Origin of the sequence: Ruegeria atlantica, from assembly GCF_947495585.1 — a bacterium.
Lineage (GTDB): Bacteria > Pseudomonadota > Alphaproteobacteria > Rhodobacterales > Rhodobacteraceae > Ruegeria > Ruegeria atlantica_G.
The window spans coordinates 171,081-228,751 of the sequence record NZ_CANLZK010000006.1 but is presented as its reverse complement, the minus strand read 5'-3'; the positions used below and the strand labels follow the sequence as shown (position 1 = coordinate 228,751).

At 54.9% G+C, this 57,671-nt stretch carries 45 protein-coding genes and 2 pseudogenes; 30 read left to right on the top strand and 17 right to left on the bottom strand.

What is annotated here, in order from left to right:
- The first annotated feature begins 129 nt into the window (after window positions 1-129).
- Window positions 130-348 carry a DUF4145 domain-containing protein gene (locus QMP16_RS13100; protein ID WP_348774600.1) on the top strand — a complete coding sequence of 73 codons (219 nt, stop codon included), beginning with the start codon at window positions 130-132 and terminating at the stop codon, window positions 346-348.
- A gap of 321 nt (window positions 349-669) precedes the next feature.
- Here QMP16_RS13100 and QMP16_RS13095 read toward each other — a convergent pair whose 3' ends face one another.
- Window positions 670-1,065 carry a hypothetical protein gene (locus tag QMP16_RS13095; RefSeq protein WP_282152729.1) on the bottom strand — a complete coding sequence of 132 codons (396 nt, stop codon included), beginning with the start codon at window positions 1,063-1,065 and terminating at the stop codon, window positions 670-672.
- Between QMP16_RS13095 and QMP16_RS13090 the strand changes: the two genes are divergently transcribed.
- From QMP16_RS13090 to QMP16_RS13000, 19 genes and pseudogenes are all read left to right on the top strand, one after another.
- Complete coding sequence (locus QMP16_RS13090) at window positions 1,054-1,485, top strand: hypothetical protein (protein WP_282152728.1); 432 nt, start codon at window positions 1,054-1,056, stop codon at window positions 1,483-1,485. The genes QMP16_RS13095 and QMP16_RS13090 overlap by 12 nt on opposite strands.
- 672 nt (window positions 1,486-2,157) lie before the next feature.
- A complete protein-coding gene (locus tag QMP16_RS13085) occupies window positions 2,158-4,008 on the top strand; it encodes a DNA methyltransferase (RefSeq protein ID WP_282152727.1) in 1,851 nt (616 codons plus the stop codon).
- Window positions 3,995-6,067, top strand: a complete 2,073-nt coding sequence (locus QMP16_RS13080) for an N-6 DNA methylase (RefSeq protein WP_282152726.1) — start codon at window positions 3,995-3,997, stop codon at window positions 6,065-6,067. The genes QMP16_RS13085 and QMP16_RS13080 overlap by 14 nt, the downstream gene beginning before the upstream one ends.
- Window positions 6,064-9,267: an N-6 DNA methylase gene (locus QMP16_RS13075; RefSeq protein ID WP_282152725.1), complete on the top strand. Its 3,204-nt coding sequence runs from the start codon at window positions 6,064-6,066 to the stop codon at window positions 9,265-9,267. The genes QMP16_RS13080 and QMP16_RS13075 overlap by 4 nt, the downstream gene beginning before the upstream one ends.
- Before the next feature lie 224 nt (window positions 9,268-9,491).
- Entirely contained in the window at window positions 9,492-9,767 is a 276-nt protein-coding gene (locus QMP16_RS13070) for a hypothetical protein (protein ID WP_282152724.1), read from the top strand.
- Window positions 9,760-10,914, top strand: coding sequence for a helix-turn-helix domain-containing protein (locus QMP16_RS13065; RefSeq protein WP_282152723.1), 1,155 nt, complete (start codon window positions 9,760-9,762; stop codon window positions 10,912-10,914). Before QMP16_RS13070 ends, QMP16_RS13065 begins: the two co-directional genes overlap by 8 nt.
- A gap of 126 nt (window positions 10,915-11,040) precedes the next feature.
- The gene (locus QMP16_RS13060; RefSeq protein ID WP_282152722.1) at window positions 11,041-12,897 is read left to right on the top strand and encodes a di-heme-cytochrome C peroxidase; all 1,857 of its coding nucleotides are present in this window, start codon (window positions 11,041-11,043) and stop codon (window positions 12,895-12,897) included.
- 47 nt (window positions 12,898-12,944) lie between these two features.
- Window positions 12,945-15,164 carry a S8 family serine peptidase gene (locus QMP16_RS13055; protein WP_282152721.1) on the top strand — a complete coding sequence of 740 codons (2,220 nt, stop codon included), beginning with the start codon at window positions 12,945-12,947 and terminating at the stop codon, window positions 15,162-15,164.
- Window positions 15,161-16,474 (top strand): trypsin-like serine peptidase, encoded by a 1,314-nt coding sequence (locus tag QMP16_RS13050; protein WP_282152720.1) that lies wholly within the window; start codon window positions 15,161-15,163, stop codon window positions 16,472-16,474. Before QMP16_RS13055 ends, QMP16_RS13050 begins: the two co-directional genes overlap by 4 nt.
- A gap of 35 nt (window positions 16,475-16,509) precedes the next feature.
- Window positions 16,510-17,661, top strand: coding sequence for a trypsin-like serine peptidase (locus tag QMP16_RS13045; protein ID WP_282152719.1), 1,152 nt, complete (start codon window positions 16,510-16,512; stop codon window positions 17,659-17,661).
- Window positions 17,662-18,019: 358 nt separating this feature from the next.
- Window positions 18,020-18,523, top strand: a pseudogene (locus QMP16_RS13040) (IS5 family transposase); the annotation flags it as partial.
- Window positions 18,524-18,572: 49 nt separating this feature from the next.
- Entirely contained in the window at window positions 18,573-19,139 is a 567-nt protein-coding gene (locus QMP16_RS13035) for a hypothetical protein (RefSeq protein ID WP_282152718.1), read from the top strand.
- 103 nt (window positions 19,140-19,242) lie between these two features.
- Window positions 19,243-19,524 carry a hypothetical protein gene (locus QMP16_RS13030; protein ID WP_282152717.1) on the top strand — a complete coding sequence of 94 codons (282 nt, stop codon included), beginning with the start codon at window positions 19,243-19,245 and terminating at the stop codon, window positions 19,522-19,524.
- Window positions 19,525-19,586: 62 nt separating this feature from the next.
- On the top strand, window positions 19,587-19,889 hold the full coding sequence (locus QMP16_RS13025) for a hypothetical protein (protein ID WP_282152716.1): 303 nt from the start codon (window positions 19,587-19,589) through the stop codon (window positions 19,887-19,889).
- A 24-nt stretch (window positions 19,890-19,913) separates the two neighbouring features.
- Complete coding sequence (locus tag QMP16_RS13020; protein ID WP_282152715.1) at window positions 19,914-21,581, top strand: hypothetical protein; 1,668 nt, start codon at window positions 19,914-19,916, stop codon at window positions 21,579-21,581.
- 145 nt (window positions 21,582-21,726) lie between these two features.
- The gene (locus tag QMP16_RS13015) at window positions 21,727-23,238 is read left to right on the top strand and encodes a hypothetical protein (RefSeq protein ID WP_282152714.1); all 1,512 of its coding nucleotides are present in this window, start codon (window positions 21,727-21,729) and stop codon (window positions 23,236-23,238) included.
- Window positions 23,235-25,370: a BadF/BadG/BcrA/BcrD ATPase family protein gene (locus tag QMP16_RS13010; protein WP_282152713.1), complete on the top strand. Its 2,136-nt coding sequence runs from the start codon at window positions 23,235-23,237 to the stop codon at window positions 25,368-25,370. Before QMP16_RS13015 ends, QMP16_RS13010 begins: the two co-directional genes overlap by 4 nt.
- Window positions 25,321-26,508, top strand: a complete 1,188-nt coding sequence (locus QMP16_RS13005) for an acyl-CoA dehydratase activase-related protein (protein WP_282152712.1) — start codon at window positions 25,321-25,323, stop codon at window positions 26,506-26,508. Before QMP16_RS13010 ends, QMP16_RS13005 begins: the two co-directional genes overlap by 50 nt.
- 188 nt (window positions 26,509-26,696) lie before the next feature.
- Window positions 26,697-27,995, top strand: coding sequence for an adenylate/guanylate cyclase domain-containing protein (locus QMP16_RS13000; RefSeq protein ID WP_282152711.1), 1,299 nt, complete (start codon window positions 26,697-26,699; stop codon window positions 27,993-27,995).
- Between the two features lie 21 nt (window positions 27,996-28,016).
- Here the strand turns inward: QMP16_RS13000 and QMP16_RS12995 are convergent.
- Both QMP16_RS12995 and QMP16_RS12990 read right to left on the bottom strand, forming a co-directional pair.
- A pseudogene (locus QMP16_RS12995) lies at window positions 28,017-28,457 on the bottom strand (cupin domain-containing protein); the annotation flags it as partial.
- Between the two features lie 988 nt (window positions 28,458-29,445).
- Window positions 29,446-30,240, bottom strand: coding sequence for a 2OG-Fe(II) oxygenase family protein (locus QMP16_RS12990; protein WP_282152710.1), 795 nt, complete (start codon window positions 30,238-30,240; stop codon window positions 29,446-29,448).
- Window positions 30,241-30,350: 110 nt separating this feature from the next.
- On the opposite strand from QMP16_RS12990, the gene QMP16_RS12985 reads away from it, so the two are divergent.
- Complete coding sequence (locus QMP16_RS12985; RefSeq protein WP_282152736.1) at window positions 30,351-31,238, top strand: LysR family transcriptional regulator; 888 nt, start codon at window positions 30,351-30,353, stop codon at window positions 31,236-31,238.
- A 661-nt stretch (window positions 31,239-31,899) separates the two neighbouring features.
- On the opposite strand, the gene QMP16_RS12980 is transcribed toward QMP16_RS12985, so the two are convergent.
- Both QMP16_RS12980 and QMP16_RS12975 read right to left on the bottom strand, forming a co-directional pair.
- Complete coding sequence (locus QMP16_RS12980) at window positions 31,900-32,142, bottom strand: hypothetical protein (protein WP_282152709.1); 243 nt, start codon at window positions 32,140-32,142, stop codon at window positions 31,900-31,902.
- A gap of 133 nt (window positions 32,143-32,275) precedes the next feature.
- Window positions 32,276-32,584: a hypothetical protein gene (locus tag QMP16_RS12975; RefSeq protein WP_282152708.1), complete on the bottom strand. Its 309-nt coding sequence runs from the start codon at window positions 32,582-32,584 to the stop codon at window positions 32,276-32,278.
- Window positions 32,585-33,263: 679 nt separating this feature from the next.
- On the opposite strand from QMP16_RS12975, the gene QMP16_RS12970 reads away from it, so the two are divergent.
- From QMP16_RS12970 to QMP16_RS12960, 3 genes are read left to right on the top strand one after another with little or no spacing between them, the layout of a single operon-like run.
- Window positions 33,264-34,274 carry a glycosyltransferase family 2 protein gene (locus tag QMP16_RS12970; RefSeq protein WP_282152707.1) on the top strand — a complete coding sequence of 337 codons (1,011 nt, stop codon included), beginning with the start codon at window positions 33,264-33,266 and terminating at the stop codon, window positions 34,272-34,274.
- On the top strand, window positions 34,274-35,014 hold the full coding sequence (locus tag QMP16_RS12965) for a class I SAM-dependent methyltransferase (protein ID WP_282152706.1): 741 nt from the start codon (window positions 34,274-34,276) through the stop codon (window positions 35,012-35,014). The genes QMP16_RS12970 and QMP16_RS12965 overlap by 1 nt, the downstream gene beginning before the upstream one ends.
- Window positions 35,011-35,400, top strand: coding sequence for a GtrA family protein (locus QMP16_RS12960; protein ID WP_282152705.1), 390 nt, complete (start codon window positions 35,011-35,013; stop codon window positions 35,398-35,400). Before QMP16_RS12965 ends, QMP16_RS12960 begins: the two co-directional genes overlap by 4 nt.
- On the opposite strand, the gene QMP16_RS12955 is transcribed toward QMP16_RS12960, so the two are convergent.
- Window positions 35,382-37,175, bottom strand: a complete 1,794-nt coding sequence (locus QMP16_RS12955; protein ID WP_282152704.1) for a DUF6798 domain-containing protein — start codon at window positions 37,173-37,175, stop codon at window positions 35,382-35,384. The two genes, QMP16_RS12960 and QMP16_RS12955, sit on opposite strands and share 19 nt — an antisense overlap.
- 315 nt (window positions 37,176-37,490) lie before the next feature.
- Window positions 37,491-37,763, bottom strand: coding sequence for a hypothetical protein (locus QMP16_RS12950; protein WP_282152703.1), 273 nt, complete (start codon window positions 37,761-37,763; stop codon window positions 37,491-37,493).
- Between the two features lie 101 nt (window positions 37,764-37,864).
- On the opposite strand from QMP16_RS12950, the gene QMP16_RS12945 reads away from it, so the two are divergent.
- A complete protein-coding gene (locus QMP16_RS12945; RefSeq protein ID WP_282152735.1) occupies window positions 37,865-39,877 on the top strand; it encodes a DEAD/DEAH box helicase in 2,013 nt (670 codons plus the stop codon).
- A gap of 61 nt (window positions 39,878-39,938) precedes the next feature.
- Here QMP16_RS12945 and QMP16_RS12940 read toward each other — a convergent pair whose 3' ends face one another.
- The 5 genes from QMP16_RS12940 to QMP16_RS12920 are packed head-to-tail and all read right to left on the bottom strand — an operon-like array spanning window position 39,939 to window position 45,876.
- Window positions 39,939-41,435, bottom strand: coding sequence for an AMP-binding protein (locus QMP16_RS12940; protein ID WP_282152702.1), 1,497 nt, complete (start codon window positions 41,433-41,435; stop codon window positions 39,939-39,941).
- Window positions 41,432-42,853, bottom strand: a complete 1,422-nt coding sequence (gene sauS, locus QMP16_RS12935) for an acylating sulfoacetaldehyde dehydrogenase (protein WP_282152701.1) — start codon at window positions 42,851-42,853, stop codon at window positions 41,432-41,434. The genes QMP16_RS12940 and sauS overlap by 4 nt, the downstream gene beginning before the upstream one ends.
- A 55-nt stretch (window positions 42,854-42,908) precedes the next feature.
- The gene (locus QMP16_RS12930) at window positions 42,909-43,868 is read right to left on the bottom strand and encodes a Bug family tripartite tricarboxylate transporter substrate binding protein (protein ID WP_282152700.1); all 960 of its coding nucleotides are present in this window, start codon (window positions 43,866-43,868) and stop codon (window positions 42,909-42,911) included.
- 44 nt (window positions 43,869-43,912) lie between these two features.
- Window positions 43,913-44,368 (bottom strand): tripartite tricarboxylate transporter TctB family protein, encoded by a 456-nt coding sequence (locus tag QMP16_RS12925; protein ID WP_282152699.1) that lies wholly within the window; start codon window positions 44,366-44,368, stop codon window positions 43,913-43,915.
- Window positions 44,365-45,876 carry a tripartite tricarboxylate transporter permease gene (locus tag QMP16_RS12920; RefSeq protein WP_108860879.1) on the bottom strand — a complete coding sequence of 504 codons (1,512 nt, stop codon included), beginning with the start codon at window positions 45,874-45,876 and terminating at the stop codon, window positions 44,365-44,367. The genes QMP16_RS12925 and QMP16_RS12920 overlap by 4 nt, the downstream gene beginning before the upstream one ends.
- 113 nt (window positions 45,877-45,989) lie before the next feature.
- Between QMP16_RS12920 and QMP16_RS12915 the strand changes: the two genes are divergently transcribed.
- Entirely contained in the window at window positions 45,990-47,018 is a 1,029-nt protein-coding gene (locus QMP16_RS12915; RefSeq protein ID WP_282152698.1) for a LacI family DNA-binding transcriptional regulator, read from the top strand.
- Between the two features lie 18 nt (window positions 47,019-47,036).
- Here QMP16_RS12915 and QMP16_RS12910 read toward each other — a convergent pair whose 3' ends face one another.
- The 5 genes from QMP16_RS12910 to QMP16_RS12890 are packed head-to-tail and all read right to left on the bottom strand — an operon-like array spanning window position 47,037 to window position 52,806.
- On the bottom strand, window positions 47,037-48,047 hold the full coding sequence (locus QMP16_RS12910; protein ID WP_282152697.1) for an Ldh family oxidoreductase: 1,011 nt from the start codon (window positions 48,045-48,047) through the stop codon (window positions 47,037-47,039).
- Between the two features lie 10 nt (window positions 48,048-48,057).
- Window positions 48,058-48,687: a DUF3726 domain-containing protein gene (locus tag QMP16_RS12905; RefSeq protein ID WP_282152696.1), complete on the bottom strand. Its 630-nt coding sequence runs from the start codon at window positions 48,685-48,687 to the stop codon at window positions 48,058-48,060.
- Complete coding sequence (locus tag QMP16_RS12900; protein ID WP_282152695.1) at window positions 48,684-50,369, bottom strand: hypothetical protein; 1,686 nt, start codon at window positions 50,367-50,369, stop codon at window positions 48,684-48,686. Before QMP16_RS12900 ends, QMP16_RS12905 begins: the two co-directional genes overlap by 4 nt.
- Entirely contained in the window at window positions 50,366-51,343 is a 978-nt protein-coding gene (locus QMP16_RS12895; RefSeq protein ID WP_282152694.1) for a membrane dipeptidase, read from the bottom strand. Before QMP16_RS12895 ends, QMP16_RS12900 begins: the two co-directional genes overlap by 4 nt.
- Complete coding sequence (locus QMP16_RS12890) at window positions 51,343-52,806, bottom strand: aldehyde dehydrogenase family protein (protein WP_432653405.1); 1,464 nt, start codon at window positions 52,804-52,806, stop codon at window positions 51,343-51,345. Before QMP16_RS12890 ends, QMP16_RS12895 begins: the two co-directional genes overlap by 1 nt.
- Before the next feature lie 85 nt (window positions 52,807-52,891).
- Between QMP16_RS12890 and QMP16_RS12885 the strand changes: the two genes are divergently transcribed.
- From QMP16_RS12885 to QMP16_RS12870, 4 genes are all read left to right on the top strand, one after another.
- On the top strand, window positions 52,892-53,764 hold the full coding sequence (locus tag QMP16_RS12885; RefSeq protein ID WP_058275410.1) for a LysR family transcriptional regulator: 873 nt from the start codon (window positions 52,892-52,894) through the stop codon (window positions 53,762-53,764).
- 256 nt (window positions 53,765-54,020) lie between these two features.
- A complete protein-coding gene (locus tag QMP16_RS12880) occupies window positions 54,021-54,971 on the top strand; it encodes a glycine betaine ABC transporter substrate-binding protein (protein WP_058279528.1) in 951 nt (316 codons plus the stop codon).
- A gap of 78 nt (window positions 54,972-55,049) precedes the next feature.
- Window positions 55,050-56,087, top strand: a complete 1,038-nt coding sequence (locus tag QMP16_RS12875) for a quaternary amine ABC transporter ATP-binding protein (protein WP_058275713.1) — start codon at window positions 55,050-55,052, stop codon at window positions 56,085-56,087.
- Window positions 56,080-57,669 carry an ABC transporter permease gene (locus tag QMP16_RS12870; protein ID WP_058275411.1) on the top strand — a complete coding sequence of 530 codons (1,590 nt, stop codon included), beginning with the start codon at window positions 56,080-56,082 and terminating at the stop codon, window positions 57,667-57,669. The genes QMP16_RS12875 and QMP16_RS12870 overlap by 8 nt, the downstream gene beginning before the upstream one ends.
- Window positions 57,670-57,671: the final 2 nt, after the last annotated feature.

Sequence of the window (57,671 nt, the reverse complement as noted above, 5' to 3'; positions counted from 1 at the left end):
AGGTATTGGGTCGAAGCTCGTAGAAGTATCGAGGGTGAGAATTGGACTGCCGCAGCACTCATGGCACGATCTGCTATCCAGTTGGTGCTAAGAACGCACGGGGCAGAAGGGCGAAACCTTAGGTAAGAGATCGATGATCTGGCGGACCAGGGCCTTCTTATCCCGATAATGAAGGATTGGGCTCATGAAGTCAGAGAACTTGGCAACGAGGGAACGCATCCACAACCTGGAACATCTGGCACCGAAGAACGCGACGCCAAAGCCGTGGTAGAGTTTCTGAATTTTATGATGCGAGTACTTTATGATTTGCCAAACGACATTGCGCAATTCAGAGAAAGTAAAAAATGACTCCGGTCGATCGACGACGTGCATGCAGCAAACAGGGGTGAAGAGTTTTACGTCAACTAAAAACTGACCTCTCACCTAATAGGTAAAAAGATGTAAAACTGACGTAAAGCTTGAATACTAAATCGCTAAGTGGTTGAAACTAAGAGAAGGAAATTCCGCCCCCGGGCACCACTTTTCTATGAGAAAAGCAATATGCTGACGGTTTCTCCGCTGTTGCACCTCGTTGGTTGATTGCTCGGGGATTGCACCGGGACTGTAAACCAAGTTTCGACAGAATATCGCTGAGTGCAACAATTTTGCCTTCGCGGTTTACTGTGCAAATCAGGGTGCTGCCATTTGAGACACCAAGGTTTTCAGGTCGTTATGGATTTCAGCTTCTGTCATGTCTTTCCAGACATCGCTCATAGAAATCCCCAGTTCTTTCAGCTTGGCTTGGAGATGGGCCTTGCACTCCATGTTATTTAGGGGGCTGTCGGTGTTTTGGGGATCAAGCTCTACAGCGAGACCAAGGTCGCCAGACCACCAAGCTTCCAATTCTGTTCGATCTTTCCCAGCTGCGCGTGCGATGGCATTCAGAACAAATGCGTAGTTTTCAATCTCGCGACGCCGCCAAGTTCTTGATTTGAAGTTCGGTTCTTTGTGGCCGTCCGATTTGTCCCGAAGGGTTGTTGGACAGACGTCGCCAATCGGTTTTTCATCCCGATTGTGAAGGGGCACCTGACCAAGAACCGAAACGGTTCGATAGACCTCGACATCGCATTTACAATTGGTGTTCACGAGTTCGGTCGCGACGGTGATGGCGATCCGGCCACGTCGGCTTATGCGGTGGAGCTACCGCTGGGCTCGGGCGCGACTGCGCTCAAAATGACCAAGGCCCAGCAAGGTCTGGTCCAGGTCTTCCATGAGTTCTTGGACGGCACGGATTCAGTCGACGAGTTTGAGCTTCGCAAAGCAGCCATTGAAGGGTGCCGCGTTTCCGGAGCTGAAGACCGCGACTCCCGACGACGGAGTGTGAGCCGGACCATACACGATCTTGTCCAGAGAAACGTCATGGCCCTTAAGCATGGACGATTTCATCTGGTTGGGCGAGCCAGTGACGATTTCGAAGTCCTGGAAGATGAAGGGGCGAACCAATGACAAGTCGCAGTTTCAACCCATTGGGGGTCGTCGGAGGGGCGGCAGACTCTCACGCCCGTTTTCCCCAGGGCGATCTAATCTGGAGTAGCCGGATAGCCCGGACGGACACGGATAAGCCCCGGACATTTCCGGTCTGTCCGCCCCGGCAAAGCATTTCCGGAACCCGGACGGACAGGACATGCCCCTTTAGGGGCTGTCCGGTTGTCCGGTCCGGGATGCAAACCGTGATCGCCTCTGGGTCCATTTCGTATTGGCGTATTCAGATTGTCGCTCCGGGTCCTTCCCAGTGGAGTGGTATCTCGGGGGGTGCGCCGAGCCCTGGTTCTCCAGAGTTTTCCAGAAATCTTAAGGCTGTTTTGCGCCCCGGCAGGGGCGCTAGGGGTGGCAGTGACGCCGCTAACGAGGTCTGGTGTAGCCGAGCTTGTTGAGCACGTAATGGGTGGCGTTCTGCAAGCCGAAGTGTTTCGGGTTGAAGCCGGCAGACCGAAGAATGAACGTAAGCAGAACAACCTGTTGGCGAAAACCATATTTGGTGGCTTCCATGCGTACTCACACAAGTCTATGATGATCGAAATGGCTTGCATGGCTGCGAGCCGAATCCCCGCTCTCCAAGCACTTACTGCCGCGGTTCACTCGGCAGTTCGACAAAAAAAGTAACCCCAAGGCGCAATAGTGACGAAACACAGGCACACTGAGCAGACAAATCAACCTAACCAAGAGGGACTGGATACCCTCTATGGCCAACCGCTCGCAGCGAAGCGAAACGGGTCGCTTTTCGGAGCCTTTCCTTATCCAACCAAGATATCGCCAGAGGCAATAGCTCTCTACATTGCCGCACATACCAAGCCTGGCGATACAGTTCTGGATGTGTTCGCTGGAAGTGGAACGACCGGCCTCGCCGCTCTTCTATGCGAACAGCCCACCGAAGAACTCAAAGGCGAGGCTGCAAGACTTGGACTTGATGTCATGTGGGGCGCCCGAAACGCAGTGCTCTACGAGATCGGCGCTCTGGGCTCATTTGTCGGTCGTACGCTGACAGCGCCCCCTGCACCTGAAGAATTTAGCAAGGCCGCCATCAACCTGCTTGAAGTTACGGAAAGCGAACTCGCATGGATTTATGAGTGTACTGATCCGGGCGGAAATGTGGGGACGGTTCGTTATGCGATCTGGAGCGATATTTTATGCTGCCCTTGCTGCAAAGCTGAGGTTTCGTTGTGGGATAGCTGCGTGAGCTTCAGGCCGGCTTCGATATCTTCGGAATTTGTTTGCCTTGAATGCGGCCACAAAGACAAACTTGATGCTGCCGAGCGTCTAATAGAGACGACAGAAGATCCTCTTCTTCAAGAAACAATAAAGCGGCGCAAACGCAAGATCGCTCGCGTCTATGGCGTGACCGGAAAAAGCACGTGGTCGCGAGAGCCGTTAGAATCCGATCTGGATTTGCTTGAGCGGGTTGCTTCGACTCCTTTGCCCGCCGGCATCCCAAATGTTGAAATCCCATGGGGCGATCTTCATCGCAGTGGATACCATCAAGGCATTTCCCACCTGCACCACTTCTATACGCGCCGCAATCTCATTGTGTTTGGAAACCTCTGGGCGCGATCGGCAGAGTATTCTGACGAGCTTCGAGACGCCCTGCGTTTCTGGCTGCTGAGCTACAATGCCTCGCATGCAACGATTATGACGCGTGTCGTCGCGAAATCCGGGCAGAACGATCTTGTTGTGACGAGCTCCCAGCCCGGCGTTCTCTATGTGAGCGGCCTGCCAGTTGAGAAGAACCTTTTTGCGGGGCTCCGCAGGAAGCTTTCAACAATCAAGAAGGCATTCTCGATTACACACGAGAAGACGGGGAATATCACCGTTGTGAACCAATCCAGCTGCAGCCTTAATCTGGCGGATGCCAGCATTGACTACGCCCTCACCGATCCGCCCTTTGGCGGGAATATCCCTTACGCTGAGGTCAACTTCATTAATGAAGCATGGCTGCAGACCTTCACTGACCGTGAAGAAGAAGCAATTATAAGTCGTAGTCAGGGAAAAGCGATCGAAGACTATCAGGAGCTGCTTTCTCGGGTTCTCGGTGAAGTGCACAGAGTGCTCAAACCGTCAGCAAAGGCGACACTTGTCTTTCATTCTGCAACAGCGTCTGTATGGAACGCTTTGCAGTCGGCCTATTCAGATGCCGGGTTCTTTGTTGAGCGCGCTAGTGTCCTCGACAAAAAGCAGGGTAGCTTCAAGCAGGTAACGACCAAGGGCGCTGTGAAAGGTGATCCTGTCCTCCTGCTGGGGAGAGAAAGCACTCAAAAAGACGGAACGGATTTTGATGCGTGGATCGTAGCAAAGCAACTCTTTGAGACTTCACTCACGCTCGGCAGCGATGAGCAGACCCCGCAACGCCTCTATTCGCGCTTGGTGAATTATTACCTTGGTCGGAACCTCAAAGTGCCTATCGATGCTGACGAACTCTATCGTTGGCATGGCAATCAGATGAAGCGCATGGTGGATGACAATGTTGGATGTTAGTGCCGTCGACTCCGCAAGGGCTCAGGCGCTTACGCATGAGGCCAATCTTCCAAAAGAACAGCGCAAGCGGCTCGGGCAGCACTTCACCGGGCTGAAGCTCGGTCGCGTGCTCGCCCATCTCGCCGTAGACAAAGACACGCGCACGGTGCTTGATCCGATGGCTGGAAGCGGCGATCTGCTCGATGCCTCTGCCGAAGCAGCGGCTTTACTCGGCGCGAGACTGGAACGTCTGGATGGAATCGAGATCGATCCACCAACAGCAAAGCGATGCCTGCAAAGACTCAAGAAGACCTCTTTGTTCGTGGCGGAGCAGTCGGCAATAATTATCGGCGATGCATTCGATGAGGCGACTTCGGCAAGGCTCGCGAAGCAGTACGATCTTGTCATCACCAATCCGCCCTTTGTTCGCTACCAATCGCTCAATGGAAAGATCGACAGCATAAGAGACAGGCTGCGTAAGTGCATTCAGTCTCGCGTAGACGCAGACATCCGGGATCATTGGTTAACAATGGCTGCGTCATATTCTGGGCTGGCTGATTTATCCGTTCCCAGCTGGCTGTTGAGCGCCGCTTTGGTGCGTCCGGGTGGTCGGCTTGCCCTTGTTGTGCCCGCGACCTGGCGCACCCGCTCGTATGCTGATGTTATTCGCTACATGCTCATCCGGTGCTTTGATGTCGAAGCCATCGTCGAGGACACGCAGCCCGGCTGGTTCTCTGATGCGCTTGTAAGAAGCCACCTCATCGTTGCACGGCGCCTTAACATCGACGAGGAACGTGTTTCTCTGAGTAGGCGTACCGCGTGGTCTTCCAACCCATGGCTTTGCATCGCACCTTCGGCGGCATCCAGTTCGTCTTTGATTGGTATTGCATTTGGTGGCGATCAACCTGAGAGCAAGTTTGCTGCGTGGGTTCGTGATCTGGAGAACGGCGCCGGTCGCACGGGGGTCACAACGCGAACCTATCTTCATCAAGGCGAACAGGCGGAGCTCTTTGCTCAATTTGGCAAGCAAAACTGGCTGAGCTCTCTGGAGAGCGAAGCAGCGGCCGCGCCTATGCGAAGGAAAACGAAGAAAGACTGTTCCGGTCTGCCTTCTGCCTTGGCAAGAGTTCTGCCTTCTCATGCGCGGACTGACTTTCTGGTTCCCTTGCAGAGTGTTGGCATCAGCATCGGTCAAGGCCTTCGCACTGGATGTAATCGCTTTTTCTATGTCGAACGGGTCAAAAACCAAGGCCGGAACAATGTGACGGTTCGTGCCGGCAAAGCCTATGACTCCGCGCTGCTCACTATCCCGAATGCGGCCGTGCGTCATGTCTTGCATCGTCAGGCAGACCTTTCCGCGTTCCTGGCCGGCCAAGAGCTACCTTCAATGGTGTTGGATTTGCGATCGTGGGTTCTTCCTGAAGAGCGCGAAGTGGATGATCCCAGGGCAGTTCTGCCTCCTGAGCTCGCCGCGCATGTCAGAGCGGCTCAGAAAAAGCCACTAGGCGATGCGAAAGACCCGAGGCCGGCTTCCGAACTCTCGGCTGTTCGCACCAACATTCGTGCTGCCCGGCAGGGCGCGCCGGCACGCAACTGGTACATGCTCCCGGACTTTGCACCGCGGCATCAGCCTCAGGCCTTTGTCGCAAGAATCTTGCATGACGCTCCGATAGTCTATACGAACTCCGAGCCAAGGACTCTGATTGATGCCAACTTCTCGACCTTCTGGACAACACAGGCAGATGTCTCGAACCGAGCTCTCGCCGTCTTTCTGAATTCTTCGTGGTGCCAGGCGATGATGGAAGCAATGGGTACGCCGCTTGGCGGCGGGGCACTCAAGCTTGAGGCAGCACATCTTAGGTCCATGCTTGTGCCAAGGCTGCAAGCCGGAGAATGGTCCCTTCTGGGTGAGCTGTCTGCCATTCCTGATGATGAAGAGCGGCGGAGCGCCGTCAACAGACAGGTGCTACGGGTGCTTTTTGCATCTGCTTGCTCTTCCGATACCATTGATCAATTTTCCCGGCAACTCGATGAAATCGTAGCTAAATTTGTGTCTTCTCGAAGGATTAGAAGCGAATGACAGCCGATCTGAGCAAAGCACTTGAAGCAATCGAACGTTGCCGCGCGCTTCGTGATGCTTCCTCGAATGAAGCCGTGCTTCGCAGCGCTTTTGAGTCATACCTTCGTGCGATCTTTGGTGCTGCTGAAGATCAGGGCTGGATCAATCACTATGGAGAGGGCGCTGAAGCTCACACAAAGATTGGTGGGAAAGATGGCGGCGCGTCCAGCAGGTTTGTAGACAATCTCATTGGATCAACGTCGCTTGAGTATGAAGCTGATCTGCGAACGAAGGCAAAGTTCGATGACGGTTATCGTCAGGTGCGGGAATATACTTCCGCAAGTATTCGTGATGGTGCCGATGTTTCGCAGGTGCGCGGTATTCTCTCAGATACTGTAGAATGGCGCATCTATGATGTTGCTCTTAAGCACGGTGCCGACCCTCCAAACTGCACGCCGGAAGACGTTGAGCTCGTAGAAATCGAATCTTTTGAAGCTCTCCCGGACGAGCTGACAGCACAGCGATTTGTGAATTTTATCCGACGCCATCTGGCAAGGGAACAATCGCGACCGCTGCTTGCCGAAAACTTGGCGCTTGACCTTGGCCTGGAGAGCAAAGCGCACCGAGACAAGGTTCCGACCCTACAGAAGCTAGTCGAAAACGCGCGTGCGGCTGACCCTTCTGTCGAACTTGCAACAGACCTTTGGTCGCGATTTGTCGATCATCTCGAAGGGGCAGGAGGTGCTTTCAGACCAGCACCTTACCTTGATGAAGTCTATCTTCTCATTCTGGCGCGGCTCCTGAGTGCTAACGCGCTTGCTGGAAAGGCCATAAGTAACGATGAAACTGAGCTTAAAGCGATACTCGATGGCAGCTATTTCTTTGCCCAATATCAGTTAGAGAACCTTGTAGAGCAGGATTACTTCGGCTGGCTTGTTCGCCCCGAGCACATTGACGGGGTTCTGCCCATCGCACAGAGCATCCAGAGCGATCTTTACGTCTATGATTTCACGCGGCGCGCCGAAGACGACCTGTTCGGCCGCCTGATGGCTCAGCTCGCAAGGCGCAGTCAGCGAAAGCTTCTTGGTCAGGAATGGACGCCGTCGTGGCTCGCAAATCACCTTGCAGAAAGATGCCTCGATGCGCTCCCTGAAGGAGAGATGCCAGCCATCGTTGATATGTGCTGTGGATCGGGCGCTATTCTCGCTGAGGTGCTTCGTTCAGCGAAATCCCGGTACAGGCTTACGAGCATTCATGAGCTTGAAAACGTCGTTACCGGTTTTGACATTGACCCTCTTGCAGTAGCGCTTGCCAAGACCACCTGGGTTATCGCTCTTAGCGATGAGCTCAATGGCGCGAGTGCTCCCGTCACGATACCGATCTTCCATGCGGATTCACTCTTTGCCATTACGCCGGTGTCCGCTTCAATTCCATTGCTCGGTGAAACAGACAACATAACAATCGAGCTTGATGGATCGAGCATCTCTTTGCCGGCAATACTCGTTCAGCCTGAGCATAGAGAGCTTTTCGATCGCATTGTGGACTGGGCTTACGATGAGGCTCGCGATACCGGCGGCAACAATCCTGAGATTGCCGATGCCCGCTCGGTCATTGATGCGGCTGGCACATCGTTGTCTAATGACATCCTCTCGGCGATTGCTGACGCCACGCTAGCCTTAGCACTCCGAATGAAGGAGCTTGTTGACGCCAATCGCAACGGCATCTGGGCTTTCATCCTCAGAAATACCTATAGGCCAGGACTTCTCGCCGGCCAATTCAACGGCCTTGTTTCAAATCCGCCTTGGCTAGCAATGAGCGCTCTTGCCGACAATCCCTATCGCGGTCTTCTTGCGAGCCGTGCGGAGCTATATGGCGTGAATCCCGCTGGCTCTTCGTTCCTCCATCTGGAGCTCGGGATCACACACCTTATTCACGCGGTTGATCGCTACCTGCAGCCGGGCGCTGCCATTGCCTGCCTTGTTCCTGGCACCATCCTCAATGGAAATCAGCATCAACGTCTGAGAAGCCAGGGCTATCTAAGAAGCCGGCGTGCGGTTCCGCTTTTGATCGAAGAAATTTGGCAGGTTGCACCAAACACTTTCAAATACCCCGGTGCCGCCATCATCGGAAAACGCGCCCCTTCAGTGTCAAACGCGTCGGCACCAATCACAAGGGGCGCGGTCGCGAAACCGGATGAAATTGAGGCGGCTGACTTCTCGGTCAAATCTCTGGGTTCCCATCGTACAGCATGGGTCTTGGAGAAAGGCGGCCTGCCGGCCGCCGCCAGCAGCTCAGTTGAAGTCTCCAAACAGGGCGCTGACTTGATGCCGCGAACCGCAGTATGTGTTGAAATCCTAGAAAATACAGGCACTGAGTATCGGGTTACTACGCCGAGCGCGGGTACGCCGTGGGCGTTTACCGTCAAGCAACCCAAGAAGCTCAAGAATGAAAAGTTCCCAGGATATGTTAGCCCGGATTACCTGTTTGAGATTGCCCAATCAGAGAACCTCTTACCCTTTATTTTTGGTCCGCACAGGGCACCCATTGCCATCCCTGCGCACAAACAGAGTGATGGAACCTGGCTCATTCAGGATCACTCCGAAATTCGTCGTTCCGGTCATCGCCAGACAGCGCTCCGGTTCAAGCAGATCAATGACAAGCTTGAGGCAATCGGCGAGAGCAATGATCTTCAGACGCGCATTGATGTACGATTCAAACTGACAAATCAAAATCTTGGCGATGAGGGCTATCTCGTTCTTTCTGGTGCCGGGGGCACATACATCTGTGCCGCGTGCCTTCCCGTTTCAGAGGGACCGAAACTGGTTATTGATCAGACTCTCTACTGGCAAGTTGTTATCGATCCAGATGATGCGTGGTTCCGAACAGGAATGCTAAATTCGAGCGCGCTTACAGAAGCAATCCTCCCTTTTAACCCAGAAGGCGATTTCGGCCCGCGCCACATTCACACTTTGCCCTATCGTGTGATGCCGCCATTCGACGCATCAAATGCGAACCATATTGCTATCGCTGAACAAGCGCGCGCTGTGGCGGCTAAAGCGCAGGAGATTTTCACGTCTAATGAGTACATTTCTGATCCGGAAAAGTCCCTTTCTGTTCGCCGGCGAAAGCTCCGTCAGAAACTATCCGAAGAGTCGACTATGGTGGAGCTTGAGCGGCTTTGCGCGGTCGCTCTTGGCGTTGAAGTGGATACGGCTTCTTGATTGCTCTTCGAAACACGGCGGATATCGCCAATCACTGAATTCCTGACGGGGTAGGTTTCAGATGGACTGAAAAATACCTGGGACAGAAACGAATAGAATTTCGCGTTAAAGGGATATGAGTAGGATCAAAAGACAATGAAAGCGACTGAAGCCAAGATTCTTGCATTTCTCAAGAAGTCGCCCCAATTCGTAATTGGGATTGTCTTCGTCCATATCCATCGGCCATGGCACTTATCGGCGAGCCGGACTGGTCAACAATCACGCACATCTCCAGCACTGATGAATTGCTTGGCGGTGGATTGACTGTCGAAGACCTGGCCTTTGCCAATGTAGACTTTGAGTTTCCGGATGACGTGCAATATCTGGTTCTGCCGGTGCGCACGGAGAATGGGTTGCTGTTACTGAGGGATTGCGTCGAAGGATACTTGAAGACCTCGTCATTAGTTGTTGCCGCGCGCCCCGTGTTTCAACTAAAGTTCCCTTGTGCCAGAGTTGAGTGACCCAGAAATACTTGTTGATATTTATGATCTTGTGGTGGTGCCGGATGCTTGGCCTACTATACTTGACCGTATTGCCAAATCGGTTAATGCCCGAGGTGCCATAGTTTTTGGAATTGACGAGGGGGACGACGGGTTGCCGCGGCTTTTTGCACCTTACATGTCGTCCAATTACGATCCGGACCAGGTATCGACTTATCTGCACAAATTTCAGCAGTTTGAGCTGGAGGACCAAAGAATATTCGCCCGTCATTCGGTTATGGGAGACAATGTAGATATTGTCGGTGACGATGTTCTTGCCAAGACCAAGGAAATTCTTGATGCTCGACCAAATTCGCGCGCAATGGCGGATTTTGGTATCGCTCATCGCGCCGGAGCTCTCTTAAGCAAAGACCAACCGTTGCGTGACAGATTCTCACTGCAGTTTTCACAGAAACAAGGGCCGCTAAGTCCGCACCAACGCCGTATTCTGAGAACCATTCTGCCGCATTTGGCTAAGGCCTGCGAGCTGGCACGTCCCGTCCGACAACTTGATTTGAAGGGCGCCTTGCTGGCCGAATCGTTGGAAAATATGGCGATTGGAATCTGTATTTTGCGTGCAGATGGCGCCGTCATAACCCAAAATCAAGAATTTTTGCGACAAATTCAGCAATACCATCTTTTTCGGATTAATCCGCGTGGACGGCTGGAACCGACGCGCAACGAGGACCGTAATTGGTTCCAAAAGCTCACTTCAAGCGTCTCCGAACATGGTCAATTTGGTGCCAGACCCAGGAAAGAAGCCATGGCGGCAGCGTCTGACGATCCGCCCCAGCTTGCAGTGGAAGTCGTTCCGATAAAAGGAAAATACGCGATCGGAGACTCGGCAACTGAGGGCTTTATGGTATGCAGCCTTGACACGGCACTTGGCCTCCAGATGGATTCCGAATTGATTGGAAAAGTGTTGGGGTTGAGTGTCGCCGAAGGTTCCTTGATCGAAATGCTGGCCGATGGGCTGAGCAATCGCCAAATTGCAAAAAAACGCGACAGATCGATCGAAACAGTTAATACTCAGGTCAAGGGCCTGCTTGCAAAGACAAATTGTGCGAACCGGACACAACTGATTAGACGCGCGGCAAATGTTGGAGCACATTTCGTGAAATCCAGTTAACCCATTTGGGTGATTTCCCGATTTCCAAAATGTGCCACTTTCAAAGCGGCCAAGTTGGGAGGGAGATGCCAGGTGATTTATTTTAGCATCAAGTTATTTTCGCAACTGGTGAGGGGCGGAGTTTTCGTGAGTGGTCTCGCCGCAGCCTTTCCGGCTTGGTCACAACCTGTCTCAGAATTTGAAACCGCCTGCACGTCTGGTGAAGTGACGTGTCTCACGCAGGGATGGAACGAAGAACAAAGATCGTGGTGGTACACGACAACGCAAGGATCGCGTCTGCTACCGTTGTCCTGGGCATTGGCACTAAAGACCGCCGATGGTTCTACGGCGATGTACGGGTCGGCCAATCTTGAGGGACTGGGATATTTGACGAACCCGGTTTCGCGGGATAATCCCTACGGCCTTCCCGTCGGTTTTGTTGTTGACCACGAAGACAGCAGGCGCGCGGATTTGATGTGCGACAGATTCCCCGAAATCTGCCAGTCCCGCACCATGCGAGAGCCGTGGGTCGGATTGAACTGCTCGGCTTGTCACACTACCGAAATCACATTCCAAGACACGCGTTTCAGGGTAGATGGCGCGCCAACGCTCGCCAATTTTGATGGCTTGGTGAATGGGACCGAGGACGCTTTGCGCGCCACCTTAGCGGACGGCCAGCGGTATCGCCTGTTTGCCAAACAAGTATTGGGCGGTTCACTCGACCCCGACAAAGTCGCGTCGCTTGAACTTCAGATCATTGAGCAACTGGCTTGGATGGAAGAACTACGCCTTCTCAATCACAGCAATGTGGCGGCTGGCCCTGCGCGCCTTGACGCCCAGGGGCACATCCTTACCAAAGTTTCGATGATTAACGGCGCGCAATCACCCTCAGCCGAGTTCTCCTCGGATGCGCCGGCGAGTTATCCGTTTATTTGGAATACTCATCAGCAAGAGAAGTTGCAGTGGAACGGGATTGTCGGAGCAATCCTTAATGTTCCTATATTTGGCCGCACCACGGACATTGGGGCGTTGATCCGCAACGTGTCCGAAGTCATCGGCGTTTTCGCCCATGTCGAAGCCAACCGAGGTTGGGCTGCGCTGGGATATGATAGCAGTGTGCGCGTCACCGAGATGGTGGGACTTGAACGCCTGTTGGCCCAACTCCGGTCACCTGAATGGCCCCAAGACATTCTTGGTCCGATCAATCCGACCCTGGCCGCCGAAGGAAGGCAACTTTTCGAAGAGAATTGCCGCGCATGCCACGCGCATCTCGCGTCAAGCGATCTGGCTACGCCCGCAGGTGATCAGATGGTCAACCTTCTTAAATCTGGCACGGACGTCTTTCTGGCCTGCAACACTTTTTTGCGCACGACAGATGCAGGCAACATGAGCGGTCAGTGGACTTTCGGAGTTTTCGGAGATCGGATTGGCGAATTTGACCTGACACGAAAGATGTTGGTCAATGCGGCTGTCGGCTCTATATTTGGTAAGGCAAGCGAGTTACTCGTGGCGCTGTTTTCCGATATCGAACCATCGCGCGAAGCGGTTGCCATGGCGTTGCCCGCCGGAGAGATTTTACCGGGCGTGCCGGAAGGGGTCCGAAAGGACCGGGCCCGGGAATGTCTATCGGCGGACGATCCACTTTTGGCCTACAAGTCACGCCCGCTCAACGGAATTTGGGCTACAGCGCCATACTTGCACAACGGCTCGGTACCCACGTTATATGACCTTTTGCTCCCGCCGAAGGCCCGCAACATCGCCACTGCGGATCCTGAACCAACAGGACCAACGCGCCCCGAAAGCTTTGGTGTCGGTTCACGGGAATTCGATACCAGGAACGTCGGATTTATGACCGATACCGCGCAAAGCCCATGGGTTTACAATGTGCGGGATGAAGACGGAAACATCATCGCTGGCAACTCGAATGCAGGGCATGACTATGGAAACGCATCCTTTACAGACGAACAACGCCTTGCAATCGTTGAATATTTGAAAGGACTATGATGACTTTCTTTTAGTCCTTTACCATTCTTGAAAGGTAGGGCTTGGACATGAAAACGCAGATTGGTACATGTGCATTGGTTTTGGTGCTTGCCACATTTGGTGGTTCCGCATCTGCGCAGGATCGTGAAATCGTCTGGACCGAACGTGCTGAAAGCACCGTGCAGGCGCAGCTCGCACAGGAACAATTTCTGCTGACTTTGTTTAACACCGGGCGGCTCCCTTTCAAAGAAGTTCCGATGGATACCCGAACGACACTCGAACAGGTCATGCGAGCAGAGGGGGCCTGGGTCGGACCGATGACCGAGCAAGTCGCCAGCATGCTGTGTGAGGTAAATCGCGACCATTGCGATCAGGACAGCAAAGAAGTTGAAGCGAATACCCTGGCAAACCAGTCTAAGCATGTCGGCGGAACACGCAGCACTGATTTGCGCTGGACGGTTGGCAAGGACGAGACGGTACGTATCCCCGACCTGAGGATTGCTCAGGTCTGGAAACCGGAACCTGCCGACAAAGGCGCCAAGGTCGAGGCGACCGGCATCAAAATTATCCAAAATTGCCTGACGGATCGGATCTGCATTGATGATTATGTGCCCCAAGAGGGGGCCAACGACCGTTTGGGTCGATTTCGCGGCGTCAAGGTCGCCACCCGGTCAACAGATGGCAGTGGCCTGGCATTGCGCCTTGTACCGCAGTTGAATGCGGTTGTGTCCGTATCAGAAGCGCCTCTGGCGGATTACGAGGAAATTGTCAAAGACCGCGCGATCAGGTTCGATTTCAACGACAACCAATTCGAGAAGCTGAATCAATCATTGTCCCGCGGCATCGTCGGTGGCGTACAGCTTCGTCTGGAGCACGGACATGACACCGGCGCTTTGTCCGGTTTTGAATCTGAGCCATTGGCGCCGCACACAAAGGACGTCTTTGACTCGTTTTGCAATCGTGCCGTGCATGGCGAATGCCCGATTATCAACACTGATGGGCTGGCGTCTATGGCCGTCGCAATTGTCGATCAGGTGCCGATTGTTGATGACGAACTGATACTTTCACACTGCGATCTTGGAAAGGTTTCGATCATCCGCTTGTCGGATCGCGTTGTGTTGGAACATCAGGCCGGATTAGATGATCCGAATTTTGATTGCAGCACAGTCGTCTTGCCGCATCAAGTGCTGCCCGAGCATCATGGGACACACGTTCTTGGCATGCTTGCTGCAGAGCGGAACAATCGCGGTATTAGTGGCCTGCTCAGCGGTCTGCCCAACCTGTCTTTCGTCGTCATACCCTTTGATAGCGTTCGCGCCGATCAGGGGGATTCGAACTTTGCAATCGATATCGCGCAAGCGATCGATGCAGCAATTTTTGAACAGGTCAAAGTCTTCAACCTCAGTTTCAGTTACAGCCCCCCCCAGAACGGAGGGAAAGATGAAATCCGTGACCGCATCAAAAAATGGGAAGATCACGCGCTATTTGTCGTAGCGGGCGGTAAAGAGGGCGATGATGCCAACGAAGGGCCGTGCGAAACGCGTCCGGCCTGCTTCGCGGAATCGCTTGAAAATGTAATCAGCGTGGTAGGTCTGGAAACTGTCCCGGACACCGTCGCGCTGTTGGAAAATCTTGATGAACCTGGCAAGTTCTTGACGAATTTTGGCGACAAGAATTTTATGTTGGGCGCACCTGCACGCAACATTGTCTCAACCGTTGGCACGTCGTCTTTCGGGCCCGCAACCGGTACTTCACAGGCGGCTCCGCAAGTCACCGCAGCGGCGGTCCTGTTGATGAGCAGGGGAAATGTTTCACCCAAGAAGGTGCGGGAACGCCTGATTTATTCATCCCGACTGTCGCTTGATACCATTGATCAAATCAACGGCGGCGCACTGGATGCGACTGCCACGCTGATGAAGGACAGGGATCAGGTGCAACTGATTGACGGTTGCCGGATCACGGGTTCTGCACTGGACTTACGGCGAGAGGTTGGTGGAAATCTGGATCAGGGTAGTTTCGACCTAACATTTCTCAGCGGACCACAGCTTAGTCTTCGGCTCAGGGACGTTCGGCGTATGTTTTTCAGAAATAACAGGGGGATATTCTTTCACACCCTGAACGGGACACTTAAACGGGAAATCGCGACATTCACCAACAATCCTGAAAAGCACTTGTTACGTCTGAGTGTTAAGTCGTTTTCGGATGAATGCGCGGACAGGTTCGCTGTAGATGACCTTGCCACGATCAAACTGTCGGAGATCGCGGATTTCATCTCAAGAATGCAATGAGGATTGCCACTACAGTTTTGGTAACTTTCCTTGTGCTTGGCAATTCAGAATTAGACGCTGAACCGCATGTCAGCGGGCGTGTCGCCGAAGTTTTGGTACGCTATCCCCCCGAAGGCATTGCGCTGGCTCCCGGTGATCTGGTTTGGGCCCACACGGTCACACCGCCGGTCGCGATAAGTGCCGGAGCGAACACAAAGATCCGAATTCGAATTTCAGGGGTGAACTTACCGCACGGGGATGACGTCAGAATCGAGATCGCCGACGGCAACGGTCAGGTTCATGATGTCCTGGACCGAGACAGGTTAGAGGGTCAGGAAGACATCTGGTCCATGTTCATCCCAGGGCAACAGGCGAGCCTTCGCGTCCGTGGTCAGGACGCAACTGACGGATTTACCTTCGTTGTCGACAGGGTGCTGTTTCCGTTCACAACCGTCGCGGTTGAGTCATTTTTTGGGGAAGGTCAATTGACGGATATCGTAGAATATCAAGGGAACCAGGCGGATGTGATCAAAGCCGTTGCAACATCGGTTGCCAAAATCGACTATGCCGTTGGTGGTCACGGAGATACGTGCACGGCGTTCAGAATAGGTGCCGATCTGGTACAAACCAGTGCACATTGCGTTGCAACGCAAAACGTGTGCGCCACGACAATTGTCCAGTTCGGATTTCAAAAAAACGCATTCGGCGCCTTTGATCGTGGACAAAGTGTTCGGTGCGTCGAAGTTGTCGCCCAAGAAGGCGAAGAGAGCGCGGACACCGCCATTTTGCGCGTTACCCCAGCGCCCAAGGATGAGTATGAGATCGTAGATTTCCGCGACCATGATACCGATGACGACGAACCGCTTTTTATTGTTCAGCACCCGGGCGGGGAAACCAAGAAAGTCTCGATCATAGATTGTGCTGTTTTTGACAACGCAGAAACTGAGGCGTTTCTGCACGGCTTTGGGCACAGTTGTGACACCAAAGCAGGTTCTTCCGGGGCGCCAGTGTTTGACCTCGCCGGGCGTGTGGTCGGGCAACAGCGTGCCGGACACCGAAATCCGGATGTAACGGACAAGCCCAACCTTGCCACATTCGGCTCTCTCTTACGGATTGACTCGGTTGGATTGGTGCAGGACGGGGCCCCTGTTGGCATCGAAGCTGCTCCCGGCGGGCAGGATTCCGAAATCCCAAGCACTGCGGTTCCCTTACCTCTGCCGATCGCTCCGGATGAGCCCACTGCACCAGAGGAACCACCGGTATCTGATGCACCAAGTATTTCTTCTCCGGGATCGGGAGGGTCTGACACGATAGCCCCGGACACGGATTAACTGATCGCTTTGAATTTCACAAAAGGAGAGTTTTCATGCATTACAATTCTTATCCACTATTGAGTACATTTTTTTCGGTTGCCCTGATTGTCTTTTCCTCTGACGCCTTAGCGCAAGAAGAACCATTGGGAATAGAAAACCCGGATTTCGAACCGACCGAAGACCGTGATCCGCTGGGACATTGGACGCCTCAGGCGTTTGCCGATGCTCAAAGCCAAGGCATTCCAATTCCCGAAGCTTCGTTCGAGGCCTTGGTGGAAGGCGCCGAGATTCAATCCGATGCAGAATTGCCAAAGGTTGCTGAAAGTGGGCGTTACGCGGTTGCAAGTGACCAAATTCAGGCCAATGCCAACGACATGCTTTTCCCGGACACAAAACCGATCGACACGACAGCACCATTTGTTCCGGAAGCTGCGGGCACCGAAGGGGCCTATTTCACGAGCTCAAGATTGATACCGGAAGATGCGCGGCTGCATTATCCCTATCGCGTGAACGGAAAGATTTTCTTCTCTAAGCCTGGTGTAGGCGACTTCATTTGTTCGGGGACTGTCATCAGGCCCCGGCTGATCCTTACAGCGGGCCATTGTGTTCACGAGGGGGCCAATGGAAATGGTGGGTTCTTTTCAAACTTCATTTTCATACCCGCGTACCATCGAGGAAACGCCCCGTATCAGGCCTGGAACTGGACGTGGGTTGCAACGACGGGCTCGTGGCTGCAATCAGATGGCAGAGTCCCCAATGCCGGCGATCTTGCAATCATCGAGGTAGAGGACCGTGACTTTGAAGGAGAGACCAAGCGCATTGGCGAAGTGGTAGGTTGGGCAGGATTCCGCACCAACGCGCTCAGCCCGAACCACACAAAAAAGGTTGGCTACCCCGGAAACCACGACAGCGGTGAAGTGATGCACCAGGTCGATAGTGCCTTCCACAGAAGCGCGTCCGAGAACACGGTTCTTTACGGATCTGACATGCGTGGTGGTTCGTCTGGCGGTGGTTGGTTTGAGAATTTCGGTGTCAAAGCCGAAGGGCAAGATGGCGCCATGCACGACAGCCCGAACCGAATAGTCGGCGTTACCTCTTATGGATTCCGAGATACTGCACCAAAAGTTCAGGGAAGCTCCAGGCTTGGCGATGAGTTTCTGGATCTTCTGAACCTTGCCTGCAACCATCAGGCAGGTAACTGCTGACATCAATCCTTTGGACCGTCCTGTCAGACCAGGTGGTCTGTTATCCATAGGGTTCCAATTCTATGGTCCCTCGCCACTCTGAACGGTCAATTTCCATTTGGAAAAACTGCGGCCCTAATAAAATGTCAGGGTGGCGGGGAAGAGTGCAAGAACCGGTCGCCAAGATATTGGTCGGGCTTTGGCCTGACATGGCGGAAGGCTGTAGGTGGCCGAATAGATAGTATCCGCGCCACCTCTGGTACGGCCGGGTTCACTGTATGGGCGCTTTGCGGCTGCGTCTGCTTAGGTTCTGGACCCATTAATTGGTTGCCGTGATCTCGACTGCGTGATTCAAGCCCCTGAATTTCAGGGGTGTGAAATGAGCAATCTATTCTGGCTGACTGACGAACAAATGGAGCGTCTTCAGCCTTACTTTCCGAAGAGCCATGGCAAGCCGAGAGTTGATGACCGGCGTGTTCTGAGCGGGTTTATCTTCATTAATCGCAATGGGTTGCGGTGGTCTGATGCACCTCGTGAATATGGGCCGCCAAAAACCCTCTACAACCGCTGGAAGCGGTGGAGCGACATGGGTGTGTTCGCTCGGATCATGACAGGGCTTGCTGCGGAGGGAACCGATCATAAGACCATCATGATTGACGCGACTTACCTCAAAGCGCACCGCACGGCTTCCAGCCTGCGGTTGAAAAAGGGGGGGAGTGGCAGGCTGATAGGGCGCACCAAGGGTGGCATGAATACCAAACTGCACGCCGTTACTGACAGCCTCGGACGCCCCATCCGCTTCTTCATATCGGCTGGGCAGGTTAGCGATTACACGGGGGCCAGAGCTTTGGTGAATAGCCTTCCATCGGCTGATTGGCTACTGGGTGCTCACCAACATCCTGTTGAACCGGTTCCATAATCAGTTTTGGTCGATGATCAGGGAAATTGATGTGAAAGCTTCAAAGCAGAGCGGATACTCTAACTTTGAGGTTTGGTTTTATGCCAAAAAAGAAGGTGAAGACCTAGACACTGCGCGAAGTCAAGTTGAGTCCCGCAACGCAGGTTTCCTTGCAGCCATGAACCGCGCAAAGCAGGCTCTAGAGGCCGACTTTCCGCTCGAAGCTATCGCCATCGAAGAAAGTCTTATCTCGGCAATACTGTATCATTTCGTGGTGGCAATGGGTCAGGATAGGCCACCTGAACTTTTCGGTAGGCTTATTTCAGAATTCCGTTCCAAGGCTGATGCAGCACAGAGTTATCCTGCCGACCTGATTATTCGAATTGATGCTTGGAGGCTCAAGCGCAACGAAGCGCTGCATCGTTTTGTGGCCATTCGACCGGACAATATTGAAAAAGGTCAGGATGCCTTTTTGGATGAAGCACGGGAGGCTGGTCGGGCCGGTCACATGCTTTGTCAGGAGTTGGTGGACTGGCTGCGATACGAAGCTGCGTTCTTCTTTAAGGTGCAATTCGAACTGCCGGGTGGGACACTGCATTAGAACTATCCAAAATATCCATGAGATGGATGGTGTTGGTTATCAGCATTCATGACATTTCAGAAAGGACCTTCGAGCCTATACCAAGAGTGATGCAAACAAATTTATGGACGCGCTTATTGACCGTGGCCTGTCTGGCAGCAGCATCACTCGCATCTTCGGAACAGTTCGCTCAATAGCGAACTTCGCTGCTAGCGAGATGGACATCTCGATGACGAACCCCTTTGGCGGCTTCTACTTCGACCGCCAAGCCGAAGTGAAAGAACGCGAGCCCTTACCAAGCAAAGTGGTACGTGCCGTGCAAGGTGAATGCTTGGCTGAAGCATCCAAAGCGCGCCTTCATCATTCACAAGGTTCTGACGCGGATTGTCGAGAACGATTTGCTTGATGAGCTTTCGGTAATACCGAAACAAAAAGCTGTTGATCTACCCCGGCATGCTTTCGTTGATAATGAAAACTGACGGTTGCTCAAAGCCGCTGGCAAGTGTGCTAAACCTTCCGGGTGCCGATCACCAGTCAGCACACAAAATGAAACGGTTTGCGGTCCGCAGGATCCTCCGTTCGGCCGAGGGCGAGCTGTTCGGGGCGATGCGCAGGAATATTCAGTCTGCACTGAATCTGCTCAACAAAGTTGGGGCTAGCTTTCCCAAGTTTGTGAAAAACGCAAAAATGTGCGATTTTGGTGTAATGCGGCGCTTTTTATCAGGCACTGGTAAGGCAGGCTTTCAAGGCAAATTTATTGCCGTCTCATAACAATTTGAAACCGGGAGTCTTGAAATGCCCGAACAACATAAGTTCATCGACATGCACATCCATTTGTTTACGGCTCGTTATCTGCCGCTTCACGGGATTTTTCGATCGTTTGGGGCCATCAATTGGCTGGCACGTGGGCTGGCTCGATTTGCGGTGTCAATCACCGGGATGGATGATTTGGATTCCTCGCCCAGGCTGGCGTTTTCCAGTAATGTGCTGCGCGCGTTACAAGGGCAAAGCGCTGACGGTCTTATGAATGCAATTGCTGCAAGAAGCCGTGAACTATTGATAAAATATCAGTCATCCACAACAGAAAACGAGGCAGAGGAAGAAAGTGCACGACTTCTGCTTAGGGCCATTGATGACTTGAACAGTGGGCTGTTTCCTGTGCAGCACGCGAAACGTCCGGCAAGCAGCCGGATCATGTTTGATGCGGAGATCCGGCAAGGGTCCGCGTTCGACGGCACAGGTACCACTCCGGACCATTTGGATACCATCCTTGCGCAAGGTTTTGCGCTTGCAGCTGAAGCCTTGTCCGAAAATGACTTTTTCGATGATGCGGCCCATCTGCATTCTGAATCCCATTTTGAAAAGAGGACATACGACGGCCTTCGTTCAGCGGGACTAACCCCGCGTGATCTTGGGATCATTGGCCAGTTGTTGGTTTTCATCGGGACCATGGTTCTTTCGGAGCATGATCGCTATCAGGCCCTTGAAGATGACTATGCTGATGGCAAGCCGAGTAACGGGGTAGATGCCGACAAATATGTCGGCATTTTGCTCGATATGCATCACGCCTATGTGGAAGTGTTCTCACAAGACCTTGATCCGCCGTACTTTGACTTCAAAAGGCAAATTCGCCGAATGAAAGCACTGGCCGCGCTCAGAGGTGTTGAGCTGATTTCCTTTGGATCCGTGGACCCGTTTCGAGGGCCGCGCAAATGCCTGGAAAACGTTGATTACGGCGTCGAGCAGGGCGTGGAAGGCTTCAAACTTTACCCGCCATTGGGGTATCGCGCATTCGAAAGCAACAATTATGTGACAGCCGTAAATCCTGCAGCTCAGCGTGCCGATAAGTACGAGGATTTAGCAGAGAATCCGGCGCCAACGCAACACGCACAAGACGCGATGAATGTGATCATCCAACACTTTTCGAAATGTAAGCTGAGGTTGTTTGCGCACTGCAACCCCAAGGGGTTTCAGGTTAAGCAGGGATACGGGATATTTTCAGACCCGGAACACTGGCGTCAGGGCATGGAAGAGTTTGATGCGAAGGATCTTCGGCTGTTTCTGGCGCATGGCGGGGGCACAATGGACGTTGACTGGCACGGCTGGGCTGCGGCGACGGACGAGGATTTCGAGAAATCATTTGCCTATCGCGCGGTCCGGTTGGCGCAGACGCACCGGAATGTCTACCTTGGGCTCGGTCACATTCTGGATGTCTTCGATGCCGACAACCATGACGTGATACGTCAACGCCTGGTCAGTCTTCTGAACGCTCCGCAGCCAGTAGGGACAAGTTACGCGATCTCTCAAAAACTCTGCTACGGTTCGGACTGGAATATGCCGAGAATGATTGGGAAAACGCGCAAATACCTAAGTGCGTTCTACAGGATTTTTGATGATCCGAAGCTGCGCCCATTTGCCCAGGATTTTTTTAAGGATAACGCTGACAGGTTTCTCAACAGTTAAGATGCTCTGAACCACTCACCGGACCGCTTTTTATAGGCCAGCGAGGGCGTTTGGCATCAGCGGTGCAACGCAGGGATAGGTCAAATCCCAAATAAGAAATTTGATACATCTAAGAAACATGTTATGTTGTTTGGGGGTGCATTTTATGAACCGGATTTCAGAAACCACCTACAAAGCTTACGAACCACGCCCGTTCACTGCCGATGAGCGCCCGGATGTCACCTTGTTGTTCGGAGGTGTAACATGGCGCGCCGAGCAATTGCTTGAGGGCCTGTTCAGAAGCGCCGGATACAACGCACAACGTCTGCCGGACGTGACGGTTGATGATCTGTTTCTTGGCCGGGAACTGGCAGATGTCGGTCAGTGTTGCCCAACTGCTTTCACAACCGGGAATCTGGCTGGTTTCCTCAAGGCCGAAGCCGACCGTATCGGCTCGGAAGAGGTTGCAGAAAAGTATGTTTATGTCACTGCTGGTGCCTGTGGTGCTTGTCGGTTCGGACAGTACCACCAAAGCTACGAGTTGGCGCTAAAGAACCTTGGGCTGGAAGCATTTCGAATGTTCCTCGTTCAGCAGCATGAGATTGACCAACCCAAGGAGGGGGATGCGGGTCTGCAAACCGACATCCATCTGCTGCTGAGTACGGCGCTGGGGATGATGGCCGCCGATGCCATTCAGGATCTTGAGTATCAGTTGCGACCCTATGAGACCAAACCGGGTACAACCAACCAGGTGGCCCAGGCGGTGGTAAACGAAGTTAACGACGTGATGCTTTCGCGTCCGAAGAGCTTGTCGAAGTGGAGATCGATCGGCTGGCACCTGTTTACCCGTCGTTTTATCAAGGCCATGCAGCGGGCCAGAAAACACTTTGAGGCGATCGAACTTGACCGCCTGAGGGTGAAGCCGATGGTCAAGATCACGGGTGAGTTTTATCTTGCGACTGCTGAAGGCGTGCAGAACTACAACATGCATCGATGGCTGGAAGCTGAGGGCGCAGAAGTTCAGCCAGCCCCAATGGTTGTCTGGTTCGATTACCTGATGCGCTACGGCGGTCAAAAGCTGGAACTGCGCTTTGGGATTACCGAAAACGCCCGCAAGAATTATTTTCTGCTCAGGCTAGGGCAGCGGGTATTCCGTGCAAAGTATGACCAAATGCGAAAAGCGCTTGGCAATATCCCGCGGCCGATGCCGGACCAGAACGAGCTACGCAGACTTGCCGCACCGTTTTTCAACAACATGATCAATGGTGGAGAAGGCGACCTTTTGGTTGGTAAGGCCATTTGGGCACACACCCGCAAGAAGGCTCATATGATTTGCGAACTTTCCCCTTATGCCTGCCTGCCCAATACGATGAGCATCGGCGCCATGGCAGCAGTTCAGGGGCATTACCCGGACATGCTGTATGCGCCTATTGAAGTTAAGGGCGACAGTGATGTGCATGCCTTATCGCGGTGCCAGATGGTCCTGACCGAAGCAAAGGGCCGCGCAAAGGATGAATTCGACACAGCACTTGCAGCAGCCGGTCTGACGCTTGACGAGGCTCGCGCCCGATTGAAACAGCGTCCGGAATTGAACGCGCCCTTCTACCGGGTGCCGCATCGCGGCGCGGTTGGTACAGCGTCAAATATCGTACTCGAACTCGGAAACGCGACGCTGTGAAATATGCCGGGATCGATATCGGTTCGACTACGGTCAAGGGTGTTGTCTTTGAAGAGGGCAACGTCATCTGGAAGGCGTATGGGCGTCACCAGACAAGACAAGCTGAGAAGGCTCTGGAACTTCTGGCCCGGATGGAACAGGAGGCCGGGCTCGCCCCCGGCAGGGACATTGCGACCTTTACCGGCTCTGGGGCCGGAACCCTTGCGGGTCATGTGAATGCCCGAACCATACAAGAAGTTGTTGCTGTTGCCGCAGCGGTCGAGTCCCTGCATCCCGATGTGCACTTTGTGTCTGAAATCGGGGGCGAGGACATGAAGACTTTGTTTTTCACGCCCACTCCGGCAGGCAAGGCCAAGCAGGTCTATATGCAATCGGCTTGCAGTGGGGGAACTGGCACCTTTATTGAAAAATCGGCGCGAAAGCTGGATATCGCCCCCGACGAGCTGACGTCTTTGCCTTACGAGGGGCAAACGCTTCACCGGATCAGCGCGAAATGCGGGATTTTTGCTGAAACCGATGCCAACAGCCTCGTAAAGGCCGGTGTTTCCAAGCAAGAGATCATTGCTAGTCTTTTCGATGCAGTTGTACGACAGAACCTAGCTACGCTGACCAAGGGCAACACGCCGATGCCATCGGTGCTGCTGCTGGGTGGGCCTAACATGTTCTTTCGGGGACTTCAGGAAGCCTGGGCGCATCACCTTGCCGCTTTTTGGCAAGAACGTAAGGTCGACTTGCCAGAGGGTAAAGACATTTCGGACGTCATACTGGTTCCTGATGATGCCCTTTATTACGCGAGCCTTGGGTGCGTCGAGATTGCGCGGCGCGAGACCGGCGAAGCAGCGCAATATGCTGGAACGGACAGGCTGAAATGGTGGGTTGAAACCGGGCAGCATGAAGAAAAAGCAAAAGTAGGACAGAAAGCCCTCGCGCGGAGCGATGAACTGGACAAGTTCATGGACGATTTTGGAACGCCAGATATCGTTGCGTCAAAGAAACCCTCGACCGGTCCGCTTTATCTGGGATGCGATTTCGGCAGCACAACGGTCAAGGCAGTTGCGATTGATCGCAATGCGGACATCATGGCATCCATTTATCGGCCCAGCCGCGGAAACCCGATCGAAGATGCGAAAACTGTGTTTCGCAAAGTGAAGGAGGCCGGGGTAACTGAAATCTGTGGGTTGGGTCTGACTGGTTATGGAAAAGACCTGCTGAAGGATATTCTGGGCGCGGATGTCCCGGTGGTCGAAACGGTGGCGCATGCGTCGGCTGCCCTGCATGTGGCCCCCGACGCCGACGCAATATGTGATGTTGGCGGAACCGACGTCAAAATCATGCTACTGCGGCAACAGGCGGTGGTGGATTTCCGGCTGAATTCTCAATGTTCGTCCGGAAACGGTGCCTTTTTGCAGGGCATCGCGGAGCGCTATGATATCCGGCTTGAGGACTATGCCGACAAAGCCTTCAGCGCCGACCGGATGCCACAGCTTATGATGGGCTGCGGCGTGTTTTTGCAGTCTGATATTGTCAATCAGCAACGAAAAGGCTGGGCAGCCGAAGAGATCATGGCCAGCCTCGCCGCCGTCTTGCCCCTGAATGTCTGGGTTTATGCAGGGCAGTTTCAGAACCTGAAGGCCATTGGAAAAAAGTTCATTCTTCAGGGAGGAACGCATCGCAATCTCGCTGTGGTCAAAGCTCAGATCGATTTCATCAAAGAGAAAATTCCCGATGCAGAAATTATTGTGCACCCCCATGCCGGCGAGGCGGGTGCCCTTGGGGCGGCGCTGCTTGCAGCTGATTGCGCGTTGGACGGGAACGCTTCGCGGTTTGTCGGGTTTGATCGAATTGAGGCGCTGGAATACGTCAGCACGACTAACGACAAGACCACGTGCCACTGGTGCGCGATGAATTGCAGCCGCGCGTTTATCGATGTTCAGGTGCCGAGTGGCCCGGGCAAAGAAAAAAGCAAGGTGCCGCTTGCCAATGGTTGGGAAAGAATCATCACTGGAAACTCATGCTCCAAGGGGCTGATCGAAGACGCTGCCGAAATGAAGGAACGAAAGAAGCAAATCGACGAGGAACTGAATGCGCATCCCAATATTGCAGAAAGCGTTCGCGACAGCGCGTTTCGCTGAGAATGCGCCGGTTAAACGGAACCACAGGATCGGTATCCCAAGGGTGCTGAACCAATGGTCAACCCATCGGTTCTGGACAACGTTTTTTGTCGAGTTGGGTGTCAAGCGGCGCGATGTCATCTATTCGTCCGAAACATCCGAAGCCCAGCAACTCAAGTATGGCAAAGGTCGTGGCGCGGTTGATTGCTGCTATCCCGTCAAATGCATGACAGGGCACTATGGTGAACTGTTGACCGGATTGAAGCGCCCGATCGATATTCTGTTTTCCCCGATAATCCTCACGGTTCCATCCATTCTGCAGGGGAATGTTCGCGAGAATATGGCATGCCCGCGCGTCATTGCGGGACCCGAAAGCACGTGCGCCGGATTTCGCCGGGAATCCGATGTCTTCGACGAATTGGGAATAGCTTACGTTTCTCCGGCGGTGTCCCTGGCGGAACCGCCGATTGCCAAGAAGCAGCTTTATGACGCGTTCAAAGACATTTTCGAGGGAATTACGCCAAAAGAAGTGGCCAACGCGGTTGATTGTGCCTACGCGGCCCTCAACGATTTCAACACGGACCTCAGAAAACGAAGTCTGGAAATACTTGCTTCATGCGCGGCAGAAAACAGACCATGTATCCTTGCGCTTGGGCGCCCTTATCATATGGATACGGGTTTGGGTCACACTATTGAAAGCGAACTGCAATCATTTGGGTACCCTATTCTTTGGGGGCAGTATCTGCCTCTGGACCAGCCCGTGTTGGATTGGCTTTACACCGACTTGATCGCTTCCGGGAGAATCCGGAACGCGTTTGATATTTCGGACATTTGGAAAACTTCACACAGTGCAAACACCAACGAGATATTGTGGGCTGCGCGTTATGGGTCGTTAATGCCCTGGGTCACATGTGTTGTCCGGTTTTCAAGCTACGAGTGTGGAATGGATCAACCAACATACTCTCCGGTTCAGGCAATCACAGAGTCTCTGGGTACGTTATTTTTTGTGTTTCAGGATTTAGACGAAACGAAACCGGCGGGATCGGTGCGAATTCGAGTGGAAACAATAGCCTATTATCTGGAACGGAAATCCCCCGACATCATGAAGAAAAAGCTGCAGGCCTTGCAGGCGGCACCGCCGGAGGTGATTTTACAGTAAGAGGAGGAAGAGAAAGCACTTTCCGGCATCGATGGCCGATCTTTCGTTGCCGCATTATCAGGCCCAGAAGAAAGGCGTGATGATGGTGGGATTGGTTTAATAGGGATTTGCGCAAACCTTATGCCCCTTATGTCGGCGACTAGTATCATGGTAAGATTTGCGTGCGGGGTCAGCGTGGGGGCAAGGCTTTGTTCAAACAAATTTCCGAATCCGGGTATCCGGCTGATGCTTTGAAAGTCGAGCGAAAGATGCGGGTTGTGAATATCGCCGCATTAATCGCTTTTGGCGGATTTATCTTCACCGCGTTTTATCAGTTCCGTTTAGGACCGGACTGGCAGTACCTGGCTTATGTTAATCTTGGGCTGGGGCTTGCCGCCCTTTTGACGATTGCGCTGAATCGTTTTGGCCTTGAAGTGAAAGTCGCATATTTCACGCTTTGGCTGTTCATTTTTTTGGCGCATGATGTCAGCGCGGGCAGGAATGGCGAGGACCACCTTGTTTTGCTCGTGGGGCCGCCGCTCCTTTTCTATTTTCTCGGTTCAGCCTATTGGCGCTGGATAACCGCCGTAACCTTGGTCAGCGCGGTTTTTTTCATTTACATTTCACTTCACATCCCGATGCATATTTCAACGGGTGAAACGGTCTGGGACATCGCCGCCCACTCAATTGATGACATAATTTCGCCACAGCCCGAGGATGTGATTTTTGTCGTTTTGATCTTTGGAATCGTTGCAGCCCTCTATTTCACGTCTTATTCCGCCAACGCCGCAATTGAGCAGTATGAAGAGGCCCTTGAGCGCGAATTAGCAATATCAGAACGTTTGCTTAACGTCCTGCTGCCAACACGGATTATCGAGCGCATCAAAGCTGATCCTGACAAACTGGTTGCGGAAAGGTTCGAGCGCGCGACCATCTTGTTCGCCGATCTTTCCGGATTTTCCAAATACGCTGCAGAAAATGGTGCCGGGGCGACTGTAACGCTGCTGGATTCTGTGTTTTCGGAGTTTGACCGGCTGGTTGCGCACCACCATCTGGAAAAAATTAAGACAATCGGGGACAGTTACATGGTCGCGGGCGGCCTGGACGCGGCCGATCATGACACTCAGTCAGATGCCGTCCGAATGGCCGCACTTGCCCTCGAGATGGCGGATTCGGTCGATCAGATTTCCAGGAATCTGACACCTAAGGTATCTCTGCGTGTCGGCATTCACGAAGGTCCGGTAATCGCTGGTGTTATTGGCGGTGACCGGCCGTTCTTTGACGTTTGGGGCGATACGGTGAATGTGGCTTCACGAATGGAAAGCGCCGGAGTACCCGGACGCGTGCAGATCACGACAGAATTTTATGACAGGATTGCGCAATTTGTGAAATGCGAGCAGCGCGGCCCGATCGAGATCAAGGGCAAGGGTCGTGTAACGTCTTACTGGCTGCTTGGGTTTAAGGAAGAGCGCGGCGCGCGCGCAAGCTCTGGCCAAAGCGCTCATTGAATGACCCGGCACTTGATGCAGCTATTGCTGTTCAAGTGACACCCGCAACACCTGCGCGTCTTCCTCGCTGGTCGAAATACACCCATGACCCATGCCGCTGTCACAATACAGTGAATCGCCAGCCCTCATCGGCAGCGGGCGGTAGTGCTAGGAGATGAAGGTCAGTTTCCCGCTCAGCACATACATGAACTCTTCACCCGAGTGTCTTATCCATGTGTCGAACTCGGCTATTTCGCGGGCTTTGATGGTGGCGAGGTAGGGCAGCATGCGCTTGCTGGTCAGGTCGGTGCACAGTAACTAGTGCAGATAGGTCAGAGTGTTTCTGATCTCCCCGTTCTCCTTTGCGGTAAAATCACGCCGGCCTGAAATTCCCGACTGACCGAACTGCAGAAACAACTGGGGTGTGCTCATGTCCAAGGCCTGCATCAGCCTTCGCAAGATGTGGAAGCTTGGACGCGTCTTGCTGGTTCTCAAACAGATCGGCACCCAATGGAACTAAGCTCCGGCACTTGATCGCATCAACAACAGCAGTCACCACCAGCATCTTCCGTCCCCGCCACGTTCTTTTGATCTTCCTCAGCCATTGGAAATCCCTCCGTTTCCTGAGGTTGCCCTCTTCCCGATATGCGCACAAATTTGCGAATGAGAAATTTATCTACTTTAAGAGGGATAGCCCCACCCTATAGGAAAAAAGTTTCGAGCTAAGGATTCGGTAAGTAGGAGGAGACAATGTTCAAAACGCCGCTTACAGAGGCTGACCCGGTCATTGCCGCATCGGTTGCGCGGGAAGGCACGCGTTAGGCTGAGCAGATCGAGTTGATTGCGTCCTAAAACATCGTTTCTCGGGCTGTGATTGAGATGTATGTTGATGACAAGCACAACCTAAAGGAAGAGTTGCGACCAGTTGCGTAGTGTTCATTTTCCGAAGCAGCGGAAAGTGTTATTTACGTAAGTTTGTTCCCGAACATTACATTGGTCAGCGGCTTCCGTAACATTTGTTTATTTTCAAAATTTTAAATTCATTCCACCCCTCTGATTTTCAAAAGTTATACACGAAGTGATGCACTTTGTTGTAACTCATTGAAAACACGCAGGGTAACTTAACTGAAAATCCTCGTGTCGGAGGTTCGGTTCCGCCCCCGGGGCGCTACCCTAGAATTTGCATATTTAAATTAATGAGTTACATGGTATCTCGTGCTGTAAAACGACGTAAAAATGACGTAAAGCCTGGCGTAATTTTACATTTAAAAACAAATCGTTGTGTGCGAGCCGACGATCGGCGGCAGAAAAAAACGCAAAGACTGCAAAAAATACAACAATAACAATCGCTTGCGGTTATTCAATTTTAATACGGGTCGGCGAAGTCCCGACTGAGCCACGGGTACTGGTCGAACAACACATTCAGCGCTGTGTTTGTCGGTACTTTGAGGCGGGCGGCTTTCACTGAGTATTACACGCTGGCCGTTCGTCCATAGAAACCAAGCTGCTCTTTCGGCGTGAGTGTCACACCTGGGCGCTCGTAGAACGTAAATATGGTTACAATCCGTTCTTTCTTCCCTTTGACGGGGACAACACGGTGCATGGTGTTCACGCCACGAAACACATTCAAGGTCCCCGGCGTCAGTTTGATCTTTTTCACGTCCGGATCGGTGCCGTTAAGCACGGCGGCCACACCGTCATAGTTGGGATCCTCTGGCGTGCGCAGGTCCGAGCGATACTCGAGCTCGCCGCCCTCGTCGGGAGACTGGAGCAAGATCGTCGTCGTGAATTCAGATCGGTCAAAGTGCCAATTCAACGCCTCCCCTTCATAGCTCGCCTGAACATTTACCCGACCAATTGGATCGGTCATCGGATAGAGCTTTGTCTGCCCCATGGTTGCTGCCAGAAAATCCGCAAACGGTTCCCACTCGTATAGACGGATAACCGGGTTGTCGCCTAACTGATCCGCACAAAGCGTGTGATTGACCGTTTCAACCTTGGTCAAGGCCGGGTGATCCGCTGCCAATCCCGGAACTTCGTCTTTGAAGTAGATATTGTGCGTCCGCGCATGCCTGAAGGCTTCTGTGGTCATTGCAGGCTTCACCATCTCGGCCGCCTCTTTCACAACGTCTTCGCGAATGAACCCTGGCAGATCGAACATGCCCTTGGAAAACAGCTGTTGGTTACACCTCTGCACGAGCGCGGCATACGCATCGCTTTCAGGTTGATGAAGAGGGTAGCTTTCCAAAGCAATTAGATTTTTCATGACGGCATCTCCTGAATTCAACAACTCTATTTCCAATCAATACGGCTCTGGTTACAACGATAAAAATTATCGCCTACCGAAAGAAAAACTAAAGGGAGTCAGCGTTGAATATGCCCTCACTGACAGGTCTTCGCGCATTCGAAGCCGCGGCTCGCTGCCAGAGCTTTGTGAAAGCAGGAGAAGAACTTGGGGTTAGCTCTGCTGCAATCAGTTTGCAGGTCAGGAGCCTTGAGGAGAATTTAGAGAAGAAGCTCTTTGAGCGACAGGGCAACCGGATTATTCTGACGGATGCTGGTATGGAGCTGTATCCTGGACTCGCCCGCGCATTTGGGGAAATCTCGGGTTCGGTCCATCGATTGCGACAACACCGTCGGCCCCGCCAGCTCATCGTGAGCGTAATTCCTTCGCTCGCCGATTGTTGGCTTATGCCCAGAGTCGCGGGGTTTAGCGCTGAAAACAACGCCGTTCTGGACATCCGGGTTCAGGAAGACCCAATTGACTTCGTGAGGGAAGGCGCTGACGTCCGGCTTACCTATCAATCAAAATTCTATCCAAGCTACTTGGAGAAAAACCTGTTCTCGGACGTCGCACGGCCAGTTTGTTCGCCCGCATTCTGGGAATGCTTCGCTGACTCCGTGGGCGATCTCAGCAATGTTCCACGATCCCAGCTTATTCAGGTCAATTGGGGTGCGGCCTATGCGAGCGGCCCAACTTGGCAAGATTGGTTTTGCTCGGCAGGCCGGCCATTCGACGATTCCCAAGTCTCGGGCACTATCGTTAGTGATCTGACGGTCGCGATTACTGCCGCAAAGAACGGGGCTGGTGTCGCATTGGTTCCCAGCACTTTTGCAGAAGCCAGTATTGGGGAAGGTACCCTCATCGAGCCGTCTCAGATTTCCATCGCTATGGTAAGACCGTATGTGTGTGTTTATTCCGAAAAGAGGGCGGACTACTCGATATTGAAGCGGTTTCTTGAGACATTGCGTGTTGTAAATTAGCAAAAGAGTTGACCGGTGGTTGTGATAGCAATCGCCGTGCTCGTGCATCGCTAGAATAGTGCAGCGCTATCTTGTCGCTTCTGAGTGTAACTTGGAGACTTCCCGGAAACCTATGCTAGTGCGCCTTGTTAACACCAATGATCGTTGCGCGCTTTAAGGCTACGAAATCCCGCCGACAATGGCGGCTTTGTTGCGCGACCCTTTTGTTGCATCTGAATGCGGCGAAAGGAAAGTTGCCGTTTAGGCAACATCGCGCCACTTGAATGACTGGTCTGTCGAAATCCGCTGCACTGCCCAACAAGAGGAGCGGCACTTGCGAGCAGTTTCTGCGATAGCGAATGCTGCGTAAGCAAAAGGCGGGTTCGTCCCGCATGTGAGACGATCAACAGCTGTGCAGCGAACGTCCGGTTCGGATTTGGGCGTAGTCGGCCGACCCGAACGGCCGCTTCTGTTGTTTCGGTTTGTCCTTTTTGCGCTTGCAGAGAATGGCTGGGCTCCGCCCTTTTTGAACGGTGCTGCAGGTGACATAGACGGCAGCTTCCGGACGCAAAAAGATCATCCGAACCTTTTCGCCAGATAACGCCCAGATGAGCAAACTCGACCTTCGACCCGACTCTTTCGGCTTCTCCTGGCCAGACGGTGGAGCTACTTTCAAAGGTCCTCATGGTTTTCCTGACCACGGGGTAAGGATGAAGCACCGGCCCTGCAATCTCTCGGCGGCCACAGTCCCGACCTTCTCCAACGCCGCTACGGCGCGTCTTCTGGCGGTCTGCTTCTTGATGCCGGCCGCCTCGAACAGCTTGGCGTCGACCTTCACCGATGTCTCGCCCGGCATTTTCATCCGCTGATGGATCGCGCAGAAGAGACGAGTGGTCGGTGGCAGAAACTGGCGCACGTCGGCCATCATTAGGATTGTGAAATCATCGCACCAGGCGGGGTTTGTTTTTGAGGACCTTTACAATTACTGGACCGGTTCGCCGGATACCAGCGAGGTTATGGTTTCCAGTTCCTTCGGCGAAACCGTAAAATCGGACAAGTCAAGCTTTGCCATCGATCAGATCTACGACGGTGTTGAACATCGCCCTGCCACGCAGCTCGTTGTATCGCTCGCCGGGCAAGGTGATGGCGCAATCCGCGGGCACCTCGATTCGGGCGATGGTGGTCGCGGCCCGGGTCATGATGGCTGCCACCTGTTGTGCCTCCTCGTAGATGGTCTCCGCGTCTCCAATCAGCACAAGCACGTCGTGAATCGGTGCGCAGATGCGATGCCCGGCCTCTGTCACCTCACAGGCAGCAACGCGCAAGCAGTCCGTGCCATTTGCCTGCATTGGGAAGTTTTCTAGCATCCGATGGTTGCGGAATTTTTAACATCGCGGCTGCACCGGCCATCCAAGCCGGGTCTCGATAACTTGTCTGCAGGAACCCTTTTCGATGATGCCCTCCAGCCCCCCCAGAACACGGGATATGTCTCGCGGTGGGCGTCGAGTAAGCGCAAGAAGGCATGAGACTACATGTAGGAGTGTGAGGACTAGGTTATATGCCGCCCCCGGGCAGCACTAATGTAAAAAAATACAAAAATTATGAGAAGCTTACCGATTCTCCGCGCTTTATCTATGTACAGCCCCATGGAAGGTATTGTGCTTGTCCAAATTAGGCGGAAATAACGCATCGCACTCGTTTTCAATCGCTAGACGGCCTATCCAACGCGCGCTATCCCCAGTCGAAAACAGCGCAATACGCCTCTGAAACACGACCAGCGGCGCTACAATTGACGTAATCGATTCGAGATCATGTTCGGACGACTGAAAGACTAGAGGCGAGTAGCCGCAGTTTACGCTAGGTGTCCGAAAGTCTTCTTGTCAGCAAGCATTCTCGTGGATCTAGTCAATTGCTGATTACGACTCCTGACCCTAGTCAAGCAAACAAGAAAAATTTCCTACTTGAAACGCCTAAGTTTTGCCTGATTGCGCCGATATTGTTGCCCACATCAATCTGGGATTACGCCAAACATCCTCAGGAGCCGAAATGGTAGCGAACAGACAAACGTTGCAGACTACGGGAGAAGCAATAAACACCTCCCGACCCAGCAAAGCAAAATTGGTTTCGCTTGTGGTGCCGGTTTGCAACGAGCAAGAAGCCATAGGGCCTTTTCTTGACAAGATCGAAGAAGTTTTCGCTCCGCTTGAGCCCGAATACCTCTACGAGGTGGTTTTTGTCAATGACGGCAGCCGCGACGCAACAGAGTTTGCCATTCGCAGTCGAATGCAGAAAAACTGCCACATCATTCTTTTAAATCTTTCGCGAAACTTCGGCAAAGAAGCCGCTATTTCAGCCGGGTTTGAACACTCTCGGGGTGATGCATGCATACCAATGGATGTCGATCTTCAGGATCCGCCCGATCTTATTCCGCAGATGCTTGATCATTGGGATCAGGGTGCAAAGGTTGTCAATGCAAAACGTATCTGCCGAGACAGCGACACCTGGCTCAAACGTAAAACGGCAGATGGGTTTTACAGCATCTTCAACGCCATGGCGGATCACCAAATCCCGCATAATGTCGGCGACTATCGCCTGATGGATCGGCAGGTCGTGGACGTGGTGCGCGACATGGGTGAACGAGTGCGCTTTAACAAAGCGATGTTCAGTTGGGTAGGCTTTGATGCCGTCGAAGTAACCTTCACGCGCCCGCAACGCAAAAACGGAACAAGCGCTTGGTCTTTTTGGAGCCTTTGGAAATTTGCGCTAGATGGGATATTTTCATCAACGACGGCCCCGCTTCATATTTGGACTTATGCAGGTGCCATTCTTGCGACCGTGTCGTTTCTGTACGCATTCGGCATTTTGGTGCAGACATTGATCTTTGGCGTAGTTGTACCAGGTTACGCTTCGACCCTTATTCTGATCCTGCTCTTTGGGGGGCTCAACCTCTTTGCGATCGGTATTCTCGGCGAATACATTGGGCGCATTTACTCAGAAGTCCAAGATCGACCACTTTACGTTCTTAGATCGGTTCACAAAGGTCAGGACGACAACTAATGGATCGTGCTGTGTTTGACCGCATGGCAGCACTCGAAGAAGTGCAATGGTGGTTCGTCGCCCGCCGCGAAATCCTGTCCGCAGTAATCTCAAGGCTAGTAAAACTGCCGGACGACGCGCGCATTCTCGAAGCAGGATGTGGCACAGGCGGAAATCTTGGCATGCTGGCGAAATTCGGTCATATTCGCGCGTTCGAACTTGATGCCGATGCGCGCCGGACTGCCGAAGTCAAAAGCGGTATCGCAATTGCCGAAGGCTCAATACCTGACGCGGTGCCCTTCGCTTCCGAAAAATTTGACCTTATTGGGCTTTTCGACGTACTCGAACATATCGAAGACGACGAAGCCACTCTGGGTGCCTTGGCAAACCGTCTTACATCAGACGGGCGTATCGTGATGACAGTGCCTGCATTCCAATGGCTTTGGTCGCGCCACGATGAACGCCACCACCATTTCCGCCGCTATACCCGTGCGCAACTCGCAGATGTTGCCGCGAAGGCCGGATTGCATATGGAGTATGGGTTCTATTTCAACACAGCCCTCTTTCCGCTGGCCGTAGCCAGTCGGGCAGTTAAGTCACTGTTCCGGATCGAAAAGGCTGATGACACACTACCTGCGCCACATGTCAATGCGGCACTCCGCGCTGTTTTTGCGGCTGAAAAACACCTTGTTGGCCGTCTCAGCCTGCCCGTCGGCCTCTCACTCTGCGCCGTGCTGACAACCAATCCAGCCTCTCAATGATTGGGCAGATTTCGCGCTTTGCCGGGATTGGCGTTTTGGCAACCATATTGCATGTCGTTGTTTCAATTGTTGCATTGAAATTCTTCGGCATCGCACCCTTGCTGGCAAACAGTGCCGGATTTGCCGCCGCCTTTAGCCTGTCATATCTGGGGCACGGCAGAATTACCTTTGACACATCACTCAAGCATCGTTTTCACGCGCCACGGTTTTTGACCGTGTCCGGCGTTGGCTTTCTACTTTCCACAGCCATTACCGAGCTGATCGCGGTACAACTTGGCGGACCTTTCGTTCTCGCAATGGCGGTTGTCGCCTTAGCCGTGCCCGTCTCAACCTTCTTGCTTTGCAAATTCTGGGTTTTTGCCCGTCCTCATTCCATCGACCCGTAAAGCGCCAACGTCTTCGTCAGGATCGGACGCGGCAAGTCAGGGCACTCGGGCGCTGTTTCTTCTGATGATACGCGGCGCAAATAATATTGCGCACCCGTCGTCCCCAACATTTCGGCCATATTGGCACAAGTCGCCTGACGGTTTTGTTCGTCATCCCAAAGGTATGCCGCACCCCAACCTCGCACAGAGCGATGTTCGGGTGCCGGGCGCGCGACCTCCTCAATTCGCGCCCGCGTCAATGAGGCTTGATCAGGTTGCGCCACCGAGAAAAGCTTGAAATCCACATAAGCACTCCGCTGCGCATATTGACGAAATTCCATCAGGCTCACAGGAATGATGAATAATGCATCAACCGGAGTTTCGGTTCGGATTTGCTCCAACGCCAAAAGCGTCGACTCAGGTAGATAAGGCGGGCGCGGCTGGGCAGGAAACAATATCAAGAGCGCAGCCCCAACGCCGCACAAAGCGGATGTCTGAGTCCGCGGTAGGTCGCCTGCCACCGCCATCGCAACACCGATTGCGATGAGAACAAGCCCTGCCGGCGTCATATTGAGGAACAGAAGCGTCGCCAGTAGAATCCCTGTCAACCAAACCCCGCGACCGGTCTTGGCGAGCCACATGCCCGCAACGGCCAAAGATGTGTTGACGGTAAAAAGAACTGGCGTAGAGCGGTTTGCATCTAGAATGAAAAAACCTACCCACTCAGCAATGGCAACTTTATAGACAACCAGTGTGACAAAATGGAGTAGCGTAAACCCTAGCAGCAGCCCTACCGCAAAACGCGCAATGCTCGATTTCTCGCGATGCAACAAAGCAGCACCAGCATAGCCTGCCAACAAGTATAGTGTGGTGATCATGATATCGAACCACGGTGGGTCATAATGCGCTGGTGCCCGGAACCGATAGGCATCCGTGATCAGATCAAACGTTACAATAATGTCTGGCTCTTTGAGGATTGCCTCAAAGAGCCAGATGGCTACGGGAAATGCCACAACACCCGCGGCAGCTGCCAGCTTCACCGCATCAAGTGGATTACGGACCAATGAACCAAGACCGATCACGATTGCGCCGTGAAACGCAGTCATTGGTTGCGCATAGGTTGCCAGCCCTAGGAAAAGTCCTGCGAGCCAATTCTTGCGAAAAAGTGCCGCGGCGACTGCTCCGATTACAAACGTCAAAGCCACGTTATGGTGATGAAAAAATGTGGATGTCAGCCCCCCGAAATCTCCCCGCCCCATGCCGTCGAGTTGAACAACCACACTGAGGCCAAGAACAATCGGTAGCGCCGCCACGGGCGCTTCAAGCGCGCGCAGCAACGACCAAATCGCCACCGATGTTATCATAGCCAAAAGCCACACACCCAAACGAAAGGCGGGCTCAACCCCAATTGTTGCCCGTCCTGTCCGATAAACCCACTCGTAGACATAGGCGTGGTTTTCAAAAAGCCGCAGCTGATCGTCATTCACAAAAAGTGCTGGGTTGATCCGGTGTTCAGTAAGTGGCCCATAGGCAAAATCGTCCCCGACCGGAAAGGCCTCATATCCAATCATGCAAGAAATAAGCAGCCCTAGCAACGCCGCGAAAAAAAAACTGCTCGTATTCATATTGATCTCACTGATAATGCTCTTTGTCTTTTTTGCCGCGACATGAAGTTGGATACAAGCAGCTGGACCGGGCGAAAACAGCAGTGTTGCGCGATACCGTATTGCGCCTGTCTTAACCCCCCTAAAACTGTGCCACCAATTGTCTGGTTTATACTGTTCGGCAAAGGCCACAAAGCGCCTCGGCTTCGCATCTGTGCCACCGACAATCCCTCGCGCCCCGTCAGGTTCGAGGCGAAAAACGACCAGGGCGTCGGGGCGCGCGCGTGTCCATGCTGCTTCAAATTTGTCCGGGGTGTCGCTCAGGAGGTCCAATGCCTCTTGAGCTTCTATGCCTGCATGGTCGACTTCGCGGGCCAATACCTTCAGATAAGCGGCAACTTGTGTGTGCGGTTCAATGGGCGAGTCATATCCTCGCCGATTTCGGGTGGCAGGTTCATTGCTGTTGGCTTTCGTTGGTTTGGAAAAAGGCGAAGAAGGCTGCTAGGCTTAAGTCTGCGCCAGATATTCTTGGACGGTAGGCTCATCCCGCCAGCGAAACCCGGCAAAAGTCCTATTCTCAATGGGCATGATCTTCTGGATGCCGAGCGTGTCGAGTTGTTCCGAGGGCGTAACACCCCGGAGTTTCAAGCCCGCCGCCGTCATGAACGGTTTCGAACCCGCTTTTGACAGCAGGCTGAAGCCGCAGACCAGTTCATCAAAATACACCTTCGAGACCGGCGGTTTTTTACTTCGGTCACCACAAAAGACACGGCTATACATTGCCAGCGACTCCCGTTAAGAGGCGGTCTTTAACCTTGGAAGATGCGCTGATTGCAATACCGCAAGGCACGTATCCCCCGGCTGATACAAAGAACACCACCGTGAAACAGACCATCGCAGATGCGCTTGCCCGCAAGGGTTACGATACTTTGACACAAGTCCAGCAGGCCGTGACACAGCCCGAGCTGGAAGGGCGCGATATGTTGGTGTCGGCGCAAACCGGATCGGGAAAAACCATCGGGTTCGGGTTGGCCATTGCACCACAGTTGCTGGGCGAAGATGAGACGTTCGGGGCGTCCGGCGCGCCGTTGGCTTTGGTGGTTGCGCCTACGCGAGAACTGGCCATGCAGGTCAAGCGTGAACTGAGCTGGCTATACTCTGATGCCGGCGCGTTTCTGGCCTCGTGTGTAGGTGGTATGGATATGCGTGATGAACGCCGGGCTTTGGCACGTGGGGCGCATATTGTCGTCGCAACGCCGGGTCGACTGCGCGATCATATCATGCGTGGGTCCATTGATTTGACCGCGATCCGGGCTGTGGTTCTGGACGAAGCCGATGAAATGCTGGACCTTGGATTTCGCGAGGATCTTGAGTTCATCCTGGATGAAACCCCGGCGGAGCGGCAAACGTTGCTGTTCTCGGCTACAGTCCCGCGCGCCATTGCTAGCCTGGCAACGCGCTATCAGCGCGATGCCGAGCGGGTGAGCACGGTCAGCGAGAAAACCCAACATGCTGATATCGAATATCGTGCGATGATGGTGGCGCCGCGGGACGGGGATAACGCGATCATCAATGCATTGCGGTATTACGAAGCCCCCAATGCTATCGTTTTCTGTAACACCCGCGCGATGGTGTCACGACTGACCACGCGGCTTTCCAACCGCGGGTTTTCTGTCGTGGCACTGTCTGGAGAGCTAACGCAGAGTGAACGCTCTAACGCGTTGCAGTCGATGCGCGACGGGCGTGCGAGGGTATGTGTGGCGACAGATGTCGCGGCGCGCGGAATTGATTTGCCTAACCTCGATCTGGTGATCCATGCCGAGTTGCCCAACAGTCACGAGACGCTTTTGCATCGTTCGGGACGCACGGGCCGGGCCGGACGAAAGGGCGTCAGTGCCCTGGTGGTCGAACCGTCATCGCGGAAAAAGGCAGAGCGTATTCTGAAGTTCGCAAAGCTCACGGCGGATTGGGGCGTCGCCCCGTCTTCGGATGAGGTGAACGAACGGGATCAGGCGCGGATGCTCGCCTCGGATGACTGGCAAGTCGAAGTTACCGAAAGCGAACAGGACGCGGTTCAGCACCTGGTTGAAAAATTTACCCCTGAGCAAATAGCGGCAGCGTATCTTCGTCAGTATAAATTGCGCCACTCAGCGCCGGAAGAGTTGGCCCCGGTGACGGCGGACCGCCCGAAACCCCGGGCCGCCTTTGGTCCGAGCGTTTGGTTTTCCTTGTCTGAAGGTCGCAACCAAAACGCATCGCCGCGACATTTGCTGCCGATGATCTGCAAGGCCGGTGATCTGACCAAAGACGATATCGGCGCGATCCGGATTGCCGATGATGTGTCTTACGTCGAGATCCGCGAAGCCAGTGTTGCAGGCTTTCTGGCGGCTGTTGGCCCGGGCATGAAAATCGAAGGTTCGAAAGACGTTGTACGCTTGGATGGCGCGCCTGACCTGCCAGCGTTTGAGCGTCCAAGGTCCAACCGCCCACCTAAGGGTAAACCGCGTCCGCGCAAAGGGGACACCACCCCCGTTGATTGGAACGATGCCCCGACGCCCCGTAACCGCAAACCCAAGCCAGAAGATCGCAAGCCCAAAAATCCTGCGGAACGCGGTTTCAAACAGACCCGATCAAAAGAACATGGCTCGACACCGCACCGCGACTCGTCACTGAGCGAGCCGGATGTTAAATTCACGGCAACGAGCGCAAAGAAGAAAACCCACAAAACGCCCGCTAACAAGAGCAAAGACGGAAGCGTAAAGCCCGGCGGTAAACCCACCAAAGGCCCGCCGCCGCCCAAGGGAAAACCCAGCAGCAAGAAGAATCGCGCCCGCGTTTCAGCCGCGAAAGCGGGCAAGGGCGGAGAGGCTGTGCCGAAACGGCGCAAGACTTAGCGCCGTTCAATGCACCGGGTCGGCCCCGGCTGCACGCCAGCGGGAATAGTCCTGCTGGTACTCAGCCCTGATCGTCAACGATTTCGAGTATCCGGTTGCGCTGAATCTTACCCGATGGCCCCTTTGGCAGATCGTGCAGGATGTGAACCTCGTCAGGGGATTTGAACCGACCCAGTTTGGTCTCACAAATCTGCAATAAGGTCAGCGGCGTCAGCACGGACCCTTCCCGGATTTTGACAGCGGCCTCGACGGTTTCGCCATAGCTGCGGCAGGGGCGTGCAAAGGCTGCGGCTTCGACAACGTCGGGGTGGGAATAAAGCGCCTCGTCGATTTCACGCGGGGCGATGTTCTCGCCGCCCTTGATGATCAGCTCTTTCAAGCGGCCCGTAACATAGACGTATCCATCCTCATCCATACGCGCCAGATCGCCGGTGCGAAGCCATCCATCGGCAGTAAACGTGCCTGCGGTCGCATCCGGATCCTTAAGGTATTCAAGCATCACATTTGGTCCGCGTATGACCAGTTCACCCTCGGTTCCGTGTGGGACGGGCTGTTGGTTCGCATCGCGGATCGCGGCGCCGTTTCCATAGGCAACACCTGGTGAGCCGATCTTGCGCACACCCGGCGGAAGTGGGTTCGAAAGGATCTGCGCGGCGGTTTCGGTAAGGCCCATGGTTTCGACGATGGGAACGTCGAACCGTTCTTCGAAAGCCCGTTGTACGTCCGGTGCCAGCGCGGACGAAGCAGAGCGCCCGAACCGCAACCGCTGACGGGTTTGGCTGTCCGGATTGGTGTCCGATTGCAGCAGATGAGAGATGATGGTGGGCACAACCGAAAACCAAGTGGCCTGAGTCTTTCCAAGGTTCTCCCAGAACCGGCTGGCCGAAAACCGCTCGCACATAGCCAGTGACCCGCCCGAAACGAGCGTTCCCATTACAGTCACGCAAAGACCGTTGATGTGATAGATCGGCAAGACGCAGAAACCGCGATCAGTGTCGGTCAGTTCATGTGCGACAGCGGTAGTCCAGCCGCCGGCCAAAAGGCTGGAATGGGTATGAACGACGCCCTTTGGTCTGCCGGTTGTGCCTGAGGTGTACATGAGAAGGGCATGATCTTCGGGCGTCAGGTCGTAAAGCTCGGTATCTGCGTCACCAGCATCGGCGATCTGCAAAGGCTTGGTCACGGCAGGGTCGGCTGTTCGGCCGAACAGCTCGGCTTGATCCGGGTGCACGAAGGCAAAGCGCGCGCCGCTGTGTTCAAGGGCGTAGGTCACGGCACTGTCCCCAGCGACGAGATTGATCATGGTTGCCCGGAATCCGCCATAGAGTACGCCGAACAAGGCGATAAGCGCCTCGCGACAATTGGGGTAGATAAGGGCGACGCTTTCGCCTTTTTGCGCCCCAAGGCCAGTCAGCATGCTTGCAACGTTTCTGGCCGAGCCGCGCAGTTCAGCCCAGCTCAGATCCTGTGCGCCATCGGGAAACACAAACCCGGTTCCGCCCTGATCGGCTCTTAGGTCCAGCCAGTCGCGGACCGTTCCTTTGGGCGGTTCCATCATTGGCCAGCCTCCCTCCAATACGCGCCGAATATATCCTCGAGTGCGGGTTCGCGTGGGGCTATTTCACGCACAATTTTGGTGGTCTGGACGAAGTGCCGCCAATGCAGGTTGGTGTCGATAGAGTTTCCGCCCCAGCTGCCGCATCCCATCGAAAGCGAAAAGGGCATTCCGTTGTTAAAGCTGCCGCCTGTTGCAAAGGTATGCGCCTGGTTCACGATAACCCGGCAGGTGGGTAACTCTCGGCCCAACTCAACAGCGCGCGCGTCGTCGCTTGTGTGAATGCCAACCGAATGTCCGGCCCCCTGATGGGCTAGGACACGCGCTGCAGTGGCCTTGGCAGCCGCATAGTCCGACGCCCGGTACAGCGCCAGAACGCGGCTCAGCTTCTCTCCGGACAGGGGATGATCGGGACCGATCCCATCTGTCTCTACCGCCAGAAACTTCGTGCCTTCGGGCGCTTTGTCTGCCATCCCCAACGCCTCAAGCATCTTGTCGGCGTCCTGAGCAATCGCGGATCGGTTGAGGTGCCCGTCCGGCCAGAGACGTGCAATGATACCTGCGGCATCGGAAGCGGGGACCAGCGCGCCACCTTCGGCGGCCATTGCTGCGACAAAGTCGTCATAGACTGCGTCCACCACTACAACCGCGTTCTCGGAGGAGCACGAAGTCGCATTGTCGAAACACTTCGACGCAGTGATTTTGGCCGCCGCCGCAGACAGATCGGCGGTTTCATCGACGATCACGATGACATTGCCCGCACCGACCGCGACGGCCGGTGTGCCGCAGGACTGGGCCCGGTGGACGTTGTTCTGGCTGCCGGTGCAGATCACCCGATCCGAGGTCTCCATCAGCCGTTGGGTTTTGGCCTTTGACCCCGGCGCGGGGATCATCTGGACCAGATCCCGATCCAGCCCCAGCTTGTCAAACTCGGCGTGAATGAAGCTTAGCAGTTTCTCGCAGGATGCAACGCCCTTGGGCGAGGGGGCGACGACGATGGCGTTGCCACCTTTGAGAGCATTAATGATGTTGTTGGCCGGTGTTGCGGCCGGATTGGTCGAAGGGACCACTGCGCCAATGACGCCGATCGCACGGGAGATTTCCGTGATGCCAGTTTCCGGATCGTCGCTTATGACGCCATATGTCTTTGCCTCGGCTATGTCGCGCAATAGACCCAGTGTCTTACGGTGGTTTTTGGTGATCTTGTCGGGGACATTGCCCAGCCCGGTGGTTTCAACCGCCAGTTCTGCCAGCGCCTGGTTGCGAGTAGGTTCCATGATCGCCCAGCCTGCCGCCAGCGCCGCCTTGTCATAGAGCGCCTGACTGCCAGTTGCCTCATAGGCAGTCTGAGCCTTGCGCGCCTGTGCCACGATCCGGTCCACTTCGGCAATTTCGGGGGCTATGTCGTTTGGAGCGTTCATTTTGGTCCTCGATTGGTTGTCCGGGGCGGGTTCTACCCGCCCCGATTGGGGTCGGTTAAAGACCCGCCAGCAGTTCGTTTAGCGTCTGTTGGCGCTGCGCCCACATCTCGATCACTTCGTCACGTGTCATGATGTGCATGGGCGAGCCACCCGCTTCCATCTTCTTGGAAACGCGGGAATTGGCGAACATCTCGGGTACGGTTGCTGCCAGTTTCTCGATCACCTCAGGAGGTGTCCCTTTGGGCACCATCACACCCCGGAAGTTGACCGATGAATTGTCTACGTCCAGCCCCTGTTCCATCATCGTCGGAACATCCGGCAGGAACGCGTTGCGCTCAAGATCAGCAACGCCGAGGATTTTCACGTTCCCAGCTTCTTGCGCACGGAAGGCGTCGGACAGGTTGTTGATACCACCCATGACTTCGCCTGCGATGACGGCTTTCATGGCTGCTGCTCCGCCACCTTTGGTCGGGATGTAGGCCATCTTGGTCCCGGCGGCCTTGTCGATCTGCAACGCCGCGATGTGGTGGCCCACAAAAAGGCCAGCACCGGATACGGTCAGCTTGCCCGGGTTTTCCTTGGCATAGGCGACAACATCATCCATTGAGTTGAATTCGCTGTCGGCGCCAACCACGAACACGGCCGGATCTGCACCCCAGTTCGCGATGGGTTCAAAGCTGTCGGTCGAATAATCGACGCCACCCTTGATCGACTGGGCGATGAAATGAGGAACGTTGTAGGCACCCAGCGTATAGCCGTCCGGATCGGCCTGAGTTGCGAACCAGTTCCAGCCCACGCGCCCACCGGCACCAGGCTTGTTGATGATGGCGATGGGCATTCCCAGCGCATCCTCGTTTCCAGATGTCATGGTGACGATCCGGGCTTGAAAATCGGTCGCGCCTCCGGCCCCGTAACTGACCATCATCATGATAGGCCGTTCCGGGTACTCCTCGGCCATTGCCGCGCCTGTCAGGCCCGTCAGAGCCATTGCTGCCCCTGCAATCAATCGTTTCATTTTGCGTTTCCTCCCTAAGTTGGTTCATCCGCGCATTTGCGTGTTCAGAACAGAATTTCTCTTGGTGTGTAGACGTTCAGAAGCATGGAAAAGAGCCCGTACATCACCGCCACAAATACGCCCGTGATGATCCCGCGTTTGATCCAGGTTTTGGCCTCGTTATGGGGCGCGGGGTCATAGATCGACAGAAGGGTAAAAAAGGCGATGGTTGTCGCGGTGTAGAACCCCAGCGTCTTCGCCGCCCAGAAAACATAGATCAGCGTGATGATCAGACCCGGCAGCATGTTCACGAACATCGTCCGTGTCACGCCGTTTCCGACCTTGGACAGACCCATGACCGCTTTGCCGAACGTCCATCCGGCCAGTACCACAAAGACCGTTGCGATCAGGCGTGGGAACAGGAATGCCTCGGCGGGTTGCTGCGTGTAACTGACCCATGCGACCCACAGGCCAACGGCAAAGACCAGACCTGACCCGAATACGTGCTGCGAGCGGTTCATGCCTGTGCCTCCTCTTTGGTGGTGTAGCGGCGGCTGCGCAGTTCCATCCAGACCGAATAGGCGATCGAGGCCAGTACCACGGCGATCAGGAACAGGTTCAATCCGCCGGTCATGAAGTATGAGGCTTTACCAACTGTGGCGTCAGCGATCATTCCACCCTGGATGAAGTTGGCCTCGGCGATTGGCCCGAGGATCAGACCCAGTACCAGCGGAGCAGCCGAGAAACCGAAGCGTTCCAAAAAGAACATTCCGATTCCGAGACATGCCATGACATAGACATCACCCATAGAGCCCTGAACCGAGTATGCACCGAAGACCGACAAGGCCAGAACGATGGCGGCCATGACGGATTGCGGAACCTGCGCAACACGGGCCGCAAGGCCTGCAACATAGAGGCCGAAGATACACATCAGAACTTGCCCAATCAGCATCGAGTTGATGAAGGTCCAGGCGACATCGGGGTGATTGTCAAACAGGTCCGAGCCCGGGAAAATCCCGTGGATCAGCAACCCACCCAACAGCACGGCGGCGGTCGGGCTGCCGGGGATGGACAGCGTCAGCAGCGGGACCAGCGAGGGGCCGACCATCGCGTTGTTTGCGGATTCCGCCGCGATCACACCCTCGGAATGGCCGGTGCCGAACTTTTCTTTTTCCGACGAGAACTTTTTGGTTTGGTCATAGGCGACAAGGCCCGCGATCTGCCCACCGACACCTGGGATCAGGCCGATGATCGAGCCCGTTAGCGTGCCGATGCTCAGCGCTCGGGTTCGGCTGAACAATTCTTTGAACGCCGCCATGATCGAGTGGCGCTGCACTTCGATCACCTCGGCACCTGTGTTGTGACGACCCTTGGCGAACATGGTCAACACCTGAGGTATCGCAAACAAGCCAATCAACGCGGCGATGATGTTGATGCCGCCTCCCAACGCGGGGTGAAAGATAAAGCGTTGCGCACCCATGATGTCGTCGAACCCGATCGTGGCCAACCACAACCCGATACAGCCCGACAGCAAACCTTTGACCACTGAGGCCGAGTCCAGCGTGCCAATGACCGTCACGCCCAGTATGGCTAGCCAAAACAGGTGCGATGGTCCAAAGGCAAGCGCCCATTGCGCCAAAACGGGCGTCAGGAAGATCAGCAGCAGAACGCCAAAGATTCCGCCCACGGCCGATGCCAGAAAAGACAGCTGCAAGGCGCGGGCACCTTCACCTTTTTTGGCCATCGTGTGGCCATCCAGAGTGGTGGCGATATTCGCCGGAGCGCCTGGGATCTTCAGCAAGATGGCACTGACCGCTCCGCCAGCCACGGTCGAAGTATAGGCCGCCCCCAGCAGGATCAGACCCTGCGCGGCCTCAAGTTGGAAGGTGAACGGGATCAACAGGGCCACCGCCATCGTTGGCGACAGGCCGGGTGTCGCGCCCAGGATCAGCCCTCCGATCGTGCCGCCCAATAGCAGCAGGAACGACATCGGCGTGAACACATCTCCGAAGTAGTAAATGAATTCCATCCTGGGCCTCCCAACCCGTCCGTTCGCACTTTTACCTTTGTTGACAAATCAGGTTAGGGGATGAAAATAGTATTGCAAATGTTTTCATAAATTTGACCGGGTAGGGTAAAATTATGTCTAACTTTCAAAAGGTTAAGGTGGATATTGTGGCTGTTGCAAAGGCTGCGAAGGTGTCGCCGTCTACGGTTTCGCGTACCTTCAATCACCCCGATCTGGTCAACCCGGCGACTCGCAAAAAGATCAACAAAGCGGTGCAGCGCTTGGGATACATCCGCAACCGCGCGGCCCAAACGATGCATGGAAAACGGTCGGGAACAATTGGCCTTGTCGTGCCCACAATCAACCACGCTATTTTTTCCGAGGTTATTCAGGCCTTTTCGGATTCGATCGACAAAGCAGGCTTCAGCTTGTTGCTGGCGTCACATGGGTATGATTTGGATCGGGAATACGCGATGGTTCGCAAGTTTCTTGAACATCGTGTAGACGGTGTGGCGCTGGTCGGGTTGGAACATTCCGATGCCACCAACCGCTTGATCACGCAGCAAAAGATACCCGCATTGGCAATCTGGAACTACTCAGAGGAATCACCCCTGCCTTGCGTGGGTGCGGACAACCATCTGGCCGGACGATTGGCGGCCGAACACCTGCTAGAGCTGGGGCACCGTGATATCGGGTTGATCTTTCCCGAAACTCAGGGGAACGACCGCGCGCAGCACCGCCTTTCCGCCGTGCATGACGCGTTGGGCGAACAGGGGGTTTCGGTGCCTGACGAGCATGAAACCCAAGCGCCTTATAGTGTTTCTCAGGCCAAGCAGGCTGCCCTGGCCCTTTTGACGACGCCGAAACGTCCGACGGCATTGCTGTGCGGCAATGACGTAATTGCGCAGGGCGCTCTGTTTGCTGCCCAAAAACTTGGATTAAGCGTTCCCGATGATCTGTCGATAATTGGTATCGGAGATTTCAAAGGCTCAGCTGACGTCGAGCCGGGCCTAACAACCATCCGTATTCCCGCAGAAACCATAGGGGCGCTGGCCGGTGAGAAATTTACCGACTTTATTACGTCGGATGACCCCAAGCACTTCAGCATCCGCTGTGATTTGGAATGTGTCGCCAGACAAACGACCCGTTCGCTGGCGACCTGACAGGCCCAGGCAGAATAGCTAGGCTATGATTGCCTCAATCTTATCCAGTGTGGCCGCATTGACGGCAACACCATCGGTCTGTGCCTGCCTGCGCTTGCCACCGCGCCCATCGCCGGGCAGATGCGCTCCGTTCTGTGCGCGGATTGCGCCGACCAACTCGCTGATCCCCGAAGCAAACGCATCGCCAGAGGTGGCGGTCGGGTCTATCGCAATGAAGAACTGCCCGGTCTTGGGCGGCCCACCGGCGGTGCCGGAAAAGGGCGAGGCGTTAATGCCAAGGGTCGCTCCGGTCAAAGCTGCGGCCATGATCTCTGTCAGTAGGGCAACACCGACGCCTTTGTAGCCGCCTGACGGTGCCATCGACCCCTTAAGGCCGACATTGGGGTCTGTGGTCGGGTTGCCATCTGTGTCTAGAGCCCAGCCAACCGGGATCGGTTTGCCTTCGCGCGCATGTTTCATGACCTCGCTTTTGGCAATCGTGCTGGCGCTTTGGTCGATCAGCAGGGCAGGCTGGCCCTCCGCGCCGGGCGCGGCGATCGAGAAGGGGTTGGTTCCGACGACTGGTTTCGCACCGCCCGAAGGCGCGATCGAAGCCGGAGCATTGGTGAACCCCAAACCAACCAACCCGGCCTGCGCCAACCGGTATGTGTGGTAGCCAAGGACACCGCAGTTATAGCTGTTGCGGATCGACAGTGCCGCGATCCCTTGTTCACGTGCAGCTGGGATAAGGACCTCAAAACCCATATCAATTGCGGAATGGGCAAAGCCGGTTGCTGCGTCCACATTCACTGCGCCGGGGCGCGGGCGCGACAGTTCCGGTTGGGCCGTTCCGTCCACTTTCCCACATTGCACGTGCTCGCAATATATCGGGATGTAGGCCAGCCCGTGGCTGGCAACCCCATCCGCCTCGGTTGCAGCCGTCGCAACGGCCAATGGCCGGGCGTTGGCTTCAGCGGTTCCTGCGGCAACAAGCGCACGGAAGGCGAGATCTTCGATCTGCTCAAGGGTCAGTGTACGGGTTTCAATCATTGGGGCCTCTTCAATCGTTGTCGGATAAGCCCGCGCCGGCCCCGCGCAGGCGGGATTCCTCGGTGGCGGGGGCGTATGTGCGGTGGGCGAACCGGTTTAGTACCGCCCAATCGGTCGGATCGGGTTCAGCCCGTGTTCGATGCGGGACGGGGGCGGTAAGTTGGCCGCCAAGGTGCACAGATACCTGATGTGCCCGGTCCGGGATCGGGGCGTCCAGGGACAAGTCAAAACCGTCGGTTTCCGCTAGTGCGTGGTCATAATCTACGCTCACGCAGGTCGCTAGAAAGCGTGCGGCATTGGCCGCAAATGGAAGCAGCAGTGCGGGTACGGCTACGTTTCTTATTGCTATCGGGGATGAATTCAGGCGGTGGGCACAATCAGACAATAATGCGCCGGTCACCAATGGGCACAGCTGGTTTTCGCTCTGCCATTCGCCGCTCAGATCGGACGGGGCGTGTGTCTTTGGTGTGCTCGCCAAATCCAGTTGCAGCAGCTGAGCCAAAGCACCGGTACCGTTTTGCCCGTGCGCGCACAGCCAGCGCGTTGCTTTCGCGGCTTCCTCAGCCAGTCCCCAGCTGTATCCAGCTCCTCGGGTCGCGCGTTTTGCCGTGGCTTCGACCTCATTCAGCGAGACGTTCATTGGGAAAGCTCCGGATAAACCCACAGATCTGCGGTTTTGGCATTCAGGTCTTCGGGGTAGGGGGCGCCAGCGTACATGCAGATACGCACCCAGCGGTCCGAGCGTGGGTCAAAATGCGTAGCACCAAAAAAGGATAACTTGGCCCGGAGCATATCGATGGGCATGACCCCAGCGCTGATCGTGTTGTCGCGAAGCTCGCCATATGGCGCGACAAGGCCGATCTGCGCACGCCGGATCGTGTGACGGTGTTCAGGATGGCGCAGAAGGAACTCGGCTATCGATCTGTCGTCCTGCCAATTCTCAAGGTCCGCATAGGCCAGCGCGGCGTCTCTGGCCGGGGCAAGGGGCTGTTCGTATTCGGCAATTGGTTCCTCGAACCGTTCACCCAAGCGTGGTTCCAGTTTTTCTTCAGACACGTACCAGGCGCGCGCGCAGTTTGCCTCTGCCGACCATTCCAAATCCAACGCCCAACCAAAGCGGTCCTGAATCGCGGTGCGGACCTGATCGACGGTCATGCCCCCGTTGATAACCTGTGCCTGCGCATTCCCGTCAGCCATACAGCCGGTCAGGCCATCCACCAGATCGCCATAGGGTTCCAGAACAAGCGATGCGAGCAGTTCCTGCCCTTCTTCACCAAGTGCGGTTTCGGACCATCGGATCAGTCTGTCCCACGGGTGGTCCTGCGTTAGGTTATTCTGGTCCAGATAACTGGTAATTGCCGCAAGATCGGCATTCAGCGACGCAAGCTTTTCAATCTGGACCGGGTGCTCTGATCGCCACCACGACATCGACAGCTTGCTGCGATCGTAGATTTCCCGAAAGTGCCGGGCTGCATCCTCGGACGCCGTTTGCAACGATCGCACACGCGAAAGAGCTTCTTCACGTGCCATGATCCAGTTGTTGAACAGCACCGGGTGGTTCACGATGAACGGAGCCATGCCAAGGCCGGTAGAGTTACCGATGCCCAGCCACTGCGCAATCTCGGGGTCCAGATCCGCCGTCTGCATGCCGCCTTTGGCGAGGGCCAAATGTTGCACCAGATCGCGGACAAATGTTCGCGTCAGGTAGACCGACAGCATTTCCGCCTGAAACGGCGCGTGCAGTTCTGGCCGGTTCGCTATCTTCTCACGATCCGCGGCGCCGAACTTGCCCGATCCGTATACGGCCGTCGTCCGCATCAGGTAGCCGACTTTATGGATTTGCTCCAAGTCGGGCTGTTGTCCGGCAGCCAACCTGTCAACCACGTGTTTCCACAAACGCACGGACCGGTTGGCACGAGACAGTGACAGCTCGCTTTCGCTTACGCGCCCTGCCTCTTGCAAAGGAACGTTTTCTGACAGGCGTTGGATGTCCTGCTCCGTTGGGATGCCATCGAATAATGCGAAAGTGGCGTCCCACGCCTCGGCGATCACCCGGTCCGACCGTTGTTCAGGCGGCAGGTCATGGGCGAACGCAACCAGCGAATAGGCGCGATCCGGACCTTGCGCCGTGTAGACAGCGTGGCCGACGCCGTTATCGTCGATTGCAAATACGGGGCGGTTAAAGGACCAGTCCTCACGCGCCAAGCGCCGGGTCAGTTGCCGCATGAAGCTGAGCCTACACTGATGTAATGATCCCAGTCGTGACAGGCGCATGACCTGCTCGGGATCGCGTCGCGGGATATCAGTGCCGGTTTGGTTCATGCGGGTTGCGGTCCGAAGTTCTTTTCGAAGAAGCGGTACCAGTTTCCGCCCATGATACCCGAGATTTCGTCGGCGTTCATGCCAACGCCGCGAAGCCCGGTTTCGATATTGCCAAAGTCGCGATTGTCCTCGAACCAGCTCGGCATCGGCGGAAAGCCGGGATTGCTGGCGGAACCTTCACCATAGTCAATTTCTTTGGTCCAGCGACCAACGCGCATCCATTCGACGATGCTGTCGGGTTGATCCTGACACAGGTCAGTTCCAATCCCCAGATTTTGTGCACCGTATTTTTCGGCCGTACGGGCGATCATCTCGCAAAAACTCTCCAAAGTGCAGTCGGATTTGTCTTTCAGGTGATGAGGGTAGACCGAAAAGCCCAACATCCCACCGTTTTCCGTCACTGCCCGGATCACCGCGTCACGCTTGTTGCGCAGGGCCGGGGACCACTCGTGCGGATTGGCGTGGGTGATGGCGATGGGACGTTCGGACATCTCGGCGGCCTCAATGGTCGAGCGATCCGCCGAATGGCTCATGTCGACGACAAGGCCTACGCGGTTCATCTCTTTGATGACCTGTTTGCCCATGCGGGTGATGCCGGTATCTTCAGCCTCATAGCAGCCGGTCGCCAGCAGCGACTGGTTGTTATAGGTCAGCTGCATGAAACGCGCGCCCAGATCGTGCAGGATCTCCACCAGCCCGATATCGTCTTCGATGGGCGATGGGTTCTGGAAGCCAAAGAACACAGCCGTCCGACCGGTTTCCCGGGCGATGTCGATGTCGCTGGCCCAACGGCCTTTCATGATCAGGTCGGGGTATTGCTCGAACCAGCGGTTCCACTTTTCAAAGTTCAGAACCGTTTCGCGGAAGTTCTCGTGATACGAGATGGTGACGTGGATTGCGTCCACGCCCCCTTCACGTAGCTGCCGAAAAATCTTCTCCGACCAGTTGGCGTATTGCAGCCCGTCGATGCGCATCAGACCGGTGTTCCCGCGCTGATGTAGGCTGTTTTAACAGTGGTATAGAATTCAGCAGCTGCCTTACCCTGTTCACGTGGACCGTACGAGCTGTCGCCGCGCCCGCCGAACGGAACGTGATAGTCAGTGCCTGCGGTCGGCAGGTTGACTGTGACAACACCGGTGCGTGCGTTGCGGCGGAAGTGCGTTGCGCGCGCAAGGCTTTGCGTCACGATGCCCGAAGTCAGTCCAAAGTTGGTTGCGTTCACTACGCTCAGCGCTTCGTCATAGCTGCCGACCTTGATGACGCTGGTCAACGGCGCGAACATCTCTTCGCGGTTGATCCGCATATCGTTGTTGGTGTTCAGGAACACGCCGGGGGACATGTAGAAACCGTCATGCGGCATCTCAAGTCGCTGACCACCGCAGGCCAGCTCGGCACCTTCGGATTTACCCAGATCGACATAGGCCAAATTTTCGTTCAGTTGCTGTTCACTGACGACCGGCCCCATTTGAACGCCGTCTTCCAGCGCGTGGCCGACTTTCATGGCCTGCGCACCCGCGACAAGTTTTTCGACAAATGCATCGTGCACACCGGCATGAACGACCAGACGCGAGGATGCGGTACATTTTTGACCTGTACCGCCAAAAGCTCCGCCCAATGCCAGCGTCACCGCCAGATCCAGATCGGCGTCATCCATCACGGCCAGCGCGTTTTTCGATCCCATCTCCATCTGAACTTTGGTCAGGTTCTGAATCGCAGCGGCCGCGATGCCTTTGCCAACCGGAACGGAACCGGTGAAGGAAATCGCGTTGACCTTGGGGCTTTCAACCAGCCGCTGGCCGATCGAGCGGCCCGACCCCATGACAAGGCTGAACAGACCCTTGGGGATGTCCTGCCGTTCGATGATCTCGGTCAGGGCCACGGCAGAAGCCGGCGTGATGTTGGCGGGCTTCCAGACAACTGCGTTGCCATAGCACAGCGCCGGAGCAATCTTCCACGACGCGGTCGCGGTCGGGAAGTTCCACGGGCTGATGATGGCAACCACGCCCACGGCCTCGCGGCGTACGTCAATTTCAACACCGGGGCGGACGCTGTCGGCGTTCTCACCGATCTGGCGCAGACATTCCGCTGCGTAATAGGTAAAGAACTGACCGGCGCGGTAAACCTCGCCTTTGCCTTCGGCCAGCGGCTTGCCTTCTTCGCGGGCCAGCAGCGTGCCCAGCTCTTCGGCGCGCGACATCAGCTCGTTGCCGATGTTCATCAAAACCGCTTGCTTGCGCTCGGGACCGTAGGCTTCCCATTCTGCCTGTGCCACACGCGCCTGATCCAATGTGGCCTCAAGCTGATCGGCGCTGGCCTGTGCGAACATGCCAACCAGATCGCTCAGATCCGAAGGATTGCGGTTTTCAGTTTCGGTCTCGCCCGCCAGCCATTCGCCAGCAATCAGGTTCAGTTTTGTCACGATGCGCCCCAGAGTCATGAAAATTGGTCTGGCGCAGAATGGCTTTTTGAGTAGATATCAGTCAAACTCAAATAAATTGAGCAAACTTCAAAAAAGGTGAAGCTTGGCGATCAAGATCGAGACCTTGCGGTGTTTTTGCACGGTTGCCCAAACAGGCAACCTGATCGAGGCGGCCGACCGGTTGGGCCGAACTCAGTCGGCGGTCTCGATGACCCTCAAGCAGTTTGAGGATCATCTTGGCAAAAAGCTCTTTGAGGGAGAGCGCAAAAACCAGTTGTCCCCGTTGGGGTTACAGGTTTTCGAAGTGGCATTGAAACAAGTCCGCCAATTCGATCAGGCCGTCTTGGATATCATGGCCGCAGCAAAAGCAGAGCACGGGTTGCTGCGCATCGCGTCCGTTCCATCGGTTGCGGCGCTGATTTTTCCTAAGGTTCTGGCCTATGTCACAGAACGCTTTCCCGGAGTAAAAGTCGAATTGCGCGACACAGACACTCAGCAGGTATTGGACGCACTGGTTGAGGGTAAAGCGGATATTGGCATCGCCTCAGGTCAGCACGCGCTGAACGGAGTTCGGTCGCTTCCGTTGTTCGAAGACAGGTTTGGGCTGGTATGCGCCTCTGATCACCGTTTGATACGACAGCCAAATACGCCAACAATTGACGAAGTCCTGACACTTCCGTTTATACGAAACGCGCTCTGCGATCTGATTCAATCGCCCAAGTTTCGGGCATCCGAGGCGCAGGCGGATGTTACTGTTCACAACACCCATTCCCTCATCACAATGGTCAAGACCGGGGATTGGGTAACGGTGTTGCCGCAATCGGTCGCAAGTTTCATGCCCGAGGCGACGGCGTTTCGCGAAATTGCGGATTTGCCCGATCAGCGCCAGGTCTGCCTCTATGTCAGTGAACATGCGCGGTTCAAGCATCTGACAGAAGAGGCAGTCGCTTACATTCTGGAACTGGGCGCTGCCTGATGGCAGAGTACGAGTTCACGGCCAATTTTCGACAAAGCCGAAACATTTCTATGATAATATCGAATTTGAGTGCTTCTTGGACGTAACGCTTGATGGGTGACGCGTCACCATGTTTCAATTTTTCTTGCCGGGTCGGCGCATCGTGCGGCTGACCCAAAAATGGGAGAGCATCGGCTTTCCGACTTTGTTTGCAAGGTGCACCACGGCCCTCGGGCATAGAAAAACAGCGCCGCAGACGTCCAACATGGAGACACAAATGAAAAAATTAGCCACGTTACTGGGAGGCGCATCCGCTGTGATCGCTGGACCCGCCCTTGCTGCTGATATCGTGATCGGCGTGCCGAACTGGCCTTCGGTAAATGCGACGGCACATATTTTGAAGGTCGCGATCGAACAGAACCTCGGTCTTGAGGTTGAACTTCAGAATGGCACCAACCCGATTGTGTTCGAGGCGATGGACTCTGGTGCCATGCACGTACACCCCGAAGTTTGGATGCCCAACCAGCAAAACCTGCATGATACCTACGTAAAAGATAAGGGTACGGTTACGTTCAACGCGAATGGCGTTGAAGCCTTTCAGGGTATGTGCGTCGACAAGGCAACCGCCGAAGCACATGGCATTACGTCCATTGAGGACCTGACAAACCCCGACAATGCTGCGCTGTTTGACAGCAACGGTGACGGGCAGGGTGAGCTATGGATCGGTGCGCCGGGATGGGCGTCGACCAACGTCGAAAAAATTCGGGCCAAATCCTACGGTTATGACCAAGTTTTTGAACTGACAGAAATCGATGAGACAGTGGCTTACGCGAATCTCGACAATGCAATCAAGGCTGGCGAGCCGTGGGTTGGGTTCTGCTACACGCCGCATTACGTGTTCGCCCTGCATGACATGCAGATTCTGGAAGAACCGGCGTACGACGCAGCCAAGTGGAACGTGCTGCAGCCCACAGATGATCCGGACTGGCTAGAAAAATCCGAGGCCGGCGTTGCCTGGGATCTTGCCTACCTGCATTTGCACTTCGCAAAGTCGCTTGAGGAAGAATATCCGGAAGTGGCGACCATGCTGTCCAACATGAAACTGGATACGGACACGGTTTCGGCGATGACCTTTGCATTGGTGATCGAAGGCCAAGAGCCTTTGGCTTATGCCGAGGAATGGGTCGGTGCGAACGAAGATGCCGTTCTGGGTTGGATGTCAAATTGATTGACGCCCACCGGAATTGAAACTCTGGCAGGCCGTCGGGACAGCCCCGGCGGCCTGTTTTGCACCAAAGGGACAAAAATGACCGAAACAGTCGTTAAACTGACGGATGTCTGGAAGATCTTTGGCGCAAAAGCCGAAGAAGCCATGGAAGCCGTCCGGAATGAAGGCATCGGAAAGCCTGAAGTTCTGGAAAGATTCAATTGTGTCGTTGGCGTGCAGGGCGCGTCATTCGAAGTGCCAAGGGGCGAGATTTTCTGCATCATGGGCCTGTCAGGCTCTGGCAAATCAACGCTGGTACGGCACGTCAATCGCCTGATCGAACCGACCGCCGGAAAAATCGAAATTCTGGGGCAGGATGTCTCCAAGATTTCCGAGGCCGAGCTGCGTCGCATTCGGGCCATGCAAATCGGGATGGTGTTTCAGCACATGGCACTGATGCCGCACCGATCGGTTCGCGATAATGTCGCCTACCCGCTGGAAATCCGCAAAGTGTCGAAATCGAAACGCTGGGCGGTTTCGGATCACGCCTTAGGGTTGGTAGACCTGACAGGCTACGAAGACCGCCTGCCCAAAGAATTATCGGGCGGCATGCAGCAACGTGTTGGGATTGCCCGCGCGCTGGCCTCGGACCCCGAGATCCTGCTGATGGATGAGCCGTTTTCAGCCCTTGATCCGCTGATCCGCCTGCAATTGCAGGACCAGTTCAAGGCACTGGTGGCGCAATTGAAAAAGACGACGCTGTTCATCACGCACGATCTGGACGAGGCCATTCGCATAGGCCATCGCATCGCCATCATGAAAGACGGTGTCATTGTGCAGATCGGTACGCCGGAAGATATCGTCATGAACCCGGCAGACGATTACGTGCGAGAGTTCGTGCAGGGCATTTCCAAGCTGAAACTGGTCAAGGCGCATTCGATCATGGAGCCGATCGAAAGTTACTCTGGCCCGACCGATGGCGCACCACGCGCGGATGAAGGGGCGGATTTGGACCAGTTGATCGACCTTGCCGTCAATACGGACCTTCCGGTCATCATTACCGATGCTGGCGCTGATGTAGGCGTGGTCACTAAACCGCGTTTGCTGCGCGGAATTCAGGGGGGCAAAAATGACTGATGCAACCACGGAAGTAAAAGTCACGGCCGCCTCGGATATCGAAGTCGACCGCGAGGCGCTGGACCGCTCGATCCACGAATTTACCGGGCCAAACGGCGACTACTACGTCAACGCGTTTCACAAAATTCATGACGCGACCAGCGGTATTCCCAATACCTTCAACATCTGGGCGGCTGTTTTGGGACCATTCTGGTCTGCGTCCCGCGCGATCTGGGGGATGTTCTGGACTTTCCTGATCCTGGAAATCATCGCCTGGGTTCAGATCGGCCGCGGTGCCTGGGGCAACCCCGGCGCTGATCTGGCCGAACGGGCTGAACGTCAGCAGACCCGCGCGAACGAGCTATTGGAACGTGCGACTGCGGCCACCGAAAAGGCGGACATTGACCGGTTCAACAAGTTGGCAGCGAATATCCAGAAGGCCGCAGATGCCAGTTTTGAGAAAGCGGCGTCCGCCCAGTCTGAGGCGTTTGGCATCATGGTTACAGGCCTGTTGATGTTGTTGGTTTTCAAGCTTGCGCAAGGTTTTTATGCGGACCGCGTGTACGAAAAGCAGTACTCGAATTGGCGGACAGATCCTGCCAGCACCGAAAGCGGCCGCTCGACCCGCAACACTGTTCTGGGTGCTGTTTTGGTGGCCGCAATTGGCCCACTGATCGTGTACAAATTCACCGTCAACGCCTCACTCCCATTGTTGGATGCATTTCCCGAGCAGGAAGTCTCCGCGATGATATTGGGCGAAGGCAACGGAACGTTGTTCTCAAACTTGGCAAGCTGGATGGAGGCGCAGATAGATGCAGCCGCCGCAGCTGGCGGGGATGTATTCGACGGTATCGTGGCGGGTGTGCGATCTGTTCTGGATGCGTTGACGGTGGCATTGATCGGTTCCCCGTGGCCAGTTGTGATGTTGGTGATCTGTGTGACCGCGTGGCGCGCGGCAGGGCCAAGGGTGGCAATCTTCACCGCGTCTTCGTTGGCCTATATCGCGCTTCTGGGGTATTGGGATGTGGCGATGGAAACCGTGGCCTTGGTGGGCGCGGCGGTGCTGTTATGCGTGGTTTTTGGCATTCCGCTAGGCATCTGGTTCGGCAAATCCAAGCGCGCCTACCGGGCGGCCGAGCCGGTGTTGGACCTGATGCAGACATTGCCTGCGTTTGTCTACTTGATCCCAATCATCGCTTTCTTTGGCACAGGCAACCCGCCGGGCATTCTGGCGACGATCATCTTTGGCATGCCGCCGGTCATTCGCTTGACCGCGCTGGGGATGCGCGGGGTTCCGGAAAGCATCAAAGAGGCTGCCGTGGCCTTTGGCGCATCGAAATGGCAGTTGCTCAAGGATGTTGAGATCCCGCTTGCCCTGCCGTCGATCATGACCGGCGTGAACCAGACCATTCTGATGTGCTTGTCGATGGTGGTGATTATCTCGCTGATCGGCGGTGGAGGTCTGGGCAAGGAAATCCTTGAGGCGCTGCAATACGCTGCCAAAGGTCCGGGTCTGCTGGGTGGGTTCGCCATCCTGTTCCTGGCCATGGTCATGGACCGTATCGTTCAAGGTGCCTTCCGCCGAGAAGACGAGAAACTCTGAAC

Coding starts and splice junctions, on each gene's coding strand:
- QMP16_RS13080 (WP_282152726.1), top strand. CDS start 3,995: ATGTTGGATGTTAGTGCCGTCGACTCCGCAAGGGCTCAGGCGCTTACG.
- QMP16_RS13075 (WP_282152725.1), top strand. CDS start 6,064: ATGACAGCCGATCTGAGCAAAGCACTTGAAGCAATCGAACGTTGCCGC.
- QMP16_RS13070 (WP_282152724.1), top strand. CDS start 9,492: ATGGCACTTATCGGCGAGCCGGACTGGTCAACAATCACGCACATCTCC.
- QMP16_RS13055 (WP_282152721.1), top strand. CDS start 12,945: ATGAAAACGCAGATTGGTACATGTGCATTGGTTTTGGTGCTTGCCACA.
- QMP16_RS13050 (WP_282152720.1), top strand. CDS start 15,161: ATGAGGATTGCCACTACAGTTTTGGTAACTTTCCTTGTGCTTGGCAAT.
- QMP16_RS13045 (WP_282152719.1), top strand. CDS start 16,510: ATGCATTACAATTCTTATCCACTATTGAGTACATTTTTTTCGGTTGCC.
- QMP16_RS13035 (WP_282152718.1), top strand. CDS start 18,573: ATGATCAGGGAAATTGATGTGAAAGCTTCAAAGCAGAGCGGATACTCT.
- QMP16_RS13030 (WP_282152717.1), top strand. CDS start 19,243: ATGGACGCGCTTATTGACCGTGGCCTGTCTGGCAGCAGCATCACTCGC.
- QMP16_RS13025 (WP_282152716.1), top strand. CDS start 19,587: ATGAAAACTGACGGTTGCTCAAAGCCGCTGGCAAGTGTGCTAAACCTT.
- QMP16_RS13020 (WP_282152715.1), top strand. CDS start 19,914: ATGCCCGAACAACATAAGTTCATCGACATGCACATCCATTTGTTTACG.
- QMP16_RS13015 (WP_282152714.1), top strand. CDS start 21,727: ATGAACCGGATTTCAGAAACCACCTACAAAGCTTACGAACCACGCCCG.
- QMP16_RS13005 (WP_282152712.1), top strand. CDS start 25,321: ATGCGCATCCCAATATTGCAGAAAGCGTTCGCGACAGCGCGTTTCGCT.
- QMP16_RS12990 (WP_282152710.1), bottom strand. CDS start 30,240: ATGAAAAATCTAATTGCTTTGGAAAGCTACCCTCTTCATCAACCTGAA.
- QMP16_RS12985 (WP_282152736.1), top strand. CDS start 30,351: ATGCCCTCACTGACAGGTCTTCGCGCATTCGAAGCCGCGGCTCGCTGC.
- QMP16_RS12980 (WP_282152709.1), bottom strand. CDS start 32,142: ATGGCCGACGTGCGCCAGTTTCTGCCACCGACCACTCGTCTCTTCTGC.
- QMP16_RS12975 (WP_282152708.1), bottom strand. CDS start 32,584: ATGCTAGAAAACTTCCCAATGCAGGCAAATGGCACGGACTGCTTGCGC.
- QMP16_RS12970 (WP_282152707.1), top strand. CDS start 33,264: ATGGTAGCGAACAGACAAACGTTGCAGACTACGGGAGAAGCAATAAAC.
- QMP16_RS12965 (WP_282152706.1), top strand. CDS start 34,274: ATGGATCGTGCTGTGTTTGACCGCATGGCAGCACTCGAAGAAGTGCAA.
- QMP16_RS12960 (WP_282152705.1), top strand. CDS start 35,011: ATGATTGGGCAGATTTCGCGCTTTGCCGGGATTGGCGTTTTGGCAACC.
- QMP16_RS12950 (WP_282152703.1), bottom strand. CDS start 37,763: ATGTATAGCCGTGTCTTTTGTGGTGACCGAAGTAAAAAACCGCCGGTC.
- QMP16_RS12940 (WP_282152702.1), bottom strand. CDS start 41,435: ATGATGGAACCGCCCAAAGGAACGGTCCGCGACTGGCTGGACCTAAGA.
- sauS (WP_282152701.1), bottom strand. CDS start 42,853: ATGAACGCTCCAAACGACATAGCCCCCGAAATTGCCGAAGTGGACCGG.
- QMP16_RS12930 (WP_282152700.1), bottom strand. CDS start 43,868: ATGAAACGATTGATTGCAGGGGCAGCAATGGCTCTGACGGGCCTGACA.
- QMP16_RS12925 (WP_282152699.1), bottom strand. CDS start 44,368: ATGAACCGCTCGCAGCACGTATTCGGGTCAGGTCTGGTCTTTGCCGTT.
- QMP16_RS12920 (WP_108860879.1), bottom strand. CDS start 45,876: ATGGAATTCATTTACTACTTCGGAGATGTGTTCACGCCGATGTCGTTC.
- QMP16_RS12915 (WP_282152698.1), top strand. CDS start 45,990: ATGTCTAACTTTCAAAAGGTTAAGGTGGATATTGTGGCTGTTGCAAAG.
- QMP16_RS12910 (WP_282152697.1), bottom strand. CDS start 48,047: ATGATTGAAACCCGTACACTGACCCTTGAGCAGATCGAAGATCTCGCC.
- QMP16_RS12905 (WP_282152696.1), bottom strand. CDS start 48,687: ATGAACGTCTCGCTGAATGAGGTCGAAGCCACGGCAAAACGCGCGACC.
- QMP16_RS12900 (WP_282152695.1), bottom strand. CDS start 50,369: ATGAACCAAACCGGCACTGATATCCCGCGACGCGATCCCGAGCAGGTC.
- QMP16_RS12895 (WP_282152694.1), bottom strand. CDS start 51,343: ATGCGCATCGACGGGCTGCAATACGCCAACTGGTCGGAGAAGATTTTT.
- QMP16_RS12890 (WP_432653405.1), bottom strand. CDS start 52,806: ATGACTCTGGGGCGCATCGTGACAAAACTGAACCTGATTGCTGGCGAA.
- QMP16_RS12880 (WP_058279528.1), top strand. CDS start 54,021: ATGAAAAAATTAGCCACGTTACTGGGAGGCGCATCCGCTGTGATCGCT.
- QMP16_RS12875 (WP_058275713.1), top strand. CDS start 55,050: ATGACCGAAACAGTCGTTAAACTGACGGATGTCTGGAAGATCTTTGGC.
- QMP16_RS12870 (WP_058275411.1), top strand. CDS start 56,080: ATGACTGATGCAACCACGGAAGTAAAAGTCACGGCCGCCTCGGATATC.